At 55.9% G+C, this 56,588-nt stretch carries 56 protein-coding genes and 2 tRNA genes (2 of these 58 running past the window's edge); 16 read left to right on the top strand and 42 right to left on the bottom strand.

Translation table 11 applies throughout. From position 1 onward, the window contains the following. The 14 genes from BN3544_RS10890 to BN3544_RS10825 all read right to left on the bottom strand — a co-directional run. On the bottom strand, positions 1-754 hold the 5' portion of the coding sequence (locus BN3544_RS10890) for an EpsG family protein (RefSeq protein ID WP_081499363.1). The gene continues 281 nt to the left of window position 1, outside the view; 754 of the gene's 1,035 nt are visible here — the first part of the coding sequence; it begins with the start codon at positions 752-754; its stop codon lies off the left edge, out of view. Continuing rightward, on the bottom strand, positions 751-1,776 hold the full coding sequence (locus BN3544_RS14125) for a glycosyltransferase (protein WP_155820397.1): 1,026 nt from the start codon (positions 1,774-1,776) through the stop codon (positions 751-753). Before BN3544_RS14125 ends, BN3544_RS10890 begins: the two co-directional genes overlap by 4 nt. A gap of 129 nt (positions 1,777-1,905) precedes the next feature. After that, entirely contained in the window at positions 1,906-2,961 is a 1,056-nt protein-coding gene (locus BN3544_RS10885) for an NTP transferase domain-containing protein (RefSeq protein ID WP_019429419.1), read from the bottom strand. An 8-nt stretch (positions 2,962-2,969) separates the two neighbouring features. Next, a complete protein-coding gene (locus BN3544_RS10880; RefSeq protein WP_019429418.1) occupies positions 2,970-3,992 on the bottom strand; it encodes an NAD-dependent epimerase/dehydratase family protein in 1,023 nt (340 codons plus the stop codon). Continuing rightward, on the bottom strand, positions 3,989-4,885 hold the full coding sequence (locus BN3544_RS10875) for a phosphotransferase (protein ID WP_081499361.1): 897 nt from the start codon (positions 4,883-4,885) through the stop codon (positions 3,989-3,991). Before BN3544_RS10875 ends, BN3544_RS10880 begins: the two co-directional genes overlap by 4 nt. Then, the gene (locus BN3544_RS10870) at positions 4,830-6,191 is read right to left on the bottom strand and encodes a lipopolysaccharide biosynthesis protein (RefSeq protein ID WP_019429416.1); all 1,362 of its coding nucleotides are present in this window, start codon (positions 6,189-6,191) and stop codon (positions 4,830-4,832) included. Before BN3544_RS10870 ends, BN3544_RS10875 begins: the two co-directional genes overlap by 56 nt. Next, entirely contained in the window at positions 6,179-7,135 is a 957-nt protein-coding gene (locus tag BN3544_RS10865) for a WavE lipopolysaccharide synthesis family protein (protein ID WP_019429415.1), read from the bottom strand. Before BN3544_RS10865 ends, BN3544_RS10870 begins: the two co-directional genes overlap by 13 nt. Then, a complete protein-coding gene (locus tag BN3544_RS14380) occupies positions 7,132-8,289 on the bottom strand; it encodes an acyltransferase family protein (RefSeq protein ID WP_019429414.1) in 1,158 nt (385 codons plus the stop codon). Before BN3544_RS14380 ends, BN3544_RS10865 begins: the two co-directional genes overlap by 4 nt. 184 nt (positions 8,290-8,473) lie before the next feature. Beyond that, entirely contained in the window at positions 8,474-9,970 is a 1,497-nt protein-coding gene (locus BN3544_RS10850) for a mannose-1-phosphate guanylyltransferase/mannose-6-phosphate isomerase (RefSeq protein ID WP_026036548.1), read from the bottom strand. After that, positions 9,967-10,332, bottom strand: a complete 366-nt coding sequence (locus tag BN3544_RS10845; protein WP_019429411.1) for a MarR family EPS-associated transcriptional regulator — start codon at positions 10,330-10,332, stop codon at positions 9,967-9,969. The genes BN3544_RS10850 and BN3544_RS10845 overlap by 4 nt, the downstream gene beginning before the upstream one ends. Positions 10,333-10,540: 208 nt before the next feature. Next, the gene (locus BN3544_RS10840; RefSeq protein ID WP_019429410.1) at positions 10,541-11,173 is read right to left on the bottom strand and encodes a response regulator transcription factor; all 633 of its coding nucleotides are present in this window, start codon (positions 11,171-11,173) and stop codon (positions 10,541-10,543) included. A gap of 92 nt (positions 11,174-11,265) precedes the next feature. Next, positions 11,266-11,342 (bottom strand) — tRNA-Pro (locus BN3544_RS10835). 34 nt (positions 11,343-11,376) lie between these two features. Next, entirely contained in the window at positions 11,377-11,814 is a 438-nt protein-coding gene (locus BN3544_RS10830) for a MerR family transcriptional regulator (protein ID WP_019429409.1), read from the bottom strand. A 99-nt stretch (positions 11,815-11,913) separates the two neighbouring features. After that, positions 11,914-14,232 (bottom strand): methyl-accepting chemotaxis protein, encoded by a 2,319-nt coding sequence (locus BN3544_RS10825; protein WP_081499359.1) that lies wholly within the window; start codon positions 14,230-14,232, stop codon positions 11,914-11,916. 146 nt (positions 14,233-14,378) lie between these two features. On the opposite strand from BN3544_RS10825, the gene BN3544_RS10820 reads away from it, so the two are divergent. Together BN3544_RS10820 and BN3544_RS14115 are read left to right on the top strand one after the other, a co-directional pair. Further along, positions 14,379-14,837: a zeta toxin family protein gene (locus tag BN3544_RS10820; RefSeq protein WP_019429407.1), complete on the top strand. Its 459-nt coding sequence runs from the start codon at positions 14,379-14,381 to the stop codon at positions 14,835-14,837. After that, on the top strand, positions 14,834-15,055 hold the full coding sequence (locus tag BN3544_RS14115) for a hypothetical protein (protein ID WP_081499358.1): 222 nt from the start codon (positions 14,834-14,836) through the stop codon (positions 15,053-15,055). Before BN3544_RS10820 ends, BN3544_RS14115 begins: the two co-directional genes overlap by 4 nt. Before the next feature lie 215 nt (positions 15,056-15,270). Here BN3544_RS14115 and BN3544_RS10815 read toward each other — a convergent pair. The 12 genes from BN3544_RS10815 to BN3544_RS10760 all read right to left on the bottom strand — a co-directional run bounded on the left by BN3544_RS10815 (position 15,271) and on the right by BN3544_RS10760 (position 24,323). Further along, positions 15,271-15,345: transfer RNA gene (locus BN3544_RS10815), tRNA-Val, on the bottom strand. Positions 15,346-15,442: 97 nt separating this feature from the next. Continuing rightward, positions 15,443-16,153, bottom strand: a complete 711-nt coding sequence (gene dnaQ / locus BN3544_RS10810) for a DNA polymerase III subunit epsilon (RefSeq protein ID WP_019429406.1) — start codon at positions 16,151-16,153, stop codon at positions 15,443-15,445. A 14-nt stretch (positions 16,154-16,167) separates the two neighbouring features. Further along, positions 16,168-16,506 (bottom strand): ISC system 2Fe-2S type ferredoxin, encoded by a 339-nt coding sequence (gene fdx, locus BN3544_RS10805; protein ID WP_019429405.1) that lies wholly within the window; start codon positions 16,504-16,506, stop codon positions 16,168-16,170. Between the two features lie 32 nt (positions 16,507-16,538). Then, positions 16,539-18,404 carry a Fe-S protein assembly chaperone HscA gene (gene hscA / locus BN3544_RS10800; RefSeq protein WP_019429404.1) on the bottom strand — a complete coding sequence of 622 codons (1,866 nt, stop codon included), beginning with the start codon at positions 18,402-18,404 and terminating at the stop codon, positions 16,539-16,541. A gap of 16 nt (positions 18,405-18,420) precedes the next feature. Next, positions 18,421-18,936, bottom strand: a complete 516-nt coding sequence (gene hscB / locus BN3544_RS10795; RefSeq protein WP_026036547.1) for a Fe-S protein assembly co-chaperone HscB — start codon at positions 18,934-18,936, stop codon at positions 18,421-18,423. Continuing rightward, entirely contained in the window at positions 18,936-19,259 is a 324-nt protein-coding gene (iscA, locus tag BN3544_RS10790) for an iron-sulfur cluster assembly protein IscA (protein WP_019425275.1), read from the bottom strand. Before iscA ends, hscB begins: the two co-directional genes overlap by 1 nt. A gap of 1 nt (position 19,260) precedes the next feature. Then, positions 19,261-19,647 carry a Fe-S cluster assembly scaffold IscU gene (iscU, locus tag BN3544_RS10785; protein ID WP_019429402.1) on the bottom strand — a complete coding sequence of 129 codons (387 nt, stop codon included), beginning with the start codon at positions 19,645-19,647 and terminating at the stop codon, positions 19,261-19,263. A gap of 46 nt (positions 19,648-19,693) precedes the next feature. Next, a complete protein-coding gene (locus tag BN3544_RS10780) occupies positions 19,694-20,911 on the bottom strand; it encodes an IscS subfamily cysteine desulfurase (RefSeq protein WP_019429401.1) in 1,218 nt (405 codons plus the stop codon). A gap of 20 nt (positions 20,912-20,931) precedes the next feature. Then, positions 20,932-21,468, bottom strand: coding sequence for a Fe-S cluster assembly transcriptional regulator IscR (gene iscR / locus BN3544_RS10775; RefSeq protein ID WP_019429400.1), 537 nt, complete (start codon positions 21,466-21,468; stop codon positions 20,932-20,934). A gap of 114 nt (positions 21,469-21,582) precedes the next feature. Next, positions 21,583-23,694 (bottom strand): excinuclease ABC subunit UvrB, encoded by a 2,112-nt coding sequence (gene uvrB / locus BN3544_RS10770; protein ID WP_019429399.1) that lies wholly within the window; start codon positions 23,692-23,694, stop codon positions 21,583-21,585. A 71-nt stretch (positions 23,695-23,765) separates the two neighbouring features. Next, positions 23,766-24,080, bottom strand: a complete 315-nt coding sequence (locus BN3544_RS10765) for a CcdB family protein (protein WP_019429398.1) — start codon at positions 24,078-24,080, stop codon at positions 23,766-23,768. Positions 24,081-24,083: 3 nt separating this feature from the next. After that, positions 24,084-24,323: a type II toxin-antitoxin system CcdA family antitoxin gene (locus BN3544_RS10760; RefSeq protein WP_026036545.1), complete on the bottom strand. Its 240-nt coding sequence runs from the start codon at positions 24,321-24,323 to the stop codon at positions 24,084-24,086. A gap of 151 nt (positions 24,324-24,474) precedes the next feature. Here BN3544_RS10760 and BN3544_RS10755 point away from each other — a divergent pair, with 151 nt between their 5' ends. The 3 genes from BN3544_RS10755 (at position 24,475) to rsxB (ending at position 28,195) form a co-directional block, all read left to right on the top strand. Continuing rightward, the gene (locus BN3544_RS10755) at positions 24,475-25,671 is read left to right on the top strand and encodes an amino acid aminotransferase (protein ID WP_019429396.1); all 1,197 of its coding nucleotides are present in this window, start codon (positions 24,475-24,477) and stop codon (positions 25,669-25,671) included. Between the two features lie 170 nt (positions 25,672-25,841). Next, positions 25,842-27,500 (top strand): polyhydroxyalkanoate depolymerase, encoded by a 1,659-nt coding sequence (locus BN3544_RS10750; RefSeq protein ID WP_081499357.1) that lies wholly within the window; start codon positions 25,842-25,844, stop codon positions 27,498-27,500. A gap of 5 nt (positions 27,501-27,505) precedes the next feature. Further along, on the top strand, positions 27,506-28,195 hold the full coding sequence (gene rsxB, locus BN3544_RS10745) for an electron transport complex subunit RsxB (RefSeq protein WP_019429394.1): 690 nt from the start codon (positions 27,506-27,508) through the stop codon (positions 28,193-28,195). 272 nt (positions 28,196-28,467) lie between these two features. Here the strand turns inward: rsxB and BN3544_RS10740 are convergent, their stop codons facing one another. The 5 genes from BN3544_RS10740 to scpA are packed head-to-tail and all read right to left on the bottom strand — an operon-like array spanning position 28,468 to position 35,785. Continuing rightward, positions 28,468-28,950, bottom strand: coding sequence for a VOC family protein (locus BN3544_RS10740; protein WP_019429393.1), 483 nt, complete (start codon positions 28,948-28,950; stop codon positions 28,468-28,470). Next, the gene (locus BN3544_RS10735; RefSeq protein ID WP_019429392.1) at positions 28,951-30,999 is read right to left on the bottom strand and encodes an acetyl-CoA carboxylase biotin carboxylase subunit; all 2,049 of its coding nucleotides are present in this window, start codon (positions 30,997-30,999) and stop codon (positions 28,951-28,953) included. It abuts the gene before it with no gap. 20 nt (positions 31,000-31,019) lie between these two features. After that, entirely contained in the window at positions 31,020-32,552 is a 1,533-nt protein-coding gene (locus tag BN3544_RS10730; protein ID WP_019429391.1) for an acyl-CoA carboxylase subunit beta, read from the bottom strand. Between the two features lie 27 nt (positions 32,553-32,579). After that, positions 32,580-33,611 carry a methylmalonyl Co-A mutase-associated GTPase MeaB gene (gene meaB, locus BN3544_RS10725; RefSeq protein ID WP_019429390.1) on the bottom strand — a complete coding sequence of 344 codons (1,032 nt, stop codon included), beginning with the start codon at positions 33,609-33,611 and terminating at the stop codon, positions 32,580-32,582. After that, on the bottom strand, positions 33,608-35,785 hold the full coding sequence (gene scpA, locus BN3544_RS10720) for a methylmalonyl-CoA mutase (protein WP_019429389.1): 2,178 nt from the start codon (positions 35,783-35,785) through the stop codon (positions 33,608-33,610). Before scpA ends, meaB begins: the two co-directional genes overlap by 4 nt. Positions 35,786-35,959: 174 nt before the next feature. Here scpA and BN3544_RS10715 point away from each other — a divergent pair, with 174 nt between their 5' ends. Further along, positions 35,960-36,595: a GntR family transcriptional regulator gene (locus BN3544_RS10715; RefSeq protein ID WP_019429388.1), complete on the top strand. Its 636-nt coding sequence runs from the start codon at positions 35,960-35,962 to the stop codon at positions 36,593-36,595. Position 36,596: 1 nt separating this feature from the next. Here BN3544_RS10715 and dusA read toward each other — a convergent pair whose 3' ends face one another. Further along, positions 36,597-37,598, bottom strand: a complete 1,002-nt coding sequence (gene dusA, locus BN3544_RS10710) for a tRNA dihydrouridine(20/20a) synthase DusA (protein ID WP_026036543.1) — start codon at positions 37,596-37,598, stop codon at positions 36,597-36,599. A gap of 98 nt (positions 37,599-37,696) precedes the next feature. On the opposite strand from dusA, the gene BN3544_RS10705 reads away from it, so the two are divergent. Both BN3544_RS10705 and BN3544_RS10700 read left to right on the top strand, forming a co-directional pair. Further along, on the top strand, positions 37,697-38,119 hold the full coding sequence (locus tag BN3544_RS10705) for an NfeD family protein (protein ID WP_019429386.1): 423 nt from the start codon (positions 37,697-37,699) through the stop codon (positions 38,117-38,119). A 29-nt stretch (positions 38,120-38,148) separates the two neighbouring features. Then, the gene (locus BN3544_RS10700) at positions 38,149-39,069 is read left to right on the top strand and encodes an SPFH domain-containing protein (protein ID WP_019429385.1); all 921 of its coding nucleotides are present in this window, start codon (positions 38,149-38,151) and stop codon (positions 39,067-39,069) included. An 82-nt stretch (positions 39,070-39,151) separates the two neighbouring features. Here BN3544_RS10700 and phbB read toward each other — a convergent pair whose 3' ends face one another. The 4 genes from phbB to pgeF all read right to left on the bottom strand — a co-directional run bounded on the left by phbB (position 39,152) and on the right by pgeF (position 44,046). Next, a complete protein-coding gene (phbB, locus tag BN3544_RS10695; RefSeq protein ID WP_019429384.1) occupies positions 39,152-39,889 on the bottom strand; it encodes an acetoacetyl-CoA reductase in 738 nt (245 codons plus the stop codon). 120 nt (positions 39,890-40,009) lie between these two features. Beyond that, positions 40,010-41,191 (bottom strand): acetyl-CoA C-acetyltransferase, encoded by a 1,182-nt coding sequence (locus tag BN3544_RS10690; protein ID WP_019429383.1) that lies wholly within the window; start codon positions 41,189-41,191, stop codon positions 40,010-40,012. A gap of 29 nt (positions 41,192-41,220) precedes the next feature. Further along, the gene (phaC, locus tag BN3544_RS10685) at positions 41,221-42,939 is read right to left on the bottom strand and encodes a class I poly(R)-hydroxyalkanoic acid synthase (protein WP_019429382.1); all 1,719 of its coding nucleotides are present in this window, start codon (positions 42,937-42,939) and stop codon (positions 41,221-41,223) included. 318 nt (positions 42,940-43,257) lie between these two features. Then, positions 43,258-44,046 (bottom strand): peptidoglycan editing factor PgeF, encoded by a 789-nt coding sequence (pgeF, locus tag BN3544_RS10680; RefSeq protein WP_019429381.1) that lies wholly within the window; start codon positions 44,044-44,046, stop codon positions 43,258-43,260. A gap of 135 nt (positions 44,047-44,181) precedes the next feature. Between pgeF and aat the strand changes: the two genes are divergently transcribed. The 3 genes from aat to BN3544_RS10665 are packed head-to-tail and all read left to right on the top strand — an operon-like array spanning position 44,182 to position 46,513. Continuing rightward, positions 44,182-44,949, top strand: coding sequence for a leucyl/phenylalanyl-tRNA--protein transferase (aat, locus tag BN3544_RS10675; protein WP_019429379.1), 768 nt, complete (start codon positions 44,182-44,184; stop codon positions 44,947-44,949). After that, on the top strand, positions 44,946-45,683 hold the full coding sequence (locus tag BN3544_RS10670; RefSeq protein ID WP_019429378.1) for an arginyltransferase: 738 nt from the start codon (positions 44,946-44,948) through the stop codon (positions 45,681-45,683). The genes aat and BN3544_RS10670 overlap by 4 nt, the downstream gene beginning before the upstream one ends. A gap of 50 nt (positions 45,684-45,733) precedes the next feature. Then, entirely contained in the window at positions 45,734-46,513 is a 780-nt protein-coding gene (locus BN3544_RS10665) for an IclR family transcriptional regulator (RefSeq protein ID WP_019429377.1), read from the top strand. Between the two features lie 59 nt (positions 46,514-46,572). Here BN3544_RS10665 and BN3544_RS10660 read toward each other — a convergent pair whose 3' ends face one another. The 6 genes from BN3544_RS10660 to BN3544_RS10635 all read right to left on the bottom strand — a co-directional run bounded on the left by BN3544_RS10660 (position 46,573) and on the right by BN3544_RS10635 (position 53,768). After that, positions 46,573-47,631, bottom strand: a complete 1,059-nt coding sequence (locus tag BN3544_RS10660; RefSeq protein WP_369814606.1) for a serine hydrolase — start codon at positions 47,629-47,631, stop codon at positions 46,573-46,575. Positions 47,632-47,780: 149 nt separating this feature from the next. Next, a complete protein-coding gene (locus BN3544_RS10655; protein ID WP_019429375.1) occupies positions 47,781-49,319 on the bottom strand; it encodes a 2-isopropylmalate synthase in 1,539 nt (512 codons plus the stop codon). Positions 49,320-49,516: 197 nt separating this feature from the next. Then, positions 49,517-50,332, bottom strand: a complete 816-nt coding sequence (gene pssA, locus BN3544_RS10650) for a CDP-diacylglycerol--serine O-phosphatidyltransferase (RefSeq protein ID WP_019429374.1) — start codon at positions 50,330-50,332, stop codon at positions 49,517-49,519. A 122-nt stretch (positions 50,333-50,454) separates the two neighbouring features. Continuing rightward, positions 50,455-51,471, bottom strand: coding sequence for a ketol-acid reductoisomerase (gene ilvC, locus BN3544_RS10645; RefSeq protein ID WP_019429373.1), 1,017 nt, complete (start codon positions 51,469-51,471; stop codon positions 50,455-50,457). Between the two features lie 39 nt (positions 51,472-51,510). Next, positions 51,511-52,002, bottom strand: a complete 492-nt coding sequence (ilvN, locus tag BN3544_RS10640) for an acetolactate synthase small subunit (RefSeq protein ID WP_019429372.1) — start codon at positions 52,000-52,002, stop codon at positions 51,511-51,513. A gap of 2 nt (positions 52,003-52,004) precedes the next feature. After that, on the bottom strand, positions 52,005-53,768 hold the full coding sequence (locus tag BN3544_RS10635; protein ID WP_019429371.1) for an acetolactate synthase 3 catalytic subunit: 1,764 nt from the start codon (positions 53,766-53,768) through the stop codon (positions 52,005-52,007). A gap of 307 nt (positions 53,769-54,075) precedes the next feature. Here BN3544_RS10635 and BN3544_RS10630 point away from each other — a divergent pair, with 307 nt between their 5' ends. The 5 genes in view from BN3544_RS10630 to BN3544_RS10610 are tightly spaced (at most 19 nt apart) and all read left to right on the top strand, a layout consistent with a single transcriptional unit that may run on beyond the window. After that, a complete protein-coding gene (locus BN3544_RS10630; RefSeq protein WP_026036541.1) occupies positions 54,076-54,642 on the top strand; it encodes an RNA polymerase sigma factor in 567 nt (188 codons plus the stop codon). Further along, a complete protein-coding gene (locus BN3544_RS10625) occupies positions 54,639-55,085 on the top strand; it encodes a DUF3619 family protein (protein ID WP_019429368.1) in 447 nt (148 codons plus the stop codon). Before BN3544_RS10630 ends, BN3544_RS10625 begins: the two co-directional genes overlap by 4 nt. Next, a complete protein-coding gene (locus BN3544_RS10620) occupies positions 55,078-55,800 on the top strand; it encodes a DUF3106 domain-containing protein (protein ID WP_019429367.1) in 723 nt (240 codons plus the stop codon). Before BN3544_RS10625 ends, BN3544_RS10620 begins: the two co-directional genes overlap by 8 nt. Then, positions 55,797-56,333 (top strand): RDD family protein, encoded by a 537-nt coding sequence (locus tag BN3544_RS10615; RefSeq protein ID WP_081499355.1) that lies wholly within the window; start codon positions 55,797-55,799, stop codon positions 56,331-56,333. Before BN3544_RS10620 ends, BN3544_RS10615 begins: the two co-directional genes overlap by 4 nt. A gap of 19 nt (positions 56,334-56,352) precedes the next feature. Further along, positions 56,353-56,588, top strand: the 5' portion of a protein-coding gene (locus BN3544_RS10610; protein WP_019429365.1) for a diacylglycerol kinase. 169 nt of this gene lie beyond the right edge of the window; only the first 236 of its 405 coding nucleotides appear in the window; the start codon lies at positions 56,353-56,355; its stop codon lies beyond the right edge, outside the window.

The raw sequence follows: 56,588 nt of genomic DNA, 5'->3' as shown, positions 1-56,588 counted from the left end.
CACTTGGGCGCAGAGTAACAAATGCTAAGGTAACCATTATGGCCCTTAGATTCGCTGGCTCGGTGATACTACGTGCTGAACCAAATTCCTCATCCCCAATATAGTTGCTGATGCGCGTCGTTAATGTAAACAGATCAGTAGACGATGCAAGCCAGCATGCTCCAATTATTGCTCCTAATGTTGTCGCGACCCAGTACCAATTTTTATGGCTACGATGATCTGGAGTAAGACGAGTAATAATTATCGCTACTGCTATTGGAATAACAGACACTACATGAAAAAGTGCCCCCGAGAGTGTGAGGATTGCAGCTTTTAGCCAAGATTGAGGACGTTGAATAATTATCGATATTGTCCAGAAAGCAATGGCAACGGCTAACCCCTGTCGAATTTGCATGAACTGTTGCGTCAAAAAAAAAGTGCATAGATAAAACGGCAGCGCACTCCATGGCTCAAGTCCCAATCTTATTGAGGCTTTCGCAATCGCTAAGAATGTAAAAGAGGAAACAATAAAAAAAAGACCTTCAGGCGGGATTGCCAGTTGTTTAGTGAGGCTGGTTAGTATGCCAAATCCCCACTCCATAAAGTATTCATCTTGAAAATCTGCTGGGTTCCATGGGAAAGAGGTCAAGCCGCGATAGACTTCAAGATAATTGAATGTATCTCGGGTGTCGCCTCGCAGGGAAACAAGCAGCGTCAATGGCACACACAGCACGAGATAAAGCGCGTTCCTAACAGAATTATTTAATCTCTTCACGGTCTCCTACCAAGTTCATGCTTGATACAAGCACCGAGCACTGCAACAAATGCCTCGGCCGAATCATCAACTGCACGATAGAGTAGTGGCGAATCTATTCCCCGAGCAGAGAGATGAGTTGTAACCAAGGGAATGCCCTTGGTTACTGCCTCTAAATTCTTCACTTTGATGCCAGTCCCGCTGATGATCGGGGATACCAGACAAACGCATGAACGATAAAGTTCGTTGAGTTGTTCATATGGAATTTCATCTGTCCATTTGACTGGCATTCCCAACACCTCTAATTGTCGCCGGTTGGTTTCAGAAGCCCTCCCAGTTACAGCAATCGTCAATAAACCACGAAAACGTTCATCTAATAGGGGCCAAACCATTTCCGCCATCCACTTAACGGCTGTGAAGTTTTGATGGAACTCCACGCTGCCAGGGAATAGTAGGAACGGCGAGCTACGCTGAACATGTCGATCCAGCTTGCCCATCATCAGCTTATTGCTTGCGAGTAGACAGCGGGCTGGTGTGAGGTTAAAACGACGCTGATAGTAATCTCTATCCTCCTTGGTCAAAAAGGTGATTCGGCCAGGAAAATTTTGCAATACGCTGGTTTCGAAAGCTTCGCAACGCCGCAAATCACGCCAATGAAATAGCTTGCGAATCCAGGAGCGCTCTCCAATCATTGAAGACTTTAGTAGCTGGTATGTCACATCATGTATGACAAGGTGGACGCGATGCCATTCGTTGCGTTGGATTGCACCCAGTGCCCAGACAGACTCAGCAATGACTTCATCCGGATTGACGGCCTCCACGGCTACGTCGACAGCGTGTCGAAATTCAAGCGTTGAAAAAATTCGGGCAAAACGAGGTGCTGTTGTAAACAGGTTTAAAAGTTCTATCAAGGGGTTTCGAACGGTTGTGTTCTTCACTTCTTGATATCGAATCGCTGCGATCTCAATGGGTAATTCTTTGTTGCCTTTTGCCGTGGTGGATTCGTTGTTAAGGGCAAGTACATGCAAGTCGTGGCCTGCCAACACTGATTCCCAGATACGGCCGAGGACCGACTGCTTGTACCCTGAGTTGGCAGGCCAGATCGGAGCGCAACTGATGTGAAGCTGTCGAGTGGGTTTCAATTTGTGCACTACTCTAAAGAATTATTAGAATTAGCTGCTAATCGAATCGAGAATTGAAGAAAGCAGCTTGCTATCTCGCTCCAAATTGACCGACATGGCGGCTGGAAAAGGATTTGTAAGTGAATAGTCGTTAACAAGGATTCTGCGGGTGTGAGGTAGTCCCATGACGTAACGATTAGGGTGTACACCAAACTCTGCAAGACGTTTTTTTAGATAGTCAACCTCAGATTCAGGTCGACTCGATGTAATGATTAAATAGAGAAGACCGGACGCTTGTAATCGCTCAATCGTCTGTAAGTTTTCAGCAATAGGCTCAGTACACCAGCCGGTCTTCGCGAATTTGCTGCCGTTATAAAGCAGAACGCCGTCGACATCGCAAAAGACTGTGATAAATGAGCGTGTGTAGTGGCGGTACTCACGCAGTGTGCCCCAGTCAATATACGCGTCTGCTTGTTTCATTCGGAAGCTCTCTTCGCCCATTAACATGCTGTAGATCACATGGGAGAGATAAACTTCCTGATTGCTCTTTATTGAGCGGAAATATTTTAAGAATGTGTCGGCGCTGCTGAAGCCATAGCCCCCACAACAGAAAAAGTTACTGATGACCTGCTTCTCTACGATGTTGGACACATTGCCCAATGCGTCGACATTGACATAACTCTTGTTCTTAGCGTCGACCAATCCGATGCTATTGAGGTCAAGCACTGCAATTTCATTGCCTCCGTTCCAGCGGACGTGGAACATGTTGTCACAATCTTTGACAAAAAACGCGCCGTCGACTTCGGCGCGCTCAAGGGCAAGCGAAACTGTTTCTGATTGAGACGACGTCGGTTCCTCTAAGACGCAAACATCAACATTGGAGTGACCAATGCCGGACAGTACGGTGGCAAGGGATTCTTCAGTGAGATAGGCCTCGAGATGTTCGCGCAGGCAGACTACAACGACCCGGTCGTAGTCAGACATGTCGAGCTTCTCCACAGCTTTTTCCAGCATGAGCTTGCCGTCGGGCATCGTTAGCAGCCATTTTGGACGCATGCCGGGGAATCGGGAGGAACGACCGGCGACGGGAAGGATTAGGGTTTTCATTTATGACCTCAAAGGAGAATGATGCGCTGGGCGTGATTAAGGCAGGCGTTGAGGCCCTCCTGAAGCCCGACCTTCGCCACCCAGCCGAGCTCTTCGCGGGCCTTTGTGATTGCGGCCTGCGTGTGCTTGTTGACTTCGCGTTCGATTACGATTCGATCAAGAGCAATCGGGCGGTCGAAAAGTTCGTTGTATTTGTCCCAGTACTGGGCAGCAGGCCTTCGCTCGATCTTGAGTTGTCTGCCTGACAGCGTCTCAAGAATTTCGATGATGGCGTTCACGGACACGGGTTCACCGCTGCCTGCATTTACCGCAACAAACTTGCCACCTGTGAGCTCATTCATCATCTTCACGGCACTGAGTTGTACAAGCTCGAGTAGATCGTCAATGTAAATGTAGTCTCGACACTGTTCACCCGATGAGAACAGTACGGCTTGCTGATCGCGAATCAGGTTCGTCAAAAGGTAGCCGATCAACGGAGGTTGTTTGCGGAAATAGTCTTGGTGCGGCCCGTACAAGTTGAACAACCGGATGGCTGTCACGTTAAGCCCATGCGAGCGGCACATCGCCTCAAAGTACTGTTCGGCAATGTACTTCGTTGTTGGATAGATGAGGCTGGTGGCGATCGAAATATCTTCGCGGGTGGGGAACTGTGCAGTGCCTTCGTAGATGGCGCCACTGCTGAAGAAGACTATGTCTCGCGAACCGCTCGCGAGCGCGTAATCGGCGACAGCGCCACATATGGCAACGTTCTGAGACAGTGCACGATAGCTGTCTCGCTGGCATTCCGGCAACGGCGCGATGGCAGCGCAGTGCACGATCGAGTCGAAACGGCGCCGTCCCAGCAAACGCTCAATGTCGACAAGATCGCCCTCGATGAATTCGATCCGGTCCACGATGTCGGAGAGTCGCTCGCGGTAACCAAACGACATATTGTCAATGCCGGTGATTCGCGCTTTAGGGTGCTTTGTAAGAATGGCCCGGGCCAAGCTAGAGCCGACGAATCCGGCAATTCCGGTAATCAAGTAATTCATTGTGGTGTCGCTCCAAGGCAGTCCGTCAGGCTGCGTACAAGCCAGCGTTGGGTGACCGAGTCCGTGACGTAGGGGGCAATGCGAGCAAGCGTCATCATGGTGAGCAGACGGACTTGGTCAGGGTACATACGCTCAATTTGTACGATCGCCTGGGGTAAATGGTGGTGACATAAGATTTCAGCCTTGATCACAAGAGCCGGAGGATCCTTGCGGAAGGACCAGCCGTAGACGAAATCCTGCTTCAGCTTGGCCACGTCCTGCAATGGCGTCTCAAGGAATGTTTCCAGGAAGTCGATCAGCGTGATGCCCGAAGCTGGATCGAGTATCAAATTGCTAAGCGTGAGGTCGCCATGGCAAGGTCCGATGGGCATCAGCAACTCAGCGGGAAATCTGTCCACCACGGCAGTACAGTTATCAACCAATTGCTTGAGTGCCAAGTCTTGTGTTGCCTCTGATACCGAGCTCAACTTGTCCCGAAAAAGCGAGGTTTCAACGAGTGCCTCGCGACTCTCAGTCAGCTCAGCGTACAGCAGTGTCGAGAGAGAGGCGCTTAGGGTGTGAGCAACATTGCGAGTCGCATGCACAGGGAACATATGACCGGTAATGCCCTCAATGTAAGGCATCAGCAATTCCGCTGAGTCGGATCGCATATGGAACTCGATGACCTCTGCCGCCGCGACCTTGGCCGTACCGGTGTAAATTGGGCGAAACTGGCGTTGTTTAGCCACATTTCTTTGTGCGCGTTCGAGGTCGGAGTGAAATGTCTTGCGAACACAGGACAGGTGACCGCGATGAATGATCTCGAGCGAATCATGTGAGTGGGAGAATTGGTTTAGATCAAGCATCGTCTTTAAAGTTTTTTGAATGACCCACAGCTTTCTGATTAATAACATTGCTGCATTCGAGCATTACTGATGAATATGCAATTGGGCTCATGGCATTGGTGGCTGGCTTCCCCAACATGCGTAGCTTGGCGGCAATAATGAAAACATCAGAACTGAGGATCGCCAGGGACGCTCCGAATAGCCCTAACCAGGGTAGGAGCAGGCCGCTTGAAATAAAAAACACAAGGTTGCCAATCAAGCTTATCCTGAAATTCCTGGAGGAATGATTTAGTGACAAAAACAGCGGATGGATTGGCGTCGCACCTAGCACGAAAGTCATGACTAATGCAAATAATCCGAATATAAGCTGGAGTCGATCCAGTGGCCATACGGTTTGGTCCACACGGAAGGCCAGCGGCAACCAAATGGGCAGGGTGAGAGTTGCGATGCCGTAGAACAGCAATAGCAGACTGCCAAGCTTGAAACACTGTTGAAAGCACTTGCGATTCAGGTCGGATGCGGAAAAGTCTTCTCGAGCCCTAAGAAAGTAAGGGAACAACATTTGGTTGATCACCGCCGTGCCTTGCACAACGGCGGTGACGCAGCGTTTGAGAATGTCCCAAATGGCGAGGGACTCCAGTCCGAGAAAAGCGCTGACCATCAGTTTATCAATGTGCGCCGTAGGCAAGTGGATAATCTCGGTCAGCATGCCCCACACAGAAAATCCGTAAATGTCTTTTAATACGGACTGAGATGCCGTCTTGTGAATTGAAGATCCTTGCGACCTGTTGGTCAAGCGCGATGCTGATAACGCCAAATAACCTAACCACCGGAGCGATTCTGGAATCACCAAAGCCATGGCTAAAGGCAGCAATGTTGTTGCGCCAGGTAGCCACCAGAATGCAATGGCTATCTTCAAAGTTGAGGCCGTTATATCAACCAATGCTTGATGTGCAAAGCGGCCATCTTTTCTTATCACGGCAATGAGTGCCCCCGGTGGAATTAGGGCGACATTTGTTATAACTAGCAACAGGATGGATGGTACTGCTGCTTCTGATAGTAGTTTTGGGGAAATGGCGTAGCAGAGTGCAAGCAGCAGTGAACCCATCACTGCTGTACCAGCATCAATGAGCAAACAAAGGCGAAGTGTCGAGGCGGAAATTTCCCTGCTGCTGTTTAGGATGCCTTGCCACGACTGGGTATTGAATAGCGTCTGGAAAATCGATATTGAAGTCAGTAGCAGGCTTATGGAACCGAATGTTTTGAGATCAACATTATTAAATACGATAGATAGGACAGCAAAAGCAGACAGCACCCCGTAGACGTTGCCCAACGCCAGGATTGTGCCGCTGCTGATTGAGCTTAAGCGCGCCATGCCCGAACCCGATTACGTAACTTAATCACTGCTGCTGCTAGTACCGAGATGCATCTGGTAGCTAGATCACGGCCAATTGCTACGGCCGAGCGTACTGGGCCAATCAGTTCGAAAAGCCCCCCGCAATTTAGTTCCGAGTAGCAGCCAGGCCGCATCCAAAGGTAGAGTTTGCGATGTTTGCTGCTGGTTAGGCCAAGATTCCATGGGTTAACGATGACGAAATTGACCTTGAGGATTTGCTCTGAAATTGCGGCTAATTCTGGATCCAAATATCCCGAGTAGAGATATTCGATGCCGAGCTTGGCTCGCACCAAGTGATATAACAAATAAGATTCAGAGCGATACCTTGAACAGATTTCGGGCGCCGGTTGGGTGTGTCGGAAGTAGGTAAAAAAATCGCCGTCCGGGAGCGGTGCCGAGAAAATTGCGCGCACGTCATCTGTGCGTCCTAGATAAAGCCAGTCGCATACATGGAAATAGAGGCCGGAGCGCACGCCATCAAGCGTCGTGAGGCTGGTGGCAACAACTTTGTGGCTGAACAAGCTGGCCGGATCGTCAGGCAATCTTGTGCACAAAGAGGTTAGTTCCTGAAGGAGCCGCGGGTCAATTGAAACATCCGAACGAATTTTGACGACCCACGGCGTTCGCACTTTCTCGATGCCGCAGCGTGAACTGACGATTTGCCGGCGGATATTGTCGCCCTTGAATCCTTCGATGAATGGGGCGCCTGGATCTTGAGAGAAAATTGTAGTAACCCCAGGTAGGTGGGTCTGAGCTACCTCAGCGCGATTAGATTCCCAGCAGGACAGTACGATGGGCGCTGTAGGGGCGAGAGCTTGCAAGTGCGCGACTATGCGCGCCGTTTCAGCGTTGAAATTGCCTTGTAAGACAATCGTTATTTGGTCAAGCCCAACCTGGGGCATTGGGGCTGCGTGAGGCTTCATGGCGATGGAGTCGCTGCGCGAAGTCTTTTGGTCAAGTGTTTGCCAGCCTTTATCATTGGTTGCTCGATTGTCCAGCAGGTGAAGCCGGCTATCAAGAAAAGGCAGATGGGTAACACTGCAACCATGATTTCCTCTTGTCCAAAGCGTCGAGCCAAAATGAGTGCGGCAGAGATTGCAAAGGTGTGGCAGAGATAGACGGAATAGGTGTACTTCCCAAGCGACGCCAGACGCCAGCTAAGAGAGTTCTCTAGTCGCAAGGCGACTACGACGATGATAAATGCTGGTAAGCCCCACGCCAGCCAACGAGGGATGTAAGCGTCGCCGAAAGCGATCATCATGCGCGGAGCCTGCATCAGGTCAAATGCGGGCGGATAGCCGGCATCGCGGCCGGTAGCGGCGAATAGGAATAGCGCTGTGCTGGCGACTACAAGGACGGTAGCCAAGGGAAACCCTATCTGACCTATTGGCTGCTTTTGATTTGCAAGATACAGGGCAAACGCGTATCCACCCGCAAACTCCAGCAAGATGGGATTAAGGTAGTAGCCGTCGAATGCGAATGAGGCGGCGGACAGTGCGATGGCCGCGATTATTGGCAAATATTTTGACCGGGCCAAAATTCCCAGTGCGCAGAGCGAATAGAAGAAGATTTCGAACTGAAGCGTCCAACCGATGGCGACGATTGGATCTACATATTGGCCGTTGTCTAGGCGGGGAATGAGTGTCAGTGAGTGCAGTAACTCGTCCCATGCCGGCAGGGGTCGCCCCCTTTGCCATAGCAGAGCGATCGAAATAGCAGTAACGACCCAATATAGGGGGAAAATACGAAAGATCCGCGCGACTAGAAAGTTCCTCAGCGGACTATCCATTGTGCCCGTGACTGCGCGGACTGTGGAAAGACCGATCACGACACCGCTGATTACAAAGAACAAATCTACGCCAATGGAGCCGAGAAATCGGTTGGCGCCGAAAAATTGGCCTAATACAGGTATTTTGTAGGGCGATAGATGTGCGCAGACCACCAGTAGGGCCGCGAGAATACGCAGCGACTCCAGCGACCTCAGACTTCCACCAATTGCAGTCGTGGTGTGCTCTTTGGTCTTGGTCGATGCGGCCTTGGGGGCATCCAGCCCAACCGCGGAGATTCGATCAGTCATTAAACTGCCCTTTCTGCTGGCTGCAGCAAACCCACACCAACTGCTGTGCCCCGTCCCCCATGTGCGGGCTTGCATGAGTTCGCGTAACGATGTAGGTCTGGTCTTGCTGTTCCAAAGTGCGCACGATGACCGAGCCAACCATGCCTCGATGGCCTGCTGCATAAATCTTGGACTGAATGCTCATCTAGCTTGTTCGGCCGTAGGTATCTTCAAAGCGGACAATGTCGTCTTCGCCAAGGTAGCTTCCGGACTGCACTTCGATGATTTCAAGCGGAATGTTGCCGGGGTTAGCTAGGCGATGCACCTCACCCAGCGGGATGTAGGTGGATTGGTTTTCGGTCAGGGTGATGACTTGGTCGCCGTTGGTGATTTCGGCTGTGCCAGTGACCACAATCCAATGCTCTGCGCGGTGGTGGTGTTTTTGTAAGCTGAGGCTGGCACCCGGCTTGACCTGGATGCGCTTGACCTTGAAGCGCCCTCCTTCGTCGATGCTGTCGTACCAACCCCAGGGGCGGTGCACTTTGCGGTGCAAGGTGTGCTCTTCGCGCTGGGTGCTTTGCAGTTGGGCGACGATGTGCTTAACGTTCTGGCTGCGGGTTTTGTCGGCCACCAACACGGCGTCTGCGGTTTCGATGACGACCAAGTCGCTCACGCCCACCAAGGTGACCAAGCGGCTGCTGGCATGCACAAGGGTGTTGCTGCTGTCGGTGGTTAGCACATCGCCCACATGGGCGTTGCCGTTTGCGTCTTTGGGCAGCACTTTCCACACCGCGTCCCATGCGCCTAGGTCTGACCACCCAGCATCGAGTGGGACCATTTGAATGGGGAATGCGCTGCCGGGGCAGTGTTCCATGACGGCGTAATCGACAGATTCTGCAGGGATGGCGACAAACTCTTCTTTGCCGGGGCGGATGAATTGTGCGTCTTGCTTTTTGATGGCCCAGGCTGCTTGGCAGGCTTGGGCGATGTCAGGGCGGAAGCTTTGGAGGGCTTTGAGCCAGACCGAGGCGCGCAGGACGAACATGCCAGCGTTCCAGAAGTAGTTACCTTCTTGCAGGTATTTTTGGGCTGTTTCTAGGCTGGGTTTTTCTACGAAGGCTTGGACGGGGATGGGTGGAGAGTGGATTCCCGCATGCGCGGGAATGACAGAAGTAGCGGGAATTACAGAAGTAGCGGGAATGACAGAGGGTGTTCGAATATAGCCGTACCCGGTTTCAGGTTTGTCGGGGGTGACGCCCAGGATGACGATGTTGCCATCGGCTGCTTGGGCGATGGCTTGTTGGACTGCGGCGGTAAAAGCGGCTGCGTTGGCAACGGTTTGGTCTGCGGGTGTGACAACCAAAACGGGATCTTGGCCGTTTTCTGTGGCGGCAAGCGCGGCCAAGGTCAGCGCGGGTGCCGTGTTACGGCCCACGGGCTCTAACAAAGCCGCCCCCAAGTTAATGCCGACTTCGCGCAATTGCTCAGATGCCAAAAACCGATGGTCTTCGCCGCTGACAATAAGGGGGGCGGCGACTTGAATGCCTTCTTGGCTCAGACCCGCCAAGCGCTGCGCGGCTTGCTGAAACAGGCTCTCATTGCCCGTCAAACACAAAAACTGCTTAGGAAAACCGGTGCGAGACAGTGGCCAGAGGCGTGTGCCGGATCCGCCGCAGAGGATGACTGGGGTGACTTGGATCATGCTTTTTGTGTTTTGTCTTGACCCGGGGCGTCGACTTCAGACTGGAGCGCCTCAATCTCCAACTTTAAGGCTTCGTACTCTTGCATCTTGCGGCCAAGGAAGCTGGTGGTCAGTGCCAATTTTTCTGCAATGCCCATGGGCGTGAGCAAATACACGTACTTGAATTTGTTTTTACTGTTTTGAAAGTTTTGCATCTTCACAAGACCCTTGTCTATCAGGGCCTTGAGGCAGTAGTTGAGCCCACTCACGCTCATGCCGAGCTTGTCCGCCAGCTCGCGCTGGGTCAGGTCTGGGTTTTCTTGCAAGATGCGCATGATCCGAAAATGCGTCTCTTCTTGGATCTTGGCTTGACGGCTTGTCATTTATGCAGCGCTAAAGCGGTCTAAATTGGGCTAAATAAGTACTGCGGGCACGCTACCGCAGTGCCGTGTCGCGATCGGCCGCGCGGTTTTTTGCTGGAAGTCGAACTGTAACGCTTTTCAGGTGTTTGTTCTAACTTTGAACAAAACAATTTATCAATTGAAGAATTGACAGGTGTGATTTGGGCTTTGATCGCCACCGTTTTCCCGCTCAGTCATCGCCCAGTGCATTCAGATCAATGCTTTTGCACAGTGCCAGCAAATCCGCCAACTGATGCACCGCCATCTTTTGCAACACATTGGCGCGGTGCTTTTTGGCGGTGTCGGGCAGTATGTCCAGTCGCTCAGAAATGCCTTTATTGGTGTGCCCTTGCAGCATCAAGGCACACACATCACGCTCGCGCGAACTCAGGGTGAGCCATTTGCGGCGTATCTCGTTTTTTTGAATGAAGGCTTGCCTGTTGAGGGCATCCACGGCCAAGCCACGTTCGATGGCATCGATCAGCGCCTGAATCTGAAAGGGCTTCCATAAAAACTCAATGGGCTGGCCCTTCATGGCTCGGATGATTTCTTCGGATTGACTCTCCCCGCTGATGAAGATGATGGGGGTGAGACGGCCAAGTGCCCGCAGCCTTTCCTGCAACTCGATGCCCGACATGTTGGGCATGCGCACATCCAGCACCAGCACGGCTGGAAAGATGTCAAAAGACTGCTGCAAAAACGCTTGCGCGCTTTCAAAGCTTTCAATGCTGTAACCCATTTGCCGCAACAAATCGGTCAAATAAAAACGGATGTCCGGGTTGTCATCGACAACATACACATGACCGCTGGTGGGTGGGTTCATTGAAAAAATATAAGCGGGTTAGAAGCAAAGCCATTGTCTGCAAAGAAAAAGGCTTCTAACTATCACTAGCTAGAAGCCTTTATCAGATTGAATGGTCGGCGTGGCGGGATTCGAACTCGCGACCCCTTGCACCCCATGCAAGTGCGCTACCAGGCTGCGCTACACGCCGACAAGCTTCAAATTATAACCGCAGAAATTCGTGTTCAAAGGGTGAGTAAGGCGCGAATTTCAATCAGCGCATTTTTGAGTGACGGCACATTTCCACCCGCACCGCCCCATTCGACCTCGGCTAGCGCCATTTGTTCAGATGGATCTCCAGTGAGCGACGAGGCATCGTCTGAATCAGCTCCGTCGGATTCTCCTCGTTGCAATTGCCTGTGGGTCTGCACCAACTCTTGCAGCCTGTTGCGCGCGCCGCTGATGGTAAAGCCCTGGTCATAAAGCAGATCACGAATGCGCCGGATCATCAGCACTTCGTGGTGCTGGTAATAACGGCGATTGCCTCGGCGTTTGACAGGCCGAAGCTGGGTGAATTCCTGTTCCCAATAGCGCAGAACGTGTGGCTTGACACCGCACAGTTCGCCCACTTCACCAATGGTGAAATAGCGTTTGGCTGGAATGGAAGGAAGCGGACTGTCCATGAACGACAACAAGTTACGTGGTAAACCTTGTAGCTTACTGCAACTTTCCCGATCGCGACACCCAGGCGTGGCGGCCTATGACCTTATTGACCGTGTTACTCAAAATTTGAAGCGAGCAACCTCTTGGCGTGTGGCGTCTGCGCTGCTGGACAGCGAGATGACACTGGCCGTCATCTCCTCTGATGCCGCCGCATTGCTGTTGGCAATATGGTTTAACCCAGACAGGTTGGCATTGATTTCCTCGACCGCACTGGCTTGTTGTTCCAATGAAGAAGAAATGCGATGCAACAAGCTGTCTGTTAATTTAGACATCTCGCCCACAGCCACCATGTCGCGGCTGACCTCGTTGACAGCGGATACCGCTTTAGCCGTTTCGCCCGACGCAGCCTGCACCAGGAGCGCAATTTCTTGCGAGCTCGCGGCACTGCTCACGGCCAGCTTGCCCACCTCATCGGCCACCACGGCAAAGCCTTTGCCATGCTCACCCGCACGGGCAGCTTCGATAGCGGCGTTCAGAGACAACAAATTGGTTTTGTTGGCGATCTTTTCGATCACCTCGGTGATCTTGCTGATCTTTTCGGAATTGCTGGCGATGGCGGTCACCACCTGAACCATCATCTCCATTTTCTCAACCCCGGCCTGAACACGCAGTACGGATTCGCGTGATTTTTCAGATGCCATTTCGGTGCTTTTAGAGACATCCACGATGGCCTGACTCGATTGCTTCACGGCGACCGCGACTTGGCTGATGGCATGGGTCTGGTTTTGGGCACCATCCGCAATTTGGCTGATCGCCTCCGCCGTTTCCTTGGACGCGGTGGCAAGCTGACGGGTATTCAGGCTGATCTCACGCATGGACTTCACAAGCGCATCCAAGGACGCATTGATGTTCTCACGCAAGACCAACAAGTCACCCAAACCATCGGCATTGACGCGGTGGCTCAAGTCACCGTTAGCAACTTGGCGCATGACTTGGCCAATGTCGCCCAACATGCCTTGCAAAGAGGACATGGCGCGCTGGGCGTTGTTGAGCGCTTTGCCGTATTCACCCTGCGCATTAACTTCAACTGCGTAGGCAAAATTGCCCGCAGACAAGGCCTGCATGACCTGATTCATGGTGGCAATGGTCGACTCCACTTGGGCCAAACTGGTGTTCACCGAAGTTTTGAGTTTGTCCATATCGCCCGTGAGAGAGGCTCTCACAGGATTAGAGAAATCGCCTTGCGCCAACGAGGCCATAACGGTGTTCACCTCAACCAAAGCATCGCCAATCACTTGCATCATGCGGTTGAACGATGCCGAGGTCATCGCGATTTCGTCAGAACCGCGAACACTGACTCTGTGCGACAAGTCAAAAGTTTCAGCGATCTGGTTCATGGAGCTTTGCAGCGATTGCAGCGGCTTTTGAATGCTGCGCGTGATCCAAAAGGTCATCGCCAAAAACAACACGGTCAAAACGGTCATCAGCACACTGGCCACCAAAAAGCTCAATGCCGCTTGGTCTGACAACGAGCGCGAATGCTCACTGAGCTGCTTTGTCAGCAAATCATCTTGAGATTTGAGAATGTTCATCTTCTCGGAGACCGCAGCCCACCAAGCGGAAGGAGCGATGCCAAAATCACCATCCGCAGCTTGTTTCAAAACCGCGTTTCGCATCGACAAGGCTTCTTTCACTGCGGGCTTGTCAAGCGCCTGTGTCAGCGCTTGCACATCGGCTTCACTGGCTGTTTGACGGTAAAGTTTGTCAAAATTTTCTTGGCGAGCGATGTTGCCAATCAACTGCGCCAAGGGCTCGGCACCCAGCGGCTTGTTGGCGGTCAAGGTTGCATTGATGGCGGCACGTTCACGACCCGCGAATTCTTTGTAACTGACCAAATAGGCATAAGCGCGAATGCGTTGTGCGAAATCAACGGTGGGGGCGTCAGCCACTGCCGTGTCAATGGTGTCGATGAGGCCGCTGATCTTGCTGGAATACCACTGAACAGCAGCGCCACCGGACAAAGTTAAAGCGTCAATTTCTTGGCGTTTGGCGGTCAATGCCTGACGCAATGAGGCCATGCTGGAATCCGCAGATCCACGGCTGGCGGCCGTATCGATCAAGTGGGTCACCGACTCAGTGGCCTGCGTCAACATGCCATCGGTTTTGGTACGCTGGCTTTTGAGAGCCGTTGCCGTGGCTTCACTGCCGCGTGAGGCCACAAAGCCTGCCGTCATGCCCCGTTCCGACTGCAACTCATGCACCAATTGACCCAGCGTGGCCACTTCGGACACCACAGAAGCGCTCAGCGCGTATTGGTTCTTTTCTGTCCAGAACACCCACACTTTGGCCAATGACAAAACACACAAAGATACCAACAAAGGCATAACCAACAATGTCAGTTTGGTTCTTATTTTTAGAGTTTCAATTGCCAGCGCCATGGTGTTTTCCTTGATTTAAAACATCATAACCGCCAAAATTGGCCATCCAAGGTCATGCCAAGCGGGAATGACCATGAAAAGAAGTGAGTTCCGGCCTGCTCAGAAATGCCGTTGAAGTACCCGATGGTGTATTCGTCCAGCCCTTAGTGCACACCGATCAATTGGTTTGCGCCCTTGGATTCCGGTTCATCAATGCTGATTTGATCGCTGCAGGCCTGGCGCCGTTCAATCCCGAATCTGCATCCATCAAAGCTGGCAGGCTTATGTTGGAAGAAATCGACGAATGCGTCGCCTCAGGTCAAAGCTTTGCCTTTGAAACCACCTTGTCCGGTAAGGGCTACCTGCGCAAAATAGCGCTTTGGCAACAACTCGGTTACCAAGTCAAACTGTGGTTTTTGTCTCTGCCCAGTGAAGATATTGCCATTTCTCGGGTGGCCGAACGGGTAGTCCAAGGGGGGCACAATATTCCCGAGCAGATAATTCGCAGACGATTCAAATCCGGGCTTGAAAACTTCCATGAGCTCTACAGCAAAGTCGTTGAATCATGGGCTTTTTACGACAACTCAGGCCCTCAGCCAAACCTTATTGAATGGAGTGACAAATGAGCACAAGAGACATTCGAACCTCAAAAGATCCTGATTTGGCCGGATCCTATGCAGCGATCCAACGTTCAGCTCAAAGCGCACGAGATATCGCCATCAGGACCAACACAGCGATCATCGTGGCCGTTGACGGTAAGCCGGTCCGAATCACTGCTGCTGAACTGATCAAGATACGCGAGCTTGAATCATCAACGCCCACACCACACATTCCAAGTCTTTGAGCCGCGCAAGGTAAGCGTTTTGTGGCGCTTAACACAGAAGATAGCGGGGAAATCGATCAGATGGTTGGCCACTGATGCCTGGATCGCGCGACCAACTGGTCGTGTCGTTCTGGGATTTGAACGCTTGTTTGTAGTCAACCCGGCCCGTACTACTTTGAACCAAAGAAAAAGCACCTAGAGTTTCCTCTAAGTGCTTGATTCAATTGGGTATTTATTGGTGGGCAGTGCAAGTTTCGAACTTGCGACCCCTGCAGTGTGAATGCAGTGCTCTACCCCTGAGCTAACCGCCCTACCGCTTTGCAGCGAAGAGCTAAATTATGGCATAAAAAATGCCCGATTCAGAATCGCCACACGAAAAATCATGCACCGCACGGCGCTGCATGAAATTCAAGCGACTTCGGTTTGTCGCCAAATGGTTTTGCCGCCGCTGGATTTATCGAGTTGACTCAACACATCGGCATGTGCGGCCAACTCTTGGGCGTTGGCTGGCAACACGGGCAGCACAAAGGTGCTTAAGTCAACCGGCGCCACAATGGTTTGCACATTGCTTGGCGCATCGCCTGCATCAATCAGCAGGGCTTCCTGGCCGCGCGTCATGTTGATGTAGACATCAGCCAGCAACTCGGCATCAAGCAAGGCGCCGTGCAGGGTACGGCCTGAGTTGTCGACCTCCAGGCGGTCACACAGCGCATCGAGGCTGTTGCGCTTGCCCGGGAACATTTCCTTGGCCATGGCCAAGGTGTCGATCACACTGTCGACATGGGTCTTGAACGGTTTTTTACCGATACGTTCGAGCTCTTTGTTCAAAAAACCCACGTCAAACGCGGCGTTGTGGATGATGATTTCAGCGTCGCTCAGGTAGGCCAGAATTTCTTCGGCCAACTCTGCAAACTTGGGCTTGTCGCGCAAAAACTCATTGCTGATGCCGTGCACCTTGAGCGCGTCTTCGTGACTGTCGCGCTCGGGGTTGAAGTAAAAGTGCAGGTTGTTGCCGGTCAGCTTGCGGGCATACAGCTCCACACAGCCGAGTTCAATGATGCGGTCACCGCCTTCGGCCGACAGGCCTGTGGTTTCGGTGTCCAGAACAATTTGGCGCATGGCCGCTCTCCCGATCAGTGCAGTTCTTTGGCGTGGTTGATGGTGTATCGCGGAATCTCGATCACCAGATCCTGCTTGGCCACAAAGGCCTGGCAGCTCAGGCGCGAGTTGGGCTCCAGACCCCAGGCGCGGTCAAGCAGGTCTTCTTCGGTTTCTTCGATCTCATTGAGACTTTTGAAGCCATCGCGTACCACCACATGGCAGGTGGTGCAAGCCGCGCTCATGTCGCAAGCGTGCTCGATGTTGATCTTGTTGTCGAGCAGCGCTTCGCAGATGCTGGTGCCTGCAGGCGCAGTGATTTCTGCGCCATTCGGGCAGTACTCGGGGTGGGGCAGGATTTTGATGACGGGCATAGTTGTCTTTGAATTCAGGGCGTATCGAACTTTTACAGGGTCTGGATGTTTTGGCCCGCCAAGGCTTTTTGGATGCTGTGGTTCATGCGTTCAGCGGCAAAAGCTTCAGTGCCTTTGGCCAGCGCCTGAGTGCAGTCTTCAAGTGCTTTGGCGTCTTGCTCGGTTTGCACTGCACTTTGCAATGTGGCCATCAAGGCGTCGATGGCGCTTCGCTCGTTGGCTTGCAGCAACTGACCGTCGGCATTCAAGGCGCTGCGTGTGGCCAACAGCATGCGGTCGGCATCCACCCGCGCTTCGACCAAGGCGCGAGCCTTCATGTCGGCTTGCGCGGTGGTGAAGCTTTCTTGCAGCATGGTGGCAATCTGATCGTCGCTCAAGCCATATGAAGGCTTGACGTCGATGCGCGCTTCGACACCGCTGATTTGTTCTTTGGCTCCCACACTCAGCAGCCCATCGGCATCCACAGTGAAAGTGACGCGGATGCGAGCAGCGCCAGCGGCCATGGGCGGAATGCCGCGCAGCTCAAAACGGGCCAAGCTGCGGCAGTCTTGCACCAGATCGCGCTCGCCCTGCACCACATGCAGCGCCAGAGCGGTTTGGCCGTCTTGGTAGGTGGTGAAGTCTTGCGCCATGGCGGTGGGGATGGTCTGGTTGCGCGGGATGATGCGCTCGACCAGACCGCCCATGGTCTCGATGCCCAGCGAGAGCGGGATCACATCAAGCAAAAGCAATTCACCAGCGGCGTTATTGCCCGCCAACTGGTTGGCCTGAATGGCCGCGCCCAAAGCGACCACTTCGTCAGGGTTGAGGTTGTTGAGCGGGGCTTGACCAAAAAAGTCAGCCACGGCCTGCTGAATTTGCGGCATGCGGGTGGAGCCCCCCACCATGACCACGCCTTGCACATCGTCTTTAGCCAATTTCGCATCGCGCAGCGCTTTGCGTACGGCAGTGATGCAGCGCGCTGTCAGCGCCTGTGTGGCTTGCTCGAAGTCAGTGCGGCTGACTTGCACCGACAAGGGGCCCGTCGAAAGCGCCACAGTCAAGCTGGCTGTGTCTTCGCTCGTCAAGGCTTCTTTGGCAGCGCGAGCTGCCGCCTTGAGCAAAGTTTTGTCCTCTGCTGTGACCACTTGCAAGCCAGGCTGCTTGGCCAATGCGGCATCAGCCAGCGCCTGGTCGTAATCGTCACCGCCCAAAGCCGAATCGCCGCCCGTGGACAGGACTTCGAAGACGCCTTGCGTCAAACGAAGGATGGAGATGTCAAAGGTGCCACCGCCCAGATCGAACACGGCGTAAACGCCCTCGCTGGCGTTGTCCAGACCATAGGCAATGGCCGCCGCTGTGGGTTCGTTGATCAGCCGCAACACGTTCAGCCCGGCCAGCTGGGCCGCGTCTTTGGTGGCCTGGCGTTGAGCGTCGTCAAAGTAGGCCGGCACGGTGATGACCGCACCGTACAGATCGTCGTTGAAAGTGTCTTCGGCGCGGTAACGAAGCGTGGCGAGAATTTCGGCACTGACTTCGACCGGGGATTTAGGGCCTTGCACGGTCTGGATGCTGAGCATGCCTTGTTCACTGGCGGTGAACTCGTAGGGTAATTTGCTGCGGTCTGCGATGTCGTTCAGCCCACGACCCATGAAGCGCTTCACCGAGGCGATGGTGTTGACCGGATCGGCAGCAGCAGAGTGCACCGCGTCAAAACCGATCTGACGACCCTGCCCGGGCATGAAGCGCACCACCGACGGCAGGATCACCCGGCCATCGTCGTCAGGCAAACATTCAGACACGCCGTTGCGCACCGAAGCCACCAGCGAGTGAGTGGTGCCCAGATCAATGCCCACGGCAATGCGGCGCTGGTGGGGGTCGGGCGACTGGCCCGGTTCAGAAATTTGCAGTAACGCCATGGTCAATCAGGGAGGTTCAAGTCAATCGGTCAAGTTTAGCGTTCACTTCTTGGGTGAAGCGCTCGATGAACATGAGCGCCCTCACCTGCCCCACGGCTTGCGCGGGATCCTTGGACTTGTCCAGCAGTCGGGCCAGCTCTTGCAGCACACGACCTTGTTCAGCAGCCACTTCATTCGCAAAGGCTTCCAGGCCTTGGGCGCTGTCGGTGTCTTCGAGGTTTTCGCGCCATTCCATTTGCTGCATGAGGAAAGCTGCGGGCATCGCGGTGTTGTTTTCAGCTTGCACCGGTGCGCCTTGCAATTCACACAAATAAGCAGCCCGTTTGAGCGGGTCTTTCAGGCGCTGATAGGCCTCATTGATGCGCACCGACCATTGCATCGCGATGCGTTGCGCCGCAGCCCCTTCGGCAGCAAAACGGTCAGGGTGAGCTTCGCGTTGCAAAGCTTTCCAGCGGGCGTCCAGTTGCGCGCGGTCCTGTGCAAACTGCACAGGCACATCAAACAGCTCGAAGTCGTTGGCTTGGAGGGAGATCACACGCGGAACGATTCGCCGCAACCGCAGCGGTCGCGCTCGTTGGGGTTGTTGAAGCGAAAGCCCTCGTTCAGGCCCTCACGCACAAAATCCAACTCGGTGCCGTCGATGTAGGCCAGACTTTTGGGGTCGACCAGCACCTTGACGCCGTGGCCTTCAAACACCACGTCTTCCGGGGCAATTTCGTCCACGTATTCGAGCTTGTAGGCCAGGCCAGAGCAGCCGGTGGTTTTGACACCCAAACGCACACCCACGCCCGATCCACGTTTGGCCAGATACCGGGTCACATGCCGCGCAGCAGCGGCAGAAAGTGAGATGGCCATGTCAGTTCAGGTGTTTCTTTTTGTAGTCGTCCACAGCTGCCTTGATGGCGTCTTCGGCCAGGATAGAGCAGTGGATCTTGACGGGCGGCAGTGCCAGCTCTTCGGCGATCTGGCTGTTTTTCAAAGCCGCTGCTTCGTCGAGCGTTTTGCCTTTGACCCATTCGGTCACAAGCGAGCTGGAAGCAATGGCCGAGCCGCAGCCGTAAGTCTTGAAGCGAGCGTCTTCGATCACCCCGGTTTGCGGGTTGACCTTGATCTGCAATTTCATGACGTCGCCACAAGCCGGGGCGCCGACCATGCCGGTGCCCACGCTGTCGTCGCCCTTGTCGAACGAGCCGACGTTGCGGGGGTTTTCGTAGTGGTCAACCACTTTTTCAGAATAAGCCATGGTGTTTCTCCGTATTCAGTTCAATGTGCGATTGAAGGTGTTCGAATCAGTGAGCGGCCCATTGGATGGTGCTCAAGTCAATGCCGTCTTGGTGCATTTCCCAAAGAGGGCTGAGTTCGCGCAGCTTGGCCACGTTCTCGCGAATGGTTTTGATCGCGTAGTCGATGTCTTCTTCGGTGGTCCAGCGGCCAATCGTCATGCGCAGGCTGCTGTGGGCAAGCTCGTCGCTGCGACCCAAGGCACGCAGAACATAGCTGGGCTCCAGGCTGGCCGAGGTGCAAGCCGAGCCGGACGACACGGCCAAGCCCTTGATGCCCATGATCAGCGATTCGCCTTCAACGAAGTTGAAGCTCATGTTGATGTTGTGCGGCACGCGCTGGGTGGCGTGACCGTTCAAAAACACCTGCTCCATATCGCTCAGGCCGTTCATCAGGCGGTCGTGCAAGGCGCGCGCCTTGGCGTTGTCCTGGGCCATTTCCAGTTTGGCGATGCGAAAAGCCTCGCCCATGCCGACGCATTGGTGCGTGGGCAAAGTGCCCGAACGCATGCCGCGCTCATGACCGCCGCCATGCATTTGCGCTTCCAGGCGAATGCGGGGCTTGCGGCGCACATACAAGGCACCAATGCCTTTGGGGCCGTAGGTTTTGTGGGAGGCCAGGCTCATCAGGTCGATGGGCAGCTGGGTCATGTCGATCTCGACTTTGCCCGTGGCTTGCGCTGCGTCGACATGGAAAACGATGCCTTTTTCACGGCACAGATTGCCAATCGCGGTCACGTCCTGAATCACGCCAATTTCGTTGTTCACAAACATCACGCTGATCAAAATGGTGTCAGGGCGAATCGCGGCCTTAAGTGCGTCCATGTTCAGCAGGCCATCGGCCTGCACGTCGAGGTAAGTGACTTCAAAGCCTTGACGCTCCAATTCGCGCATGGTGTCGAGCACCGCTTTGTGCTCGGTCTTGGCCGTGATCAGGTGCTTGCCACGCGACTTGTAGAAGTGCGCTGCACCCTTGATGGCGAGGTTGTTGGATTCGGTGGCTCCGCTGGTCCAGACGATTTCGCGGGAATCGGCTCCGATCAAGTCGGCCACTTGTTCACGGGCCTTCTCGACGGCCGCTTCGGCTTCCCAGCCCCAGGCATGGGTGCGCGATGCGGGGTTGCCAAAGTGCTCACGCAACCAGGGCACGATGGCGTCCACCACGCGAGGATCGCAAGGGTTGGTCGCGCCGTAGTCGAGGTAAATGGGAAAGTGGGGTGTGGTCATGGTCTGTACTTCTTCAAGGATCAGGATTTGGCGAACATGTTGCCCAGGTCAAAAACCGAGTTGGGCACATTGACACGGATCGGTTTAACGACCGGCATGGGAGAAATAGCACGTTTGATATTGGGTTTGGATTCCACCACCAAGCCTTTGGCCAATTGGTCGTCCACCAACTTTTGCAGTGAAACGGAGTCCAGAAACTCAACCATTTTGGAATTAAGCGACGCCCACAGGTCGTGCGTCATGCAGCGGCCATCACCGCCATTGCAATTCTCTTTGCCACCACAGTGAGTGGCGTCGATGGGCTCGTCCACCGACAAAATAATGTCAGCCACCGTGATCTCGGTGGATTTGCGCCCCAAGGTGTAACCGCCGCCAGGGCCACGGGTAGATTCGACCAGGTTGTGGCGGCGCAGTTTGCCAAACAACTGCTCCAAGTAGGACAAGGAGATTTGTTGGCGCTGGCTGATCGCGGCCAAAGTCACGGGGCCTGCGTCTTGACGCAAAGCCAAATCGATCATGGCGGTGACGGCAAAACGGCCTTTGGTGGTTAAACGCATGGCAGACTCCTGATGTGGATGGGGACTCGGTCTGTGGCCTGGCTGAGCAGGTTCCCGACTAAACGAGTCAAGTATAGCGCAATCCCGATCAAATCACTCGGGTTAAAGGGTTATTCAAGCCCGGATCAAAGGCACGATGTTGTCGCCACCTGGGGCACCAAAGGCCTGCTCTTTCAAGATGCCCAGCTGGTCGCGGACTTGCGCGGCTTTTTCGAACTCCAGATTACGGGCGTGCTCCATCATTTGCTTTTCAAGCTGCTTGATGGCGCGTGCGATGTCTTTTTCGGTCATGTCCTCGACCTTTGCGCGCTGCAAAGCGGCCTGCTCTAGGCGCTCGGCTTCTTTGCCCGACTTTTCGCTGTAAACGCCGTCGATCAGGTCCTTCACTTTTTTAACGATGCTCTTGGGCGTGATGCCCATGGCCTCGTTGTGCGCCAATTGCTTGATGCGGCGGCGTTCGGTCTCGCCCATGGCTTTTTTCATCGACTCGGTGATGCGGTCGGCGTACAAAATCGCTCGGCCATTCAAATTACGCGCGGCACGGCCAATGGTCTGAATCAGGCTGCGCTCGGCCCGCAAAAAGCCTTCCTTGTCGGCATCCAAAATCGCCACCAAAGACACCTCGGGTATGTCCAATCCCTCGCGCAGCAAGTTGATGCCGATCAGCACATCGAACGCGCCCAAGCGCAAATCGCGCAAGATTTCCACCCGCTCCACCGTGTCCACATCGCTGTGCAAATAGCGCACCTTGACACCGTTGTCACTCATGTAATCGGTCAACTGCTCGGCCATGCGCTTGGTCAGGGTGGTGATGAGGACACGCTCGTTCTTTTCGACCCGGATGCGGATTTCCTGGAGTACATCGTCCACCTGGTGAGTGGCTGGGCGCACTTCAACTTGCGGATCGACCAAGCCGGTGGGGCGCACCACCTGCTCGACCACCTTGCCAGCGTGGGTCTTTTCGTAGTCAGCGGGTGTGGCCGAGACGAAGATGCACTGGCGCATGCGTTTTTCAAACTCTTCGAATTTGAGCGGGCGGTTGTCCAGCGCGCTGGGCAGTCGAAAGCCGTATTCCACCAGCGTGGTCTTGCGGGCTTTGTCGCCGTTGTACATGGCGTTGAGCTGGCCGATCATCTGGTGGCTCTCGTCTAAAAACATGATCGCATCGGGCGGCATGTAATCGGTCAAGGTGCTGGGCGGGTCGCCGGGCGCTGCGCCCGACAAATGCCGGGTGTAGTTTTCAATGCCTTTGCAGTGGCCCACTTCAGACAGCATTTCCAGGTCAAAACGTGTGCGCTGCTCTAGGCGCTGGGCCTCGACCAGCTTGCCCATGCCCACCAGCTCTTTCAGGCGCTGAGCCAGCTCGACCTTGATGGTCTCCACCGCCGCCAACACTTTGTCTCGCGGCGTGACGTAATGGCTGGAGGGGTACACCGTGAAACGCGGAATCTTCTGGCGAATGCGGCCCGTCAAAGGGTCAAACAATTGCAGGCTTTCAATCTCGTCATCAAACAACTCAATGCGGATGGCCAACTCGGAATGCTCCGCCGGGAACACGTCAATCGTGTCGCCCCGCACCCGGAACTTGCCGCGAGAGAACTCCATGTCGTTGCGCTGGTACTGCATGCGGATCAGCTGCGCGATCACATCGCGCTGGCCCAGTTTGTCGCCCGTGCGCAGCGTCATGATCATGCGGTGGTAGCTCTCGGGCTCGCCAATGCCGTAGATGGCCGACACCGTGGCCACAATCACCACATCGCGCCGCTCCATGATGCTTTTGGTGCAAGACAGGCGCATTTGCTCGATGTGCTCGTTGATCGCCGAGTCTTTCTCGATGAACAAATCGCGCTGAGGCACATAGGCCTCGGGCTGGTAGTAGTCGTAATAACTGACGAAATATTCGACCGCATTTTTCGGAAAAAACTCACGAAACTCGCTGTACAACTGCGCCGCCAGTGTCTTGTTGGGTGCAAACACAATGGCAGGTCGGCCCAACTGCGCGATCACATTGGCCATGGTGAAGGTCTTGCCCGAACCCGTCACGCCCAGCAGGGTTTGGAACACCTCGCCGTCGTGCACGCCCTCGACCAGTTGTTCGATGGCCACAGGTTGATCGCCTGCGGGCGGATAAGGTTGATACAGCTCGAAGGGCGAGCCGGGATAGCTGACGAACTGGCCAGAGGGTGCAGTTGCCGCCGCTTCTAACAGAGGGATGATTTCAGACATGGGAACTCGTTTCAGGAGGAAAGGCCAGACGGGTTAAACACCGTACGTGCGCAAGCATCGAAAACCTGTCGTCAATAGCCGCCAAACAGGATATCGAGGGCATTGACCACCTCGGGGGACTGTGCGCGCAAATTCAAAAGCGGCGCGCCCAACCAACGCAAAGGCACAGCGGCGAGTGCGGCGGTGTCAAGCACCACAGCTTGCCCTTCTACCGTGCAAACAGGGTTGAGATCACGCATGGGCAAAGGGGCAAATTCGACACCACGCAAAGGAATCACCACACGCGTGGCAATGCGGTCCAGAAAGCTGTTTTGCACATCCAGCAAATACGGTGTGCGCTCGCGCATTCGTGCATCAGGGTGGGCATAGACATCAAATTGGGCCATGAATCAGAAGCTCCGAAAAGCATCCAAGGGCAAGCCCTCTTGCTCAATCCGTGCGTTGTAGCTGGCAATCGCATCCTGATTTTGCAACTGCCAACGCGCCCAATACTGGCGCTTGACCTCTTCGGTCAGCAACGCATCTACGGTTTTGGACACATTCATGCCCAATTCACGGGCCATGGCCAGCACCTCGGCATTGAGCGACAAATTGGCTGGTTTTTTGGGGGCATCTTCAAAGCGCAACATGAAAAACTCCATTAAAGATGCGCATATTTTATGCGCAAAATCGTTTTTATGAACTTGCTTCGAATGCAGCCCAAGCGCTTTTCAGTGGCTTGAGGCCTGTAAAATCGCCGTTCTCGCGTCCTGCGCTTACCTCGTTTTACAGGAAACCTTCATGTCTCTGTTTTCCGCCGTCGAAATGGCCCCCCGCGACCCGATCTTGGGTCTGAACGAACAATTCAACGCCGACTCCAACCCCAACAAGGTGAACCTGGGCGTGGGCGTGTATTTCGACGACAACGGCAAACTGCCTTTGCTGCAGTGCGTTCAAGCCGCTGAAAAAACCATGATGGCCACGCCTACAGCCCGTGGCTACTTGCCGATCGACGGCATCGTGGCCTATGACAACGCCGTCAAGGCGCTGGTGTTTGGCGCTGACTCCGATGTGGTCAAGTCGGGCCGGGTGTCCACCGTGCAAGCCATTGGCGGCACGGGTGGCCTGAAAATCGGTGCCGATTTTTTGAAGAAAGTCAGCCCCAACGCCAAAGTTCTGATTTCGGACCCCAGCTGGGAAAACCACCGCGCTATCTTTGTGAACGCCGGTTTTGAAGTCGACACCTACGCTTATTACGACGCAGCCAAGCGCGGCGTGAACTTCGAGGGCATGCTGGCCAGCCTGAACGCCGCAACCCCCGGCACCATCGTCGTGCTGCACGCCTGCTGCCACAACCCCACCGGCTACGACATCACCGACGCGCAGTGGGACCAAGTGATCGCCGTGGTCAAGGCCAAGGGCCTCACCGCCTTCCTCGACATGGCCTACCAAGGCTTTGGCCATGGCATCGCCGAAGACGGCGCTGTGATCGGCAAATTCGTGGCTGCAGGCCTCAACATCTTCGTGTCCACGTCTTTTTCCAAGAGCTTCAGCCTGTACGGCGAGCGCGTGGGCGCCCTGTCGGTCGTGGCCTCTGACAAAGAAGAAGCCTCGCGCGTGCTGTCGCAATTGAAGATCGCCATCCGAACCAACTACTCCAACCCACCCATCCACGGTGGCGCGGTCGTGGCCGCCGTGTTGAACAACCCCGAACTGCGTGCCCAGTGGGAAAGCGAATTGGCCGAAATGCGTGTGCGCATCAAGGCCATGCGTCAAAAACTGGTGGACAGCCTCAAAGCCGCAGGCGTGCAGCAAGACATGAGCTTCATCACCACCCAGATCGGCATGTTCAGCTACTCAGGCCTGACCAAAGACCAGATGGTGCGCCTGCGCAACGAGTTTGGCGTGTACGGCACCGACACCGGTCGCATGTGTGTGGCGGCGCTCAACAGCAAAAACATCGATTACGTCTGCGCATCGATCGCCAAAGTCGTCTGAATTGACGGTCAGCAAGACTGACATCCGGCTTGCAACCGCCCCTGACGGGGCGGTTTCTTTTTGGGCGGTCCGGAAGGTGACTGCCGATTAGGGGCCAAACTCGAAAAATACCGAGTGGTCTCCTGTAGTATTGCTGCAGCGCACCATTTTGTTGCAAGGGAAACTGTCAAATGCTTTATCAGATTTTTGAAACTCAACGCTCAATCATGGAGCCTTTTTCCGATCTGGCACAAGCTGCAGCCAAGCTGTACAGCAACCCACTGAACCCGATTTCTCAAACGCCAATGGCCCAGCGGGCTTCGGCAGGCTATGCCCTCATGCACCGCCTGGGCAAAGATTACGAAAAGCCAGAGTTCGGCATCCGCACCATTAAGGTCAACAAGACCGATGTTGCTGTGCACGAACGCATCGAAATCGACAAGCCTTTCTGTGAACTGCGCCGCTTCAAACGCTTTTCTGACGACACCGCCACACTCACCCAGCTCAAGGCCCAACCCACCGTGCTGATCGTGGCACCTTTGTCAGGCCACTACGCCACCTTGCTGCGTGACACCGTCAAAACCATGTTGCAAGACCATAAGGTCTACATCACCGACTGGAAAAACGCCCGCCTGGTGCCCTTGGCGGACGGTGAGTTCCACCTGGACGACTACATCAATTACGTGCAGGAATTCATTCGTCACCTGCAATCCATTTACGGCAACTGCCATGTGGTCAGCGTTTGCCAGCCCACCGTACCCGTTTTGGCTGCAGTGTCCTTGATGGCCAGCCGTGGCGAAAAAACCCCGCTGACCATGACCATGATGGGCGGACCGATCGATGCCCGAAAGTCACCCACTTCGGTGAATAACCTGGCCACCAACAAAAGCTTTGAGTGGTTTGAGAACAACGTGATCTACCGCGTGCCCGCGTCTTTCCCAGGCGCTGGTCGTCGCGTCTACCCTGGCTTCTTGCAGTACACCGGCTTTGTGGCCATGAACCCCGACCGCCACGCCACCAGCCATTACGACTACTTCAAAGACTTGATCAAAGGTGACGATGCCAGCACCGAAGCGCACCGCAAGTTTTACGACGAGTACAACGCCGTGCTCGACATGGACGCCGATTACTACCTGGAAACCATCCAAACCGTGTTCCAAGACTTCAAACTGGTCAACGGCACTTGGGATGTGAAAGGCGTGGATGGCAAAGTCGAACGTGTGCGCCCGCAAGACATCAAGGGCACTGCCCTGATGACGGTGGAAGGCGAGTTGGACGACATCTCCGGCTCCGGCCAGACACGTGCGGCGCAAGACTTGTGCAGTGGCGTGCCCGCAAGCGAGCGCCTGCATTTGGAAGTGCCTGGTGCTGGCCACTACGGCATCTTCAGCGGTCGCCGCTGGCGCGATGTGGTTTACCCGCAACTGGTCAAGTTCATCCTGAGCCATGCCCCCAAAGCAAAGGCCAAAGCCGCTGTGGTGGCTACAGTGGCTGAAGCCAAGACCGTAGCGACGAACAAGGCCGTGCCCCAGGTTGTGGCCAAACCGGTTGCGGCCAAACCGGTTGCAGCTAAACCGGCTGTTGCGGTCGAGCCAAAAGCGGTTGTGGTTGCAGTCAAGCCTGCACCTGTTGTGGCTGCAAAGCCCCTGCCTACAACAGCAGCAAAAGCGGCCAAACTGCTGCCAGCTGTGGCCAAGCCCGTAGCCAAAGTCGCCAACAAAACTGCCGTGAAAGCCCCGGTCAAGGCGGTTGCCAAGGCCAAAGCCAAAGCGCCCAACAAGGTCACGACCAAAGCAGTGCCCAGCACCTCGGTTAAAACCACTTGGGTTGATCCGAAGAAAAAAGCCTAAGGCCCATGCCCGCTTTGCCACGAACAGCGCCTGAAACCCAGGCGCTTTTTCTATGCCTGAACGATGCACTGCCGCAAACGCAGTGCACGCGCTGCGGCTTTCCCGATTGCGCCAGCTATGCACGCGCCATGGCCGAGGGCCAAGCGCCGATCAACCAATGCCCGCCCGGTGGCCAAGCAGGCATCGAGCGCTTGGCCGCTTTGACGGGCCAGCCTGTGGTGCCCCTGAACCCCGAACACGGCACCGAAGGCCCGCGCCATGTGGCCCTGATCGACGAAGCCTGGTGCATTGGCTGCACGCTGTGCATCAAGGCCTGCCCCACCGATGCCATTTTGGGTGCCAACAAACAAATGCACACCGTCATCGAACCCTGGTGCACCGGATGCGAGTTGTGCATCCCCGTGTGCCCGGTGGACTGCATTGCCCTGGAAAACGTGACGGGCGCCCAAACCGGCTGGGCCGCCTGGTCACCGGCACTGGCGCAAACTGCGCGCTCACGCTTCGAATCGCGCCAGCACCGCTTGGTCCAAGAAGAAGCCACTCACCAACGCCAACAACAAGCCAAGGCCGAGCACAAATTGGCCGACTTGGCAGAGCACACCAAAGGCACAGAAAACGCCCCCGAGGCAGACCGAAAACGCGCCATCATCGAAGCGGCACTCGCCAAAGCCAAAGCCCGTCAAAAACTCGCCTGACAAGAAGTCTCGGCTGAAAAGAAGTCTCGGCTGAAAAGAGGGTAAGCCTAACCAGAGACTGTCTCCCCCGACTCGATCGGGGGTCCATGCCTTCGGCACTCATGGATACCCGCATGCGCGGGCATGACAGGCTTGAGATCTTTCACTGGCGGCTTAGGTTGGTCCTCTCGACCCTCTCGAACCTCTCGAACCTCTCGAACCTCTCGAACCTCTCGAACCTCTCGACCCTCTACAACCTCTGGTGCGCTCGGGTTTTAAGCGCCGACAACTGGTCAGTGCGCGTTGGCCGCCAAAGCTGCAAATGCCTTGACCACCTCGGCAGGGGCCTGCACCAGCTCAATCAACACGCCCTCGCCGCCAATGGGGAACTCGTCGTTCGCCTTGGGGTGCAAAAACGTGATGTCAAAACCGGCCGCGCCCTTGCGGATGCCGCCCGGCGCAAAGCGTACGCCCTGAGCCGTGAGCCATTCCACGGCAACCGGCAGATCGTCGATCCACAGGCCAATATGGTTCAGTGGCGTGGTGTGCACAGCGGGCTTTTTTTCGGGATCCAGCGGCTGCATCAGATCGACCTCGACCTTGAACGGGCCGGTGCCGATGGCGCAGATGTCTTCGTCCACGTTCTCGCGTTCGCTTTTGAAGGTGCCGGTCACTTCCAGGCCGAACATGTCAACCCAGAGCTTTTGCAGGCGAGCTTTGTCAGGCCCACCGATGGCGATTTGCTGAACGCCCAGCACTTTGAAGGGGCGCGTCATTTATTCGAACTCCACGATCATCTGGTCCACCGTGAGCGACTCGCCCTTGGCTGCCACCACTTTCTTGACCACGCCATCTTGCGCAGCAAACAACACGTTTTCCATCTTCATGGCTTCGATCACGGCCACGCGTTCGCCCGCTTGCACTTTTTGGCCTGGCGTCACAGACACTTCGACCAACAAGCCCGGCATGGGTGACAACACAAAGCGGCTCAAGTCTGGCGGTGCCTTGTAAGGCATGAGCTTGTGCAACTCGGCCATGCGGGGCGACATGACCAGCGCTTCGATGCGGGTGCCGTTGTGTTGCACTTGCAAGGCCAAGGGGTTTTTCAATGTGCCGCGCTCAATCTGCGCGGTGAAAGGCTTGCCGTTGCAAATGCCTTCGATGCGGATGTCATTCAAACGGGAATTGCTTTCGATGGCATAGGTTTTGCCATCCACGGTGATTTGCGCCACGCCCGGCTTGCCGGTGAATTCGTCCACATGCACCGGCACATAACGGTTGTTGCCGCCCTGCCCCAACTCGACCACCGCATAGTCTTGGCCCACCTTGACGTCGTAGCCCGGCAATTGACCGCTGAGGTTGGCGGCACGTTGGCGTGACTTGCGGCGCACAAAGGCCGCCAGTGCGGCCAAAAAGTCGTGATCGTCGTGCGGCACGTCTTCAGCGCGGAAACCTTTGCTGTACTGCTCGGCAATGAAGCCGGTGTTGAAGTCGCCCGACACAAAGCGCGGGTGCGCCAACAAGGCCGCTTGGAAGGGAATGTTGGAGCTGATGCCGCGAATGACAAAGCCATTCAAGGCTTCGCGCATTTTGGCAATCGCGTCGTTGCGGTCTTTGCCGTGCACGATGAGCTTGGCGATCATCGAGTCGTAGAACATCGGAATCTCGCCGCCGTCTTGCACGCCCGTGTCCACGCGCACACCGAACAAGTCAGCGGTGTTGGCCTGGAACATGGTTTGTGGCGGCGTTTGAAAACGCACCAAGCGACCTGTCGATGGCAAGAAATTGCGGAACGGGTCTTCGGCGTTGATGCGGCACTCGATGGCCCAGCCGTCGCGTTTCACATCGGCTTGGGTCAGCGTGAGCTTTTCACCTGCGGCAACACGGATCATTTGCTCCACCAAATCGAGGCCGGTGATGGCTTCGGTCACCGGATGCTCCACCTGCAAGCGGGTGTTCATCTCCAGAAAGTAAAAGCTCTGGTCTTTGCCGACGACAAACTCGACGGTGCCCGCACTTTGGTATTTCACCGCCTTGGCCAATTGCACCGCCTGCTCACCCATGGCTTTGCGGGTGGCGTCGCTGATGAAGGGCGATGGTGCTTCTTCGATCACTTTTTGGTGGCGGCGCTGGATCGAGCACTCGCGTTCGTTCAAGTAGATGACGTTGCCATGGCTGTCACCCAGCACCTGAATTTCAATGTGGCGAGGCTCTTCGACGAATTTCTCGATGAACACACGGTCGTCACCGAAGCTGTTGCGCGCTTCGTTGCGGCACGAGGTGAAACCTTCCAGCGCTTCTTTGTCGTTGAAGGCCACGCGCAAGCCTTTGCCGCCGCCGCCGGCCGATGCTTTGATCATGACGGGGTAACCAATGCCCTTGGCAATTTCGACGGCTTTTTCGGCCGTTTCAATCGCGTCGTTGACACCGGGAATGCAGTTCACGCCCGCCGCACCGGCCAGCTTTTTCGACTCGATCTTGTCGCCCATGGCGGCAATCGAAAAATGGCGCGGGCCGATGAAGGCAATGCCCTCGTCTTCGCAGCGCTTGGAGAACTCGGCGTTCTCGCTCAAGAAACCGTAGCCGGGGTGAATCGCTTGTGCGCCCGTGGCTTTGGCCGCGGCGATGATTTTGTCAGCGACCAGATACGACTCGCGTGAAGCCGCTGGGCCAATCATCACGGCCTCATCGGCCAACATCACATGACGGGCTTCCTTGTCGGCTTCCGAATAAACGGCGACCGTTTTGATGCCCATCTTTTGGGCGGTGGCGATGACACGGCAGGCAATTTCGCCACGGTTGGCGATCAAGATTTTGGTAAACATGTTCTTCTTCTCCTTCGGGCTTACAGCGGAATGTTCCCGTGCTTGCGCCATGGGTTTTCAATCTTCTTGTCTTTGAGCATGACCAGCGAGCGGCAGATGCGCTTGCGGGTTTCGTGCGGTTGAATAACGTCGTCGATGAAGCCGCGTGCGCCCGCCACAAACGGGTTGGCAAAACGGGCTTTGTATTCGGCTTCTTTGGCGGCCAGCTTTTCGGGATCGCCTTTGTCTTCGCGGAAGATGATCTCCACCGCGCCCTTGGCACCCATCACCGCGATTTCGGCGTTGGGCCAGGCGAAGTTCACGTCGCCGCGCAGGTGCTTGGAGGCCATCACGTCATACGCACCGCCGTAGGCTTTGCGGGTGATGACGGTGATTTTGGGGACCGTGCACTCGGCGTACGCATACAGCAGCTTGGCACCGTGCTTGATGATGCCGCCAAACTCTTGGCTGGTGCCGGGCATGAAGCCGGGCACATCGACAAAGGTGATGACGGGAATATTGAAGGCATCGCAAAAGCGCACAAAGCGGGCGGCCTTGATGGAGCTCTTGATGTCCAAGCATCCGGCCAGCACCAGCGGCTGGTTGGCCACGATGCCCACGGTCTGACCTTCCATGCGGGCAAAGCCGATCAGGATGTTTTTGGCGTAGTCGGGCTGCAGCTCGAAGAAGTCACCATCGTCCACAGTTTTGACGATGAGTTCCTTCATGTCATAGGCCTTGTTGGGGTTCTCGGGCACCAAGGTGTCGAGGCTCATGTCCAAGCGGCTGGATGGGTCGCCGCTGGCGCGAACAGGCGCTTTTTCGCGGTTGTTCAAAGGCAGGTAGTTGTACAAGCGGCGCAGCATCAAGAGCGCCTCGACATCGTTTTCAAACGCCATGTCGGCCACACCGCTCTTGGTGGTGTGCGTCAAAGCGCCGCCCAACTCTTCGGCGGTCACTTCTTCGTGCGTCACGGTCTTGACCACTTCGGGGCCGGTCACAAACATGTATGAGGTGTCTTTGACCATGAAGATGAAGTCGGTCAGCGCTGGCGAATACACCGCACCACCGGCCGATGGCCCCATGATCATGCTGATCTGCGGCACCACGCCACTGGCAATCACGTTGCGCTGGAACACGTCGGCATAACCGCCAAGCGAGGCCACGCCTTCTTGAATGCGGGCACCGCCCGAGTCGTTCAAACCAATGACCGGTGCACCCACCTTCATGGCTTGGTCCATGATTTTGCAAATCTTCTCGGCGTGCGTTTCAGACAAAGCACCACCGTACACGGTGAAGTCCTGGCTGAACACAAACACCAAACGGCCATTGATCATGCCGTAGCCCGTGACCACGCCGTCACCGGGGATTTTGTTGCCCTCCATACCGAAGTCGGTGCAACGGTGTTCCACAAACATGTCCCACTCTTCGAAGGTGCCTTCGTCAAGCAACACCTCGATGCGCTCGCGCGCCGTGAGTTTGCCTTTGGCGTGCTGCGCGTCAATGCGCTTTTGCCCGCCGCCCAAGCGGGCCGCAGCGCGCTTTTTTTCCAGTTGTTCAATGATGTCTTGCATGGTGGCTCTCTCTTCTCCAGAAATATTTCAAATTAACCCTGCGCTTTGACTTTTCGTTTCATAAGCGCTGAGCAGTTGACGGGCAGCCGTTGACGCGGCCAGTTGGCCCGCTGCGACTTGTTGGCTGAGTTGGGGCAGCAACGTTTGCACGCCAGGCTGCGCCCGAAAGGTTTGTTTCAGGCCCGCATCGATCCGTTCCCACATCCACGACAGGGCTTGGTGTTGGCGGCGCGAGGCAAAGCGGCCGTTGCGGGTTTGCAGGTCTTTGAACTCGCTGACGGCAGCCCAGAAACTGTCCACGCCCTGGCCCAGCAAAGCGCTGATTTGCACCACCTTAGGGTGCCACAGCGTGTCATCTGCATGCGCGTGGCCCGAGCCGCCGTGCATGCCCAAGAGCTGCAAAGCGCTGGTGATTTGCAACTGCGCGCGGGTGGCGGCGATGGCGTCGATGTCTGCCTTGTTGATGACCACCAAATCGGCGATCTCCATCACGCCTTTTTTGATGGCCTGCAAATCGTCGCCTGCATTGGGCAATTGCATCAGCACAAACATGTCGGTCATGTTGGCCACAGCGGTCTCGGACTGGCCCACACCCACGGTTTCAACAATCACCACGTCGTAGCCTGCGGCCTCACACACCAGCATGGATTCACGGGTTTTTTCGGCCACACCGCCCAAGGTGCCGCTGCTGGGGCTGGGACGAATGTAGGCTTGGTCGTGCACACTCAAAAATTCCATGCGGGTCTTGTCACCCAAGATGGAGCCGCCCGACACGGTGGACGACGGGTCCACCGCCAGCACGGCCACGCGGTGGCCTTGGCCAATCAAATGCAGCCCCAGCGCTTCGATGAAGGTGGACTTGCCCACACCCGGCACACCGCTGATCCCCAAGCGAAAAGACTGACCGGTGTGCGGCAGCATGGCCGTGAGCAACTCGTCGGCCAGCACACGGTGGTCCGCACGGGTCGATTCGAGCAGCGTGATGGCTTTGGCCATGGCGCGACGCTGCATGGCAGCGTTGCCATGCAACAAGCCTTCAAGCAACTGGTCTGGGTTCACCCGAGCGCCTTCTTGATCTGCTCCAGAACATCCTTGGCACTGACCGGGATCGGCGTGCCAGGGCCGTAGATGCCCTTGACGCCCGCCTCGTACAACATGTCGTAATCCTGGCGCGGAATGACACCGCCCACGAACACGATGATGTCGTCAGCGCCTTGCTTTTTCAGCTCGGCAATGATGGCGGGCACCAAGGTTTTGTGGCCTGCCGCCAAGGTGGACACGCCCACGGCGTGCACATCGTTTTCGATGGCTTGACGGGCGCACTCTTCGGGGGTTTGGAACAAGGGGCCCATGTCAACGTCGTAACCCAAATCAGCAAACGCGGTGGCGACCACTTTGGCGCCCCGGTCGTGACCGTCCTGGCCCAACTTCGAAATCATCACGCGAGGACGGCGGCCTTGTTGTTCGGCAAATTCGGCGATATCGGCTTTGAGCTGGTTCCAGTATTCCATGGTGTCTCCCACGTTTTCGCCGTCGTCGTAGGCGGCTGCATAAACGCCCGTCACCTTTTGAGTGTCGGCGCGATGACGGCCAAACACTTTTTCGAGCGCATCGGAAATTTCGCCCACCGTGGCACGCAGGCGCACGGCCTGAATGGACAAATCAAGCAAGTTGCCCTGGCCTGATTCGGCTGAGGCGGTCAAGGCGTCCAGCGCGGCTTGCACTTTGGCGCTGTCGCGAGTGGCGCGGATTTGCTTCAAACGCTCGATCTGGCCATCGCGCACTTTGACGTTGTCGATCGACAGCGTCTCGATCGGGTCTTCCTTGGCGAGCTTGTATTTGTTAACGCCCACGATGACGTCTTTGCCCGAGTCAATGCGGGCCTGCTTTTCAGCAGCGGCGGCTTCGATCTTGAGCTTGGCCCAGCCGCTGCCCACGGCTTTGGTCATACCGCCCATGGCTTCGACTTCTTCGATGATGGCCCAGGCCTTGTCGGCCATCTCTTGTGTCAGGCTCTCCATCATGTAGCTGCCGGCCCAAGGGTCGATCACGTTGGTGATGTGGGTTTCTTCTTGAATGATGAGCTGGGTATTGCGCGCAATGCGTGAACTGAATTCAGTGGGCAGCGCGATGGCTTCGTCGAACGAGTTGGTGTGCAGCGACTGCGTGCCGCCAAACACGGCCGCCATGGCTTCAATCGTGGTGCGCACCACGTTGTTGTAAGGATCTTGCTCGGTGAGCGACCAGCCCGAGGTTTGGCTGTGCGTGCGCAGCATGAGGCTCTTGGGGTTCTTGGCGTCAAAGCCCTTCATGATGCGGCACCACAGCAGGCGAGCCGCACGCATCTTGGCGATTTCCAAATAAAAGTTCATGCCGACCGCCCAGAAAAAGGACAGACGACCGGCAAAACCGTCCACATCCATGCCTTTGGCAATGGCGGTTTTCACATACTCTTTGCCGTCGGCCAGGGTGAAGGCCATCTCGAGTGCCTGGTTGGCCCCGGCTTCTTGCATGTGGTAGCCCGAGATCGAGATCGAGTTGAACTTGGGCATGTTCTGGGCCGTGTACTCGATGATGTCGCCAATGATCTTCATCGACGGCTCGGGCGGGTAGATGTAGGTGTTGCGCACCATGAACTCTTTCAGAATGTCGTTCTGAATGGTGCCGCTCAGTTTGTCTTGTGACACGCCTTGCTCTTCGGCAGCCACCACGTAGCCTGCCAACACGGGCAGCACCGCGCCGTTCATGGTCATCGAGACGCTGACTTTGTCGAGCGGGATCTCGTTGAACAGGATCTTCATGTCCTCGACCGAATCAATGGCCACACCGGCCTTGCCCACATCGCCTGTCACGCGAGGGTGGTCGGAGTCGTAGCCGCGGTGCGTGGCCAGATCAAACGCGACCGAGACGCCCTGCCCGCCTGCGGCCAAAGCCTTGCGGTAAAACGCGTTGGATTCTTCGGCGGTAGAAAAACCAGCGTACTGACGAATCGTCCAGGGGCGCACCGCGTACATGGTGGCTTGCGGCCCGCGCAAGAAAGGCTCAAAACCCGGTAGCGTGTTGACGTACGCCAAGTGCTGCGTGTCTTCTGCTGTGTAGAGCGGCTTCACGACGATGCCGTCGGGGGTCTTCCAGTTCAGGGCGTTCACATCGCCACCGGGGGCGGATTTGACCGCTGCTTTTTGCCAGGCTTCCAGGTTAGAAGCGTTGAATTCAAAGGATTTGGACGTCATGGCGCTGTGCTTTCGGAACAAAAGTGACTTGCTCGGATTTTGGCAGTTACAGGCTGCCGACCGGCTTACAAGTACCGTGATTCATAATTATTGATGCAAAATATTTTAACCGGCTTACAATTCAGCATCTGAAACGCCCCCCAACCACTGATTCACGCCCAGCCCCATCACACCATGTCTGCCTTGTCGCTCGCCCCCCGTGCTCTGTACGAAGAAGTTGCCGAACTCTTGCGGCAGCGGATTTTTGCGCGTGAACTCGAGCCCGGTAGCTGGATCGATGAGTTGCGCATCGCCGAGGCACTGGGCATCAGCCGCACCCCTTTGCGTGAAGCCCTGAAAGTGTTGGCGGCAGAGGGCTTGGTGACCATGAAGGTGCGTCGAGGCGCTTATGTGACCGAGGTCAGCGAGAAAGACCTGCGCGATGTTTACCACCTGCTGGCTTTGCTGGAGTCAGATGCTGCACGGGTCGTGGCCCAAAGCGCCAGCGCCGCACAAATGACCCAAATCAACGCCTTGCACCAAGAACTGGCAAACGCCACCGCAGACCGTGACCGCTTTTTCGAGATCAACGAAGCCTTCCACATGCTGCTGTTGGCGTTGGCCGACAACCGCTGGCGCGACCAGATGGTGGCCGACCTGCGCAAGGTGATGAAGCTCAACCGGCACAGCTCGCTGTTCAAAGAGGGCCGGATCGAGCAGTCGCTGGCCGAGCACGCTGCCATTGTTCAGGCCCTGACGAGCCGTCAGCCCGAACTGGCTGCACAGCGCATGTCAGCCCACTTCATGAACGGCTTGCAGGCCGCGCAATAAGTCAGTCGGTGATGACCGCACCCCGCGCCAGCGCAGCTCGGGCCAGTTGCCAGACTTCGCGCGGAGGCAGGGGCTTGAGCTTGTGGTCACTCCAGACCTGCCGCCACAAACGCCCACCCCGTTGACCGTGGTAAAGCCCCAGCATGTGGCGGGCAATCGCGTACCAAGGGCAACCATCTTCGGCAAACGCCCGTTCCATATAGGCCACCATCGCTTCTTCCACCGCTTCGCGACTGGGCACCTCGTGGTGATCACCGTAGAACTCGGCATCCCAGCTGCCCAGCAGCCAAGGGTTGTAATACGCTTCACGCCCGACCATCACACCATCGGCATGTTGCAGGTGGCTGGCGATCTCTTCGTTGGTCTTGATGCCGCCGTTCACGGCAATCACCAAACCCGGAAAGTCTTTTTTGAGCCGGTAGGCCAACTCATAGCGCAGCGGCGGAATTTCGCGGTTTTCCTTCGGACTCAGGCCATCGAGCCAAGCATTGCGGGCGTGCACGATGAACACCTTGCAACCCGCATCGCTGACGGTGCCCACAAAATCGCGCACAAAGTCGTAGCCTTCAATGCGGTCAATGCCAATGCGGTGCTTGACGGTCACGGGCACATCGACCACATCCAGCATGGCTTTGACGCCATCGGCCACGGTGCGCGGCTCGTTCATCAGGCACGCGCCAAATGCGCCGCGTTGCACGCGGTCACTGGGGCAGCCGCAGTTGAGGTTGATTTCGTCGTAGCCCCATTCCTGGCCCAGCTTGGCCGCGTGGGCCAAGTCGGCGGCATCGCTGCCGCCCAACTGCAGGGCCACCGGGTGTTCTTCGGCGTTGAAACGCAGGTGCCGCTGCACGCTTCCATGGCGCAATGCGCCGGTGGTCACCATCTCGGTGTAGAGCAAGGTGTGGCGGGTCAGCAGGCGGTGAAAGAAACGACAGTGACGGTCGGTCCAGTCCATCATCGGGGCCACGGACAAGCGCCAGCGTTGAGTATCAGGAAATTGCATGGGCTTGATTATCCTTGGCTTGACACGGCCAAGGCGTACCCGCACGCGAACAAAAGGTAGCATGAGGCCAAACGCTTTCAACAAGAAGGAATTCGACGATGAACAACCCGACGATCTGGTGGCTCGTGGCCGGTGCCTTGGTTGCCCTGGAGCTGACGACGGGTACTTTTTATCTGCTGATGCTGGCTCTTGGCGCAGCGGCTGGGGCAGCGGCCGCGCATGCGGGAGCCGGTTTCACCGTGCAAGTCGTCGTGGCTGCCGCCGTGGGCGGCTTGGCCGTGGTGGTATGGAACGCCTACCGCCAGCGCCAAACTGAACCATCGGCCGCCAGCGAAACGGCGCAGCACCTGGATGTGGGTGAAACGGTTCAGGTCGATGCGTGGGATGCGCAAGGCCTGGCGCAAGTCAAACACCGGGGCGCCAATTGGACAGCGGTGAATACGACCCCATCAACACCATCGCCAGGCTTGCACCGCATTCAGACGATTCAGGGCAACCGTCTGGTGCTCGAAAAAATCTGATCACTGTTTTATCAAAAGGGAGTCTTCGCATGGAAATCGCCATTCTTTTTCTGGTCATTGCCGTCCTGTTCATCATCAAGACCGTCAAGGTCGTGCCACAACAGCACGCTTGGGTGGTTGAGCGGCTGGGCAAATACCACGCCAGCCTCACCCCGGGTCTGAATTTTGTGGTGCCGTTTGTGGACAACGTGATCCAGAAGCACAGCCTGAAAGAAATTCCCCTGGACGTGCCCAGTCAGATCTGCATCACGCGCGACAACACGCAGTTGCAGGTCGATGGCATTCTGTACTTTCAGGTGACCGACCCCAAACTGGCCAGCTACGGCTCGTCCAATTACATCGTGGCTGTGACCCAGTTGGCCCAAACCAGTCTGCGCAGCGTGATTGGCAAACTGGAGCTGGACAAGACCTTTGAAGAGCGCGACATCATCAACGCACAGGTGGTTGCGGCCATCGATGAGGCCGCCTTGAACTGGGGCGTTAAGGTGCTGCGCTACGAGATCAAAGACCTGACACCGCCCAGCGAAATCCTGCACGCCATGCAATCGCAGATCACGGCAGAACGCGAAAAACGCGCCTTGATCGCGGCCTCTGAAGGTCGTCGCCAAGAGCAAATCAACATCGCCACGGGTGAGCGCGAAGCCTTCATTGCCCGCTCTGAAGGCGAAAAGCAAGCCGCCATCAACAAGGCCCAGGGCGATGCCGCTGCCATCACCGAAATGGCCAACGCCACCGCTCAAGCAATTGAGCGCATTGCCGCAGCCATCCGCCAGCCCGGCGGCGAGCAGGCGGTGCAGCTCAAAGTGGCTGAGCAAGCCGTGCAGGCTTACGGCAAAGTCGCGCAAGACGCCAAGACCACCCTGATCGTGCCGGGCAATATGAGCGAGGTGTCTGGCCTGATCGCATCGGCCATGCAGATGGTGGGAACTGGCAAGCAAGTCGGCAACTGACTGCATTGCGCCAAGGCCTGCCCCTTGGGCAGGCGCAAAAAAACCCGCCGAGGCGGGTTTTTTTGTGGGTGATGCCAAGGCATCAGCCCATGTGCAAACCGCCGTTGACTGAAAAGTCAGCGCCAGTGGCGTAACCGCCCTCTTCGCTGGCCAACCAGGCAATGATGGAAGCGATTTCACTCGGCTTGCCCAAACGCTTAACGGGCACGGTGGCCACGATCTTTTCCAGCACATCAGGACGGATGGCATTGACCATGTCGGTGCCGATGTAGCCGGGCGACACGGTGTTCACTGTTACGCCTTTGGTCGCCATCTCTTGGGCCAAAGCCATCGAGAAGCCGTGCATGCCAGCCTTTGCAGCCGAGTAATTGGTCTGGCCTGCTTGGCCTTTTTCGCCGTTGACCGAGCTGATGTTGATGATGCGGCCCCAACCTTTTTCCACCATGTCGGCGACCACTTGCTTGGTCACGTTGAACATGGAGTCCAGGTTGGTGTTCATCACGGCATCCCAGTCGTCGCGGCTCATCTTCAAGAACATGCGGTCCTTGGTGATGCCGGCGTTGTTGACCAACACATCAATGCTGCCGTGTTCGGCTTTGGTCTTGCTGAAAGCTTCCACGGTGGAATCCCAGTCACCGACGTTGCCCACCGAGGCGTAAAACGTGAAGCCCAAGGCTTTTTGCTCGTCCAGCCATTTGGTGAAGTCGCGGGTCGGGCCGCAACCGGCAATGACCTTGAAGCCCTCTTGGTGAAGGCGCTGGCAAATAGCGGTACCGATACCGCCCATGCCACCTGTGACGTAAGCTACTTTTTGACTCATGGTTTGTCTCCTTGTTATGAGTGAAGTGAAATCATTAAAAACCACTCAACCGGTAATGATTGGCTGCTTTTATACATTAAGCAGTTCGCCAAGACACGCCGTTCGAGTGGTTGAGGTTTTTTACATGCGCTCAACGGCCAGCGACACGCCCATGCCGCCGCCAATGCACAAGGCAGCCAGACCTTTTTGGGCTTGAGTGCGTTGCATCTCGTGCAGCAAGGTCACCAAAATGCGGCAACCGGATGCCCCAATGGGGTGACCGATGGCAATCGCACCGCCGTTGACGTTGACCTTGGCCGGATCGATGTCCAGCGCTTGGTTGACCGCGCATGCTTGTGCGGCAAAGGCTTCGTTCAGTTCGAACAGATCCACATCCTGGGCCTTCCAGCCTGCACGGGCCAGCGCTTTTTGCGAGGCGGGCACAGGGCCCATGCCCATGTGGGCGGGGTCCAGACCGCTGGTACCAAAAGCGGCGATTCTGGCCAAAGGCTTGAGGCCCAAAGCAGCGGCTTTTTTGGCCGTCATGACCATCACAGCCGCAGCACCATCATTGAGACCCGAGGCATTGCCTGCCGTGACGCTGCCCGCCTTGTCAAAAGCAGGGCGCAGTCCGGCCAACACTTCGGCGCTTGTTTTCTTGTTGATGAATTCATCGGTGTTGAACACCAGCGCATCACCTTTGCGCTGAGGAATCAGGACGTCCACAATTTCGTCTTTGAACTTGCCCGCATCCTGAGCGGCAGCTGCTTTGCGCTGGCTGCCAGCGGCCAAAGCGTCTTGCATCTCGCGGGTGATGCCCTGGGCCTTGGCCACATTTTCGGCGGTGATGCCCATGTGGTATTGGTTGTACACGTCCCACAAACCGTCCACGATCATGGTGTCGGTCATCTTCCAGTCGCCCATGCGCTGGCCGTCACGGCTGCCGTTCAAGACATGCGGGCTGGCGCTCATGTTTTCCTGGCCACCGGCGATCACGATTTCGCTGTCGCCCCAGGCCACAGCCTGCGCAGCCAGCATCACGGCTTTCAGGCCCGAGCCACACACAGCGTTAATGGTCAACGCTGGCGTCTCCTTGGCCAGTCCGGCTTTCATCATGGCCTGACGGGCTGGGTTTTGACCCACGCCTGCGGCCAATACCTGGCCCATGATGACTTCACCAATGGCATCCATGGGCAGGCCGCTGCGCTCAAGCAGGCCCTTGATGACAATGCTGCCCAGCTCGGTGGCCGGGGTTTTGGCCAGTGAGCCACCAAACTTGCCCACCGCAGTGCGAGCAGCCGAAACGATAACGATGTCTTCCATTTTCTAGGTCTCCGTTGTGTGAATCAAAATCAGGCTTTGGCTTTTACGTAACGGCCAGGGGCCGCTTCGATGGCTTTGAACTGAGTGCCCTTGCCATAGGTTTTGGGTGCAGTGATTTGCTTGCCGGCATGGCCCTTGAGCCAGTCCGACCAATCGGTCCACCAGCTGCCAGGCATTTCCTGGGCGCTGGCAATCCATTCATTCACGTCGGCCGGGAATTTGCTGCCGTCATTCAACCAATGGCTGCGTTTCTTGGCCGCAGGTGGGTTGATCACGCCGGCAATGTGACCCGAGGCCCCCATGACAAAACGCTTCTTGCCCGGCAACACCTGGGTGCTGGCGTAAGCGCCACCAATCGGCACGATGTGGTCTTCGCGTGAACCATAAATATAGACCGGCATGTCGACCTTGCCCAAGTCAATTTTCTCGCCGCAGACCGTGACTTTGCCCGGTTTGACCAAGTCGTTTTGCAAGTAGGTGTTGCGCAGATACCAAGCGTAAAACGGACCTGGCAGATTGGTCGAATCGCTGTTCCAGTAAAGCAAGTCGAACGGCGGGGGTGTTTCACCCTTGAGGTAATTGCCCACAACGTAGTTCCAAACCAAGTCGTTTGGACGCAAAAAGCTGAAGGTGGAGGCCAAGTCTTGCCCTTTGAGCAAACCGCCCTGACCCATTTGCATTTCACGGAATTTGACGAAGTTGTCGTCAATGAACACATCCAGAATGCCGGTGTCGGTGAAGTTAATCAGCGTGGTCAGGAAGGTGGCACTGGCCACCGGCTTTTCGCCACGCGCGGCCAACACGGCAAGCGCCGTGGACAAGATGGTGCCGCCCACACAAAAACCCAAGGCATTGATCTTGGGTGCACCGGTGATGCCCTGCACCGTGTGGATGGCTTGGATCGCTGCATGCTCAATGTAGTCGTCCCAGGTCTTTTGAGCCATCGATTCATCGGGGTTGCGCCAGCTCACCACAAATGTGCGGTGACCTTGGCTGACCGCATAGCGGATCAGCGAATTTTCAGGCTGAAGATCGAGGATATAAAACTTGTTGATGCAGGGTGGCACCAGTAAAAATGGCTTTTCATAGACTTTTGCGGTCAGCGGTTTGTACTCAATGAGCTGGAAAAACTCATTTTCAAACACCACGGCACCTTCGGTGGTGGCAACGTTTTTACCCACCTCGAAAAGGCTTTCATCGGTCATTGAGACATGCCCCTGCTGCATGTCGTGCATCAGGTTTTTCAACCCTTTGGCAATGCTTTCACCTTGGGTATCGACAGCTTTCTTTTGCGCTTCGGCATTGAAAGCCAGGAAATTGCTGGGCGCAGCGGCAGCCACCCATTGCTCGATGGCAAAACGGATTCGGGTCCGGGATTTTTCATCGGCCTCCACCGCATCGGCCAAGCCCATCATCGTGCGGGCATTCAGCAAATAAGTGGCCGCATTGAAGGCGGCTACCGGGTTGGACGACCAGGCTTCGCTTGAAAACCGACGGTCCTTGACCTGCAGGCTGTTGTGCAAGCTCTGATTCCACAGGTCTGAGGCGTCTTTAAAGTATTGCTCTTGCAGCGTTTGGAGCTTTTCAGGCGAGAATTTGAGTTGCGGGACAGTTGGATCGGCAACAGGCTTGAGGCCACCCAGATCAATAGACTGAAAGTGCTGCATGGCCTGCCCCCAGCTTTTGGACAGATTTTGCTGAAACCCTTCACTCATTTGGGCCCAAAATTCCGGCTTGGATGAACTCATGACTTGTCTCCTGAAAATTGTTTTTTTGATATCGATTACTTCGAGTATCTGTCAAATTGATGTCACCTAAATTACAAAGACCAAAAAATGTATCTGATCGTGATCGCCTGGCTTTATGTGACTTTGATGATGGGTCTGGCCGAAGCCTTTAGCACCCAAGGCAGCGTTTTGGGGGCCATCATCACCTTTCTTTTATACGGCGTGCTGCCCATGTCCTTGGTGGTTTACTTGATGGGAACGCCCTTGCGCCGGAAAGCACGGCGGCAAGCCGAAGAGATGACAGCGCCTCAAGCCACACCACCCGCATCAGCCCCCGCATCACGACCCGAGCCAGATGCAAGCAGCCATGCGTCCGGAGTGCCCGAAGACAGGACTGTCTCGTCTGTGGGAAAAGAACTTTGACGCCTGAGTCACGGTGCACCAAGCAGCGTCACCGTCGTTGCCATGAACACGCGTCACGCCCAGGCTGTTCAAGCGCAACCTGGCCAAACCCGCCAAATCAGCCAACCACTTGTTATTCGGCAAAGGCTTGAATAGCCCGGCTGCTGCCGGGTCGCTGTCACAAAAAACCGCCACCACCTCCGCCCCCACCTCAAAAGCTTGAGGGCCAATACAGGGGCCAAGCCACACCAAAATATCGTCTGGTTTTGTGTTGCACAGGGGCGCGGCGGCCAGCAAGGCCTCAAGTACACCATGGCCTGTGTCGCCGGCAAGTCCGCGCCAGCCCGCATGCGCAGCAGCCACCCAGCGCCCGGAGGCGTCGCACATCAACACCGGCAAACAATCGGCCACCATGATGGTGCAAGCCACCCCTGGGGCGACCGAAATGCACGCGTCGGCTTCTGCGCCATCTTCGCTGGCGTTGTCCAACAAAACGGATTGAACGCCATGAACTTGTTTTAAAAAAACAGGCCGAGTGCCCAAGGTGTCGTGCAGGCGTTGACGGTTGACCTGTGTGCTTTGCGGAGAATCCCCCACATGGTCGCCCAAATTCATGCTGTCCCAAGGGGCCTGAGACACGCCGCCATGGCGATCGGTCATCAAGGCCTGCACTTGGGGAGGCGCGGGCCAGACAGGTCGAAGTCCATTGTGAAAGGGCGAAGTCATAGGGCGGGCATGTCCATTGAAGGCCCCGCACAAAACTGCGGGACTGGTGTGATGGATTTAAGGATAAACCCAAAAACCGCCCGACACGCGCCCCCAGCCAGCCGCAGCAGCTCGCTTTTCATGTGTAATGCAGCCATGCCACGTGCCGCCCAAACCCCCGACCTGCGCTGGATCGAAGCTGACGAAAACCTGCCCCCAGCGCACCTGGCCTGGGGTGCAGAATCACCCGCCCCTGGCTTGCTGGCGGCCAGCCATGATTTGTCTGCCGCACGGCTGCAGGCAGCCTACAGCGAAGGTATTTTTCCCTGGTTCAGTGCTGGCCAACCCGTGCTGTGGTGGAGCCCTGATCCCCGCATGGTGTTGCATGTGGCGCGTTTTAGGTTCCACCGCTCATTGCGTCAAACACTGAAACGCTGCTTGCTTCAGCCTGGTTTTTCATTGACTTTTGACCGCGACTTTAGCCAAGTCATGCGACGGTGCAGTGCTTCGCCCAGGCCCGGGCAAAGCGGCACCTGGATCGTACCGGCCATGGTGGCGGCCTACGAAGACCTGCACCATGCAGGTCAAGCACACAGCGCCGAAGTCTGGCAGGACGGCAAGTTGGTCGCAGGCCTTTACTTCGTGGCCTTGGGCCATGCCGTGTTCGGGGAGTCGATGTTTACCACCGTGACAGATGGCTCCAAAATGGCCTTGGCCAGCTTGGTCAGTGTTTGCCTGCAACACGGCGTTGAGGCCATCGACTGTCAGCAAAACACCCGGCATTTGGCCTCGCTGGGCGCTCAAGAAATACCGCGCACTGACTTTGTGGCGCAGCTCAAGCAGGCATGCCAAAAGCCGCCCATTGCCTGGGCGCAGCAATCTTTGTCTTGGAACGCGTTAACGGCTTTGGACAGCGCGGCATGACCCACCTCAAAGACCTTCCCATCCAGGCCGTGCAGTTTTATGCCACGGCACCCTACGCATGCAGCTATCTGCCTGACCGCTCAGCGCGCTCACAGGTTGCGACACCCAGCCACCTGATTCAAAACGAGGTCTACTCCGACTTGGTGGAACAGGGCTTTCGGCGCAGCGGCGTGTTCACTTATCGCCCTTACTGCGATGGCTGCCAAGCCTGTCAACCTTTGCGTGTCAAAGTTGCAGAATTCAAGCCGAACCACAGCCAGCGCCGCGCTTGGCGCAGTCATCAGGACTTGCAGGTTCGTGTACTCGACTTGCAGTTCGACCCCGATCATTACGCCTTGTATTTGCGCTACCAAACAAGTCGCCACCCGGGTGGCGGCATGGACCACGACAGCGTGGATCAATACAACCAATTTTTGCTACAAAGCCGGGTCAACTCCCGCATCATCGAGTTTCGAATGCCGGCACCAGAGGGGGCTTTGGGGGCGCTGAAAATGATCAGCATCGTGGATGTCTTGAACCACGGCTTGTCGGCGGTTTACACTTTTTACGAGCCAGAAGACAAGGCCAGCTACGGCTCTTATGGCGTTCTGTGGCAAATTCAACAAGCGGCGAAGCTCGAGTTGCCGTATGTTTACTTGGGTTACTGGATCGAGAGCAGCCCAAAAATGAACTACAAATCGAGGTTCAGCCCATGCGAAATAAGGGTCGAGGGCCAGTGGCAAACCTTGAAATGAACAGATCCTGATTTTCACAGTGTAAAATTTGCCGACTGCTCACGGACACCATGAAAAAAGACCCCGCCCTCACGCCAACGCCCACGATCCAGGTCATTGAGCGCATGTTCTCGCTGATTGATGTGCTCGCATCTCGAGAAGAAGCCATCTCCCTGAAAGAAATCAGCCAGAAAACGGGCCTCCATCCCTCAACCGCACACCGCATCCTGAATGACTTGGCCACAGGCCGATTTGTAGATCGTCCAGAAGCAGGCAGCTACCGTTTGGGCATGCGACTTCTGGAACTGGGCAATCTGGTTAAAGGGCGCTTGAACGTGCGCGATGCAGCGCTGACACCCATGCGCGAGCTGCACAAACTCATCCAGCAACCCGTGAACCTCAGCATGCGACAAGGCGATGAAATCGTTTACATCGAACGCGCCTACAGCGAACGTTCCGGCATGCAAGTGGTTCGGGCCATTGGTGGACGAGCGCCTTTGCACCTGACCTCGGTGGGCAAGCTTTTTCTGGCGGCAGACGACCCATTGCGCGTTCGCTCCTATGCCACCCGCACGGGTTTGGTAGGCCAGACACGCAACAGCATCACGCAACAACAAGTCTTGGAAAGGGAACTGGCTCGCGTGAAGCAATACGGTATTGCTCGGGACAATGAAGAGCTTGAAATGGGCGTGCGTTGCATTGCGGCAGGCATCTACGACGACCAAGGCAAATTATTGGCAGGTCTGTCCATCTCTGCCCCGGCAGACCGTCTTGACGAAGCCTGGCTTCCCAAACTGCAGGCCACAGCACTCGATATCTCAAAAACGCTGGGTTATCACGGCAACCATTGATTCAATGCAGACACAAAAAAGGCCTCAACGAGGCCTATTTTTGGATCCCGCCCGCCGCGTCAACCGGGCAAACGATCGGCCAAAGCCGAATGTCTGACGCCCGGCGCTCCGGATGATTTTTCAACCCAACGGCGGACACGTTCTGCATCGGCAATGCGGCTGAGTTTGCCGGCAGAGTCAAGGAACACCATGATCAGCTTTCGTCCGGCGACTTGGGCTTGCATGACAAGGCATTGCCCCGCTTCGGAGATGTAGCCGGTTTTTTGCAGGCCAATGTCCCACTCAGCACTCTTCACCAATCGGTTGGTGTTGTTGTATTGGAGAGTGCGACGCCCCACTTCGATCTCGCGACCGTGCGAGGTGGAGAGTTCGCGCAGCACGGGCTCTTTGTAGGCGGCACCAACCAAAACGGCCAGATCACTGGCGCTAGATTGGTTGCGGCTGGACAATCCTGTGGGCTCTACATAGCGTGTATCAGACATGCCTAAAGCCTGCGCCCTTGCGTTCATGCGCGACACAAAAGTGTCTAGCCCACCGGGGAAGCTGCGGCCCAACGCATGAGCGGCACGGTTTTCACTGGACATCAAGGCCAGATGCAACATGTCTCCACGACTCAGCACAGTGCCCACAGCCAAGCGAGAGGAGCTGCCCTTTTCAGTGTCGACATCGGCCTGTGTGATGGCAATCATCTCGGACATAGGCAGATGCGCTTCAGAAATAACCAAACCGGTCATCAATTTAGTCAGTGAGGCAATGGGCAGCACAGCGTGGTCATTTTTACGAAAAAGCACTTCGCGCGTGTCTTGATCAATGACCAGTGCCACACTGGATCGCAAGTCCAAGGGATCAGATGCGGCATGAAGACCCGCCATTTGCCCGTACGAAGCACGCATGGGAACAGCTGCTTGCGCAGACGAAAGCACCCGTTTCTTGTTCGTTTTTTTGACGCTGACCTTTGGCTTCTGAACGGGTTTGACAGCCGATGCGACTGGCCGCTTGCTGGCTGTTGCGGTTTTGTTCTGTGCCCAAGCGGCAGTAGGCGAAACGGATACGGCTAACAATACGCCTGCGGTCAAGGCAGCCAGAAGTCCTAGAGCCCATCGGCCAGAAACTTGCAAAGGGCGCAAGGAAGCGAATCGCATTAAAAACATCATGAGTCACACATTTCGTAAATTGTTGCCAAGTGTACTCAAATAAAAAAAGTCACGCAAGAACAATGACTTGCGTGACTTTATTGAAGCCCCATATTACTACTAAATTACCAATTTCAACCTTGTGCAGCAACCCGATCGGCTTTGCTCTGCAATTTATTGAGCGCACTCAGATAGGCCTTGGCTGACGCGACCACGATATCCGGGTCGGACCCCACACCATTGACGACACGGCCGCTGTTTTGCAAGCGCACAGTCACTTCGCCTTGGCTTTCGGTCGAGCCACTGATGGCGTTGACCGAATAAAGCACCATTTCCGCGCCACTTTTGACATGCGACTCAATGGCCTTCAAAGAGGCATCCACCGGGCCGTTGCCATCCGACTCAGCGCGGACCTCCTTGCCTCCGACAGTGAAGACAACCGCAGCATGGGGTCGTTCACCGGTCTCGCTGTGCTGAGCCATCGACACAAAACCGTATTGCTCTTTCTCAACGGTGACGCTTTCATCGCCCACCAGGGCCAAGATGTCTTCGTCAAAAATCTCGCTCTTGCGGTCGGCCAGTTCCTTGAATTTGGCAAATGCGTTGTTGATTTCAGTTTCGCTGTCCAAGGTGACGCCCAAGTCTTGCAAACGCTGCTTGAATGCATTGCGGCCACTGAGTTTGCCGAGCACGATTTTGTTGGTGGTCCAACCCACGTCCTCGGCACGCATGATCTCGTAGGTGTCGCGAGCCTTGAGAACGCCGTCTTGGTGGATACCTGAAGCGTGAGCAAAGGCATTAGCCCCAACCACTGCTTTGTTGGGCTGAACCACAAAGCCGGTAGTTTGGCTGACCATGCGACTGGCCGCCACGATGTGGCTGGTATCGATACCCACGTCCAGACCAAAGTAGTCGCGGCGTGTTTTAACCGCCATGACCACCTCTTCCAGCGAACAGTTACCCGCGCGCTCACCCAAACCATTGATCGTGCACTCGACCTGACGGGCGCCGCCAATCTTGACACCCGCCAATGAGTTGGCCACCGCCATGCCCAGGTCGTTGTGGCAGTGCACAGACCAGATGGCTTTGTCGGAGTTGGGGATGCGCTCACGCAGGGTTTTGATGAACTGGCCATACAACTCAGGCACCGCATAACCCACGGTATCGGGCACGTTGATGGTGGTGGCCCCTTCGGCGATCACGGCCTCCAGCACCCGGCACAGAAAGTCCATGTCACTGCGGTAACCGTCCTCTGGGCTGAACTCAACATCGCCCACCAGATTGCGCGCAAAACGCACAGACTGCTTGGCCTGCTCGAACACCTGGTCAGGGGTCATGCGCAGTTTCTTTTCCATGTGCAAGGGTGATGTCGCAATGAAAGTATGAATACGGCCGCTGTTAGCCCCTTTGAGCGCTTCAGCAGCCCGGGAAATATCACGGTCATTGGCACGGGACAAAGAGCAAATGGTGGAGTCCTTGATCGCATCGGCAATCGACTTGACCGCCTCAAAGTCGCCATTGGAGCTGGCCGCAAAACCGGCTTCGATCACGTCCACGCGCAGACGCTCCAGTTGACGGGCAATGCGCAGCTTTTCATCGCGTGTCATCGATGCGCCCGGCGACTGCTCGCCGTCACGCAAGGTGGTGTCGAAAATAATCAGTTTGTCAGTCATGTTCACTCCTGGTCAAAAACCCGCAAGTCCAAGCAAAAATGCAAAAGGCCCGTTGCGGATGGCATACGGGCCTTTTGGGAAAATGTTTGCGTGCGCTACACATCCCGCCCGTTGGGCAGTAGCAGTAGCGCAAACAAAGAAAAATTCATAGAAATACTTTAGCACAGTTCAAAACCGACTTTGTCTTGTGCGTGACGTCACTGGTGCAGCCCGCGCTCTTCCGGCTCATCGGTGGATGTGCTGATCATGCTGGTGGGTTGGCCTTTGGCTTTGCGCCAGATATAGATCACATAACCGCTCAAACCGTAACCCACAAAGACCGCGAAAAGCACTGTGGGTGGGTCAATATTGACCACGGCAATCCCCAAAGCCACCAGCACCAAAGTTGCAAAAGGCACACTCTTTTTCATGTGCATGTCCTTGAAGCTGTAAAACGGCACATTGGTCACCATGGTCAAGCCTGCAAAAAGGCACACCGCAAACATGCCCCAAGCCACTGTTTTGGCAGAGACCGCGTTTTCAAACATGATCCATACAAAGCCCATCACCAAGGCTGCTGCTGCGGGAGATGGGAGGCCCTGAAAATAACGCTTGTCCACCACAGCGGTGTTGACATTGAAACGGGCCAAACGCAAGGCTGCGCAAGCGCAATAAACGAAAGCAGCGATCCAACCCCAACGACCCAACTCTTTGAGCGTCCAGACATAAGCGATCAATGCGGGCGCAGCGCCAAACGAGACCATGTCGGACAGCGAATCCATCTGCTCACCAAACGCGCTTTGGGTGTTCGTCATGCGGGCCACACGGCCATCCAGACTGTCCAGCACCATGGCGCAAAAGATGCCGACTGTGGCGAGATCAAAACGACCGTTAATCGCCATGACCACGGCGTAAAACCCGGCAAACAAGGCGGCCAAGGTGATCATGTTGGGCAACATGTAAATGCCCTTAGAAGGCTTGCGCGCAGGCATGGGAGCATCCATGTCTTCAGATTTTTCGCTGTCGTTGTTCATCTTCTGTTCCTGTAAAGGGGGGCACTGCTCAAACCTCGATCACACGAGTTTAAGCCAGTGTGAGCGCCCATTGAAAAAGGCCACCGCAGTGGCCTTTTTTGAAATCACCTGAAAAGGCGAGATCAGTTACGGGTCTTGTCAACCAGCTTGTTTTTGGCAATCCAAGGCATCATGGCGCGCAATTGAGCGCCCACCACTTCAATGGAGTGCTCGGATGTCAAGCGACGACGAGCGGTCATGCTTGGGTAGTTGGTCTTGCCTTCCAAGATGAACATCTTGGCGTATTCACCGGTCTGGATGCGCTTCAAGGCATTGCGCATGGCTTCGCGGCTTTGCTCGTTGATGACTTCTGGACCTGTCACGTATTCGCCGTACTCGGCGTTGTTCGAGATCGAGTAGTTCATGTTGCCGATGCCACCTTCGTAGATCAAGTCCACGATCAGCTTCAACTCGTGCAAGCACTCGAAGTAAGCCATTTCAGGGGCGTAACCGGCTTCGACCAAAGTCTCGTAACCCATTTTGATCAGCTCGACCGCACCACCGCACAAAACAGCCTGCTCGCCGAACAAGTCGGTTTCAGTCTCTTCTTTGAAGTTGGTTTCGATGATGCCGGCTTTGCCGCCACCGTTGGCCATGGCGTAGCTCAGGGCCAAAGCACGGGCCTTGCCGCTCTTGTCCTGATGAATCGCCACCAAGTGGGGCACGCCGCCGCCTTGGGTGTAAGTGTTGCGCACGGTGTGGCCAGGGGCCTTGGGCGCGACCATCCACACGTCCAGGTCTTCGCGAGGAACGACCTGGTTGTAATGCACGTTAAAGCCGTGGGCAAACGCCAGCGATGCGCCAGCCTTGATGTTGGGAGCGACGTTGTTGTTGTACACATCAGCGATTTGCTCGTCGGGCAACAAGATCATGACCACGTCGGCGGCTTTGACAGCGTCATTGACTTCCATCACGGTCAGACCGGCCTTGCCGACTTTGTCCCACGATGCGCCGCCTTTGCGCAGACCGACGACCACTTTGACGCCGCTGTCGTTCAGGTTCTGGGCGTGTGCGTGGCCTTGCGAGCCGTAACCAATGATGGCAACAGTCTTGCCCTTGATGACGCTCAGATCACAATCTTTGTCGTAAAAAACTTTCACAGGGTTCTCCTTAGGAATAAACAGGTTCAATGAGTGGGTTTAGACGCGCAGGATGCGCTCGCCGCGCCCGATACCGCACGCACCCGTGCGCACGGTCTCCAAGATGGCGCTGCGGTCGATCGCCTCCAAAAAGGCGTCGTTCTTGGACTGGTCACCGGTGAGCTCAATGGTGTAGCTCTTGTCGGTCACATCAATCACACGGCCACGGAAAATGTCGGCCATGCGTTTCATTTCTTCACGTTCCTTGCCCACGGCACGCACCTTCACCAGCATCAGCTCGCGTTCGGTGTAAGCACCTTCGGTCAGGTCCACCACCTTCACCACTTCGATCAGGCGGTTCAGGTGTTTCGTGATCTGCTCGATCACATCGTCAGAGCCAGCGGTCTGGATGGTCATGCGTGACAGGCTGGGGTCTTCGGTCGGGGCAACGGTCAATGACTCGATGTTGTAGCCCCGTGCCGAAAACAAGCCCACCACACGGGACAAAGCACCCGCTTCGTTTTCAATCAGTACAGCAATGATGTGTTTCATGATTACAGATCCTCCGAGCCCAGCAGCATCTCAGTGATGCCCTTACCTGCCTTCACCATAGGGAACACGTTCTCCGTGGGGTCGGTGCGGATGTCCAGAAACACCGTGCGGTCCTTGAGGCGGCGTGCTTCACGCAGCGCGGGCTCCACATCTTCGGGTTTTTCAACCAAGATGCCGACGTGGCCATAGGCTTCAGCCAGCTTCACAAAATTGGGCAAAGCGTCCATGTAGCTGTGGCTGTAGCGACCCGAGTATTCGATCTCTTGCCACTGTCGCACCATGCCCAAGTAGCGGTTGTTCAGCGCCACGATCTTGATGGGGGTGTTGTATTGCAAGCAGGTCGACAGTTCCTGAATGCACATCTGCACCGAGCCTTCGCCCGTCACGCAGAACACTTCACTGTCGGGCTTGGCCAGCTTGATGCCCATCGCGTAGGGAATGCCAACGCCCATGGTGCCCAAGCCACCGGAGTTGATCCAACGGCGTGGTTCGTTGAACTTGTAGTACTGGGCTGCCCACATCTGGTGCTGGCCCACGTCAGACGTGATGTACGCATCGGCATCCTTGGTCATGTCCCACAAAGTCTCAATGACTTTCTGCGGCTTAATGACCAAGCTGTTGCTGTTGTCGTATTTCATGCAATCTCGGCTGCGCCAGCCTTCGATGGTTTCCCACCACTGGCTCAGGGCCTGCGCGTCAGGCTTGAGGCCCGACTCGCGGATCATGCCCATGAGCTCGGTCAGCACGTCTTTCACGTCGCCCACAATCGGCACGTCAACCTTGACGCGCTTGGAAATGCTGGACGGATCGATGTCGATGTGGATGATTTTGCGGTCCACCGAGGCAAAGTGCTTGGGATTGCCAATCACACGGTCGTCAAAACGGGCACCCACAGCCAGCAGCACATCGCAGTTTTGCATGGCGTTATTGGCTTCAAGCGTACCGTGCATGCCCAGCATGCCAAGGAATCGGCGGTCGTTGGCCGGAAAGGCGCCCAGGCCCATCAAGGTGTTGGTCACTGGGTAATTGAGCATGTCCACCAAAGCGCGTAATTCGCCGCTGGCTTCGCTCATCAACACACCGCCACCGGTGTAAATATAGGGGCGTTTTGCCGCCATCAACAGCTGCAAAGCCTTGCGGATCTGACCGCCATGGCCTTTGCGCACGGGGTTGTAGGAGCGCATTTCAACCGAGTCAGGATAGCCCGTGTAAAGCGCCTTGTTGAAAGAAACATCTTTCGGAATGTCCACCACCACAGGGCCAGGGCGGCCGCTGCGGGCGATGTGGAAAGCCTTTTTCATGACATCGGCCATGTCTTTGGCATCTTTGACCAAGAAGTTGTGCTTCACGATCGGGCGGGTAATGCCCACGGCATCGCACTCTTGAAACGCATCCAGACCGATGGCCGCAGTGGGCACCTGCCCGCTGATGATGACCATCGGGATGCTGTCCATGTAGGCCGTCGCAATACCGGTCACAGCGTTGGTCAAACCGGGGCCCGAAGTGACCAGCGCTACACCCACTTCGCCTGTGGCACGGGCAAAACCGTCGGCCGCATGCACAGCGGCCTGCTCATGGCGCACCAAAACGTGCTGAATGGTGTCTTGCTTGTAGAAAGCGTCGTAAATGTGCAAAACGGCACCACCGGGGTAGCCCCAGATGTACTGCACGTTTTCGGCCTGAAGCGCTTTGACGAGGATTTCTGCACCGCGCAATTCTTGAGCGCCCGCAGATATAGATGCCGATTCGGCTTTGTTCATTTCCATATTCAACCTTTGTGAATTTCTCTAACGAAAAACCTTGGGTGCCCCTGGGCTCGACTCTTGTGGAATGGCTTTGGGACTTAAGACCACAGACATGGGCACCAAACTGTAAAAGTGCCGGACGGTGATCCGTTTGCTTTTTTTCAATTGCAATAGCGCATTATCGCATTTGTAAAAAGGACTTTCAAAACCCATTCGGAACAAGCCGCTGATGCCATAATTCGCACCGTCCGAACTCCAGCCCTGTGGCCAACGAGTTCGCCCCCTCAAATACAGGCAAAAGCACCGCTGATGCGAGCGCTGAAAAAAGTTGGCATCCGACTCTGAACTCTCAGAATTTCTGAAAAACATGGAAAAAAAGGCGTTCAAACGCGCTTATTACCATGTCAGGAACGAAGATGCAGCCCTTGATATCTTGCAAGACAGCATGATCAAGCTGTGCACCAACTATGCAGACAAGCCGGTTGCCGAGCTGCCGCTGCTGTTTCAACGCATCCTGTCCAACACCATGCTGGACTGGTTTCGCAGGCAAAAGACAAGAAACGCACTGTTCACCAATTTGAGTGACTTCAACTCGGGCGACGGGGACGGCGACTTTGATTTATTGGAAGTCACAGCCGACACCTCCGGCGAGGCGACCTCGGAAAGCCCAGAACAATGGGTGGATCGACTTCAGACTTTGGAACACATCGAAACTGCCGTGATGGCTTTGCCCCCACGTCAACGAGAAGCCTTCCTGCTGCGTTACTCTGAGGAGCTGGATGTTGCAGAAACCGCTGCAGTGATGGGCTGCTCAGAAGGCAGCGTCAAAACCCATTGTTCAAGGGCCATTCAAGCCCTGAGTAAAACATTGGGAACACAAGGAATCAGACCATGAAACACCCAAACACACCGACCGAGCAAGATGTCGACCGCTTGGGAAAGTACTTTTCTTCCCAATTGACATTGGCAACACCGGGCTTGCACCATGACATCACCGAACGTCTGCGCGTCGCACGTCATTTGGCCATGGCCCAACGCAAGCCATTGGTGCAATCGCGCTTGGTCAAAAACGCCCAGGTCAACCACGACGGCACACTGACCGGCCTCACAGACGAAGGCTTGAACCTTTGGAGCATCTTGGCGTCGGCTCTGCCCTTGCTGGCCTTGGTGGTCGGCTTGATGGCCATTCAAGGGCTACAACAAGACAACATCACTTCCGAAATAGCCGCGACCGACTCGGCATTGCTCACCGATGAATTGCCACCTGATGCTTACATTGATGCCGGTTTTGCCCAGTTTCTAAAACAGCGTCTCGGGGTCAACGCAGCACATGACTGACATGGCTAACAGCCCACCATTCAGCCCCACTAAGGTGGCCCTGAAAACGGGTTACGTATGGCTTGTCACGGCCTGCTTGGCCAGCGCTTGCGCGCAAACAGCTGCCCAAGAAATTCCACCACTCACACAAACCAATGCCAGTGCGCAGAAAGCGCCGACCCCACCAGTATCGACTGCGTGGCAACAACTCAACCCCAAGCAAAAACAGGCCTTGGCGCCCTTGGGTGCGCAATGGGGTGCCTTGACTGGGCAACAGCAAAACAAATGGCTGGCCATTTCGCAAAATTTTTCACAGCTGTCTGTGCCCGAGCAAATCACCATGCACGCGCGAATGGCTGACTGGGTCGCCTTTAGTCCACAGCAACGCAACTTGGCGCGATTAAACTTCAACGTCATTCAACAGCTTCCAAAAGAAGATAAAAAAGCCCAATGGGAGGCCTATCAAGCCCTTTCAGCTGAAGAAAAGCGCTTGCTTTCCGCGCGGTCGGCGGCGCCAACTAAGAGTGCAGCGCCCACAGCCAAACCGCTAGAAGCCCATCGTGTGGTCATAACAACCGTGCGCCCGACCTCTAAAGACCAGGCACAGCCCACCGCGATTGACCGAAAAACGCTTTTACCCCCAACACCCTCTTTGACGCCACCGGTCCCTGCTGCCCCCAAGCAGCAGGGAACAGCCGACACCGTGCAGCAAGCCACTGGATCAGCCCCTTCATGACGCAAATCGGCACGGCAACTTCGTCCGCACTGGATCTCACCCCGCCCTCTCTCTCCCGCCGCATGGCCTGCTGGCTGTACGAAGGCATGCTCCTCTTTGGGGTGATGGTGTCTTCCGGGCTGGTTTACTTCATCGCCGCTTATTGGCTGACAGGCATCGCACCCGGCGACATGAACATCCACCCCTTGCTGAAATCCGGCCTGCAAGCCATCAGTTTTTTGGTGTTGGGCGTGTATTTCATCTGGATGTGGCACCGTGGACAGACCTTGGCCATGAAAACCTGGCGCATTGAAATGGTGGACGCACAGGGGCAAAAAGTCAGTCACAAAATGGCCTTCAAACGCTATTTGGCCAGCTGGCTCTGGTTCGTCCCCCCCATGGCAGCCTCGGCACCTCTGCATTTATCAGTCATCGAAGTCACCATCTTGACCCTCGGCTGGGTGGCCATCTGGGCTTTGCTGAGCCGATTTCATCCACAGCGCCAGTTCTGGCACGATGCCCTGGCTGGAACACGCCTGATTTCCGCGCGCTAACCCCACTCGAAGTTGCCTCATGCAAGACCCGTCAAAACTTCAAGCCCACGAAGTCAACCCTCAAAAAGCCCGCAAAGGCATGGACCGCATCCTGCATGCGGGTGGTTATTCCATTCAGGGCTTGCTTGCGGGCTGGGGCGAAACCGCGTTTCGCCAAGAAGCCATCTTGTCTGTGGTCTTGGTGCCACTGGCTTTTTGGTTGGGTCAAAACTGGACTGAAACTGCCTTGTTGGCAGGCTCGGTGTTGCTCGTGAT

The organism is Limnohabitans sp. Rim47 (assembly GCF_001517545.1).
In the GTDB taxonomy this organism is placed as follows: Bacteria; Pseudomonadota; Gammaproteobacteria; order Burkholderiales; family Burkholderiaceae_C; genus Limnohabitans_A.
The sequence above is the reverse complement of the archived record's forward strand: the minus strand, read 5'-3'. Positions and strand labels throughout refer to the sequence as shown.

What these genes read in the sequence shown, in the direction of transcription:
- BN3544_RS10885 (WP_019429419.1), bottom strand. Translation starts at nt 2,961, where the DNA reads ATGAAAACCCTAATCCTTCCCGTCGCCGGTCGTTCCTCCCGATTCCCC.
- BN3544_RS10880 (WP_019429418.1), bottom strand. Translation starts at nt 3,992, where the DNA reads ATGAATTACTTGATTACCGGAATTGCCGGATTCGTCGGCTCTAGCTTG.
- BN3544_RS10875 (WP_081499361.1), bottom strand. Translation starts at nt 4,885, where the DNA reads ATGTTATTAATCAGAAAGCTGTGGGTCATTCAAAAAACTTTAAAGACG.
- BN3544_RS10870 (WP_019429416.1), bottom strand. Translation starts at nt 6,191, where the DNA reads ATGGCGCGCTTAAGCTCAATCAGCAGCGGCACAATCCTGGCGTTGGGC.
- BN3544_RS10865 (WP_019429415.1), bottom strand. Translation starts at nt 7,135, where the DNA reads ATGAAGCCTCACGCAGCCCCAATGCCCCAGGTTGGGCTTGACCAAATA.
- BN3544_RS14380 (WP_019429414.1), bottom strand. Translation starts at nt 8,289, where the DNA reads ATGACTGATCGAATCTCCGCGGTTGGGCTGGATGCCCCCAAGGCCGCA.
- BN3544_RS10850 (WP_026036548.1), bottom strand. Translation starts at nt 9,970, where the DNA reads ATGATCCAAGTCACCCCAGTCATCCTCTGCGGCGGATCCGGCACACGC.
- BN3544_RS10845 (WP_019429411.1), bottom strand. Translation starts at nt 10,332, where the DNA reads ATGACAAGCCGTCAAGCCAAGATCCAAGAAGAGACGCATTTTCGGATC.
- BN3544_RS10840 (WP_019429410.1), bottom strand. Translation starts at nt 11,173, where the DNA reads ATGAACCCACCCACCAGCGGTCATGTGTATGTTGTCGATGACAACCCG.
- BN3544_RS10830 (WP_019429409.1), bottom strand. Translation starts at nt 11,814, where the DNA reads ATGGACAGTCCGCTTCCTTCCATTCCAGCCAAACGCTATTTCACCATT.
- BN3544_RS10825 (WP_081499359.1), bottom strand. Translation starts at nt 14,232, where the DNA reads ATGGCGCTGGCAATTGAAACTCTAAAAATAAGAACCAAACTGACATTG.
- BN3544_RS14115 (WP_081499358.1), top strand. Translation starts at nt 14,834, where the DNA reads ATGAGCACAAGAGACATTCGAACCTCAAAAGATCCTGATTTGGCCGGA.
- dnaQ (WP_019429406.1), bottom strand. Translation starts at nt 16,153, where the DNA reads ATGCGCCAAATTGTTCTGGACACCGAAACCACAGGCCTGTCGGCCGAA.
- fdx (WP_019429405.1), bottom strand. Translation starts at nt 16,506, where the DNA reads ATGCCCGTCATCAAAATCCTGCCCCACCCCGAGTACTGCCCGAATGGC.
- hscA (WP_019429404.1), bottom strand. Translation starts at nt 18,404, where the DNA reads ATGGCGTTACTGCAAATTTCTGAACCGGGCCAGTCGCCCGACCCCCAC.
- iscA (WP_019425275.1), bottom strand. Translation starts at nt 19,259, where the DNA reads ATGGCCATCTCACTTTCTGCCGCTGCTGCGCGGCATGTGACCCGGTAT.
- iscU (WP_019429402.1), bottom strand. Translation starts at nt 19,647, where the DNA reads ATGGCTTATTCTGAAAAAGTGGTTGACCACTACGAAAACCCCCGCAAC.
- BN3544_RS10780 (WP_019429401.1), bottom strand. Translation starts at nt 20,911, where the DNA reads ATGACCACACCCCACTTTCCCATTTACCTCGACTACGGCGCGACCAAC.
- iscR (WP_019429400.1), bottom strand. Translation starts at nt 21,468, where the DNA reads ATGCGTTTAACCACCAAAGGCCGTTTTGCCGTCACCGCCATGATCGAT.
- uvrB (WP_019429399.1), bottom strand. Translation starts at nt 23,694, where the DNA reads ATGTCTGAAATCATCCCTCTGTTAGAAGCGGCGGCAACTGCACCCTCT.
- BN3544_RS10765 (WP_019429398.1), bottom strand. Translation starts at nt 24,080, where the DNA reads ATGGCCCAATTTGATGTCTATGCCCACCCTGATGCACGAATGCGCGAG.
- BN3544_RS10760 (WP_026036545.1), bottom strand. Translation starts at nt 24,323, where the DNA reads ATGTTGCGCTTTGAAGATGCCCCCAAAAAACCAGCCAATTTGTCGCTC.
- BN3544_RS10755 (WP_019429396.1), top strand. Translation starts at nt 24,475, where the DNA reads ATGTCTCTGTTTTCCGCCGTCGAAATGGCCCCCCGCGACCCGATCTTG.
- BN3544_RS10750 (WP_081499357.1), top strand. Translation starts at nt 25,842, where the DNA reads ATGCTTTATCAGATTTTTGAAACTCAACGCTCAATCATGGAGCCTTTT.
- rsxB (WP_019429394.1), top strand. Translation starts at nt 27,506, where the DNA reads ATGCCCGCTTTGCCACGAACAGCGCCTGAAACCCAGGCGCTTTTTCTA.
- BN3544_RS10740 (WP_019429393.1), bottom strand. Translation starts at nt 28,950, where the DNA reads ATGACGCGCCCCTTCAAAGTGCTGGGCGTTCAGCAAATCGCCATCGGT.
- BN3544_RS10735 (WP_019429392.1), bottom strand. Translation starts at nt 30,999, where the DNA reads ATGTTTACCAAAATCTTGATCGCCAACCGTGGCGAAATTGCCTGCCGT.
- BN3544_RS10730 (WP_019429391.1), bottom strand. Translation starts at nt 32,552, where the DNA reads ATGCAAGACATCATTGAACAACTGGAAAAAAAGCGCGCTGCGGCCCGC.
- scpA (WP_019429389.1), bottom strand. Translation starts at nt 35,785, where the DNA reads ATGACGTCCAAATCCTTTGAATTCAACGCTTCTAACCTGGAAGCCTGG.
- BN3544_RS10715 (WP_019429388.1), top strand. Translation starts at nt 35,960, where the DNA reads ATGTCTGCCTTGTCGCTCGCCCCCCGTGCTCTGTACGAAGAAGTTGCC.
- dusA (WP_026036543.1), bottom strand. Translation starts at nt 37,598, where the DNA reads ATGCAATTTCCTGATACTCAACGCTGGCGCTTGTCCGTGGCCCCGATG.
- BN3544_RS10705 (WP_019429386.1), top strand. Translation starts at nt 37,697, where the DNA reads ATGAACAACCCGACGATCTGGTGGCTCGTGGCCGGTGCCTTGGTTGCC.
- BN3544_RS10700 (WP_019429385.1), top strand. Translation starts at nt 38,149, where the DNA reads ATGGAAATCGCCATTCTTTTTCTGGTCATTGCCGTCCTGTTCATCATC.
- phbB (WP_019429384.1), bottom strand. Translation starts at nt 39,889, where the DNA reads ATGAGTCAAAAAGTAGCTTACGTCACAGGTGGCATGGGCGGTATCGGT.
- BN3544_RS10690 (WP_019429383.1), bottom strand. Translation starts at nt 41,191, where the DNA reads ATGGAAGACATCGTTATCGTTTCGGCTGCTCGCACTGCGGTGGGCAAG.
- phaC (WP_019429382.1), bottom strand. Translation starts at nt 42,939, where the DNA reads ATGAGTTCATCCAAGCCGGAATTTTGGGCCCAAATGAGTGAAGGGTTT.
- pgeF (WP_019429381.1), bottom strand. Translation starts at nt 44,046, where the DNA reads ATGACTTCGCCCTTTCACAATGGACTTCGACCTGTCTGGCCCGCGCCT.
- aat (WP_019429379.1), top strand. Translation starts at nt 44,182, where the DNA reads ATGCCACGTGCCGCCCAAACCCCCGACCTGCGCTGGATCGAAGCTGAC.
- BN3544_RS10670 (WP_019429378.1), top strand. Translation starts at nt 44,946, where the DNA reads ATGACCCACCTCAAAGACCTTCCCATCCAGGCCGTGCAGTTTTATGCC.
- BN3544_RS10665 (WP_019429377.1), top strand. Translation starts at nt 45,734, where the DNA reads ATGAAAAAAGACCCCGCCCTCACGCCAACGCCCACGATCCAGGTCATT.
- BN3544_RS10655 (WP_019429375.1), bottom strand. Translation starts at nt 49,319, where the DNA reads ATGACTGACAAACTGATTATTTTCGACACCACCTTGCGTGACGGCGAG.
- pssA (WP_019429374.1), bottom strand. Translation starts at nt 50,332, where the DNA reads ATGAACAACGACAGCGAAAAATCTGAAGACATGGATGCTCCCATGCCT.
- ilvN (WP_019429372.1), bottom strand. Translation starts at nt 52,002, where the DNA reads ATGAAACACATCATTGCTGTACTGATTGAAAACGAAGCGGGTGCTTTG.
- BN3544_RS10635 (WP_019429371.1), bottom strand. Translation starts at nt 53,768, where the DNA reads ATGGAAATGAACAAAGCCGAATCGGCATCTATATCTGCGGGCGCTCAA.
- BN3544_RS10625 (WP_019429368.1), top strand. Translation starts at nt 54,639, where the DNA reads ATGAAACACCCAAACACACCGACCGAGCAAGATGTCGACCGCTTGGGA.
- BN3544_RS10620 (WP_019429367.1), top strand. Translation starts at nt 55,078, where the DNA reads ATGACTGACATGGCTAACAGCCCACCATTCAGCCCCACTAAGGTGGCC.
- BN3544_RS10615 (WP_081499355.1), top strand. Translation starts at nt 55,797, where the DNA reads ATGACGCAAATCGGCACGGCAACTTCGTCCGCACTGGATCTCACCCCG.